This window comes from Advenella mandrilli, from assembly GCF_016595155.1.
In the GTDB taxonomy this organism is placed as follows: domain Bacteria; phylum Pseudomonadota; class Gammaproteobacteria; order Burkholderiales; family Burkholderiaceae_B; genus Advenella; species Advenella mandrilli.
Genome location: NZ_JAENGP010000009.1, coordinates 115,344 through 173,014 on the forward strand (window position 1 = coordinate 115,344; position 57,671 = coordinate 173,014).

The 57,671-nt window shown below is 50.7% G+C and carries 61 protein-coding genes (2 of these 61 cut by a window edge); 22 read left to right on the plus strand and 39 right to left on the minus strand.

Translation table 11 applies throughout. From position 1 onward, the window contains the following. Positions 1-811, plus strand: partial view of a glutamate/gamma-aminobutyrate antiporter gene (gene gadC / locus JHL22_RS09015; RefSeq protein WP_200236176.1) — the 3' portion only. The gene continues 731 nt to the left of window position 1, outside the view; 811 of the gene's 1,542 nt are visible here — the last part of the coding sequence; its start codon lies off the left edge, out of view; its stop codon occupies positions 809-811. A gap of 264 nt (positions 812-1,075) precedes the next feature. Here the strand turns inward: gadC and ssb are convergent, their stop codons facing one another. Both ssb and JHL22_RS09025 read right to left on the minus strand, forming a co-directional pair. Continuing rightward, entirely contained in the window at positions 1,076-1,567 is a 492-nt protein-coding gene (gene ssb / locus JHL22_RS09020) for a single-stranded DNA-binding protein (protein ID WP_200236178.1), read from the minus strand. A gap of 93 nt (positions 1,568-1,660) precedes the next feature. Continuing rightward, complete coding sequence (locus tag JHL22_RS09025; RefSeq protein WP_200236180.1) at positions 1,661-2,896, minus strand: MFS transporter; 1,236 nt, start codon at positions 2,894-2,896, stop codon at positions 1,661-1,663. Between the two features lie 143 nt (positions 2,897-3,039). Here JHL22_RS09025 and uvrA point away from each other — a divergent pair, with 143 nt between their 5' ends. Beyond that, the gene (gene uvrA, locus JHL22_RS09030) at positions 3,040-5,919 is read left to right on the plus strand and encodes an excinuclease ABC subunit UvrA (RefSeq protein ID WP_200236182.1); all 2,880 of its coding nucleotides are present in this window, start codon (positions 3,040-3,042) and stop codon (positions 5,917-5,919) included. On the opposite strand, the gene JHL22_RS09035 is transcribed toward uvrA, so the two are convergent. After that, positions 5,899-7,521, minus strand: coding sequence for an acyl-CoA synthetase (locus tag JHL22_RS09035; RefSeq protein WP_200236184.1), 1,623 nt, complete (start codon positions 7,519-7,521; stop codon positions 5,899-5,901). The two genes, uvrA and JHL22_RS09035, sit on opposite strands and share 21 nt — an antisense overlap. Positions 7,522-7,766: 245 nt before the next feature. On the opposite strand from JHL22_RS09035, the gene JHL22_RS09040 reads away from it, so the two are divergent. Genes JHL22_RS09040 through JHL22_RS09055 form a run of 4 tightly spaced genes read left to right on the plus strand, consistent with a single transcriptional unit; the run spans position 7,767 to position 9,793 of the window. Further along, positions 7,767-8,273 carry a hypothetical protein gene (locus JHL22_RS09040; RefSeq protein ID WP_189384692.1) on the plus strand — a complete coding sequence of 169 codons (507 nt, stop codon included), beginning with the start codon at positions 7,767-7,769 and terminating at the stop codon, positions 8,271-8,273. Positions 8,274-8,296: 23 nt separating this feature from the next. After that, positions 8,297-8,878: an RNA polymerase sigma factor gene (locus JHL22_RS09045; RefSeq protein ID WP_200236186.1), complete on the plus strand. Its 582-nt coding sequence runs from the start codon at positions 8,297-8,299 to the stop codon at positions 8,876-8,878. Then, complete coding sequence (locus JHL22_RS09050; protein ID WP_200236188.1) at positions 8,871-9,338, plus strand: anti-sigma factor family protein; 468 nt, start codon at positions 8,871-8,873, stop codon at positions 9,336-9,338. Before JHL22_RS09045 ends, JHL22_RS09050 begins: the two co-directional genes overlap by 8 nt. 5 nt (positions 9,339-9,343) lie before the next feature. Then, positions 9,344-9,793 carry a periplasmic heavy metal sensor gene (locus JHL22_RS09055; RefSeq protein ID WP_200236190.1) on the plus strand — a complete coding sequence of 150 codons (450 nt, stop codon included), beginning with the start codon at positions 9,344-9,346 and terminating at the stop codon, positions 9,791-9,793. A 73-nt stretch (positions 9,794-9,866) separates the two neighbouring features. Here JHL22_RS09055 and JHL22_RS09060 read toward each other — a convergent pair whose 3' ends face one another. The 6 genes from JHL22_RS09060 to JHL22_RS09085 all read right to left on the minus strand — a co-directional run bounded on the left by JHL22_RS09060 (position 9,867) and on the right by JHL22_RS09085 (position 14,769). Continuing rightward, entirely contained in the window at positions 9,867-10,586 is a 720-nt protein-coding gene (locus JHL22_RS09060) for an LrgB family protein (protein ID WP_200236192.1), read from the minus strand. Continuing rightward, a complete protein-coding gene (locus tag JHL22_RS09065; protein ID WP_200236194.1) occupies positions 10,576-10,959 on the minus strand; it encodes a CidA/LrgA family protein in 384 nt (127 codons plus the stop codon). The genes JHL22_RS09060 and JHL22_RS09065 overlap by 11 nt, the downstream gene beginning before the upstream one ends. Before the next feature lie 63 nt (positions 10,960-11,022). After that, a complete protein-coding gene (locus JHL22_RS09070; RefSeq protein WP_329610658.1) occupies positions 11,023-11,901 on the minus strand; it encodes a response regulator transcription factor in 879 nt (292 codons plus the stop codon). A 90-nt stretch (positions 11,902-11,991) separates the two neighbouring features. After that, entirely contained in the window at positions 11,992-13,116 is a 1,125-nt protein-coding gene (locus JHL22_RS09075; protein ID WP_200236198.1) for a deoxyguanosinetriphosphate triphosphohydrolase, read from the minus strand. Between the two features lie 6 nt (positions 13,117-13,122). Further along, positions 13,123-14,205, minus strand: coding sequence for a 3-dehydroquinate synthase (gene aroB / locus JHL22_RS09080; RefSeq protein ID WP_200236200.1), 1,083 nt, complete (start codon positions 14,203-14,205; stop codon positions 13,123-13,125). A 3-nt stretch (positions 14,206-14,208) separates the two neighbouring features. After that, positions 14,209-14,769: a shikimate kinase gene (locus JHL22_RS09085; RefSeq protein WP_200236202.1), complete on the minus strand. Its 561-nt coding sequence runs from the start codon at positions 14,767-14,769 to the stop codon at positions 14,209-14,211. Between the two features lie 156 nt (positions 14,770-14,925). Between JHL22_RS09085 and JHL22_RS09090 the strand changes: the two genes are divergently transcribed. Then, positions 14,926-17,376, plus strand: coding sequence for a penicillin-binding protein 1A (locus tag JHL22_RS09090; RefSeq protein ID WP_200236204.1), 2,451 nt, complete (start codon positions 14,926-14,928; stop codon positions 17,374-17,376). A 136-nt stretch (positions 17,377-17,512) separates the two neighbouring features. Here the strand turns inward: JHL22_RS09090 and cyaY are convergent, their stop codons facing one another. Beyond that, a complete protein-coding gene (gene cyaY / locus JHL22_RS09095; RefSeq protein WP_200236206.1) occupies positions 17,513-17,842 on the minus strand; it encodes an iron donor protein CyaY in 330 nt (109 codons plus the stop codon). 37 nt (positions 17,843-17,879) lie between these two features. Here cyaY and lptM point away from each other — a divergent pair, with 37 nt between their 5' ends. The 7 genes from lptM (at position 17,880) to cydC (ending at position 26,126) form a co-directional block, all read left to right on the plus strand. Beyond that, positions 17,880-18,125 carry an LPS translocon maturation chaperone LptM gene (gene lptM, locus JHL22_RS09100; protein WP_200236208.1) on the plus strand — a complete coding sequence of 82 codons (246 nt, stop codon included), beginning with the start codon at positions 17,880-17,882 and terminating at the stop codon, positions 18,123-18,125. Positions 18,126-18,170: 45 nt separating this feature from the next. Further along, positions 18,171-19,463, plus strand: coding sequence for a diaminopimelate decarboxylase (lysA, locus tag JHL22_RS09105; protein WP_200236210.1), 1,293 nt, complete (start codon positions 18,171-18,173; stop codon positions 19,461-19,463). Between the two features lie 364 nt (positions 19,464-19,827). Next, on the plus strand, positions 19,828-21,396 hold the full coding sequence (locus tag JHL22_RS09110; protein ID WP_200236213.1) for a cytochrome ubiquinol oxidase subunit I: 1,569 nt from the start codon (positions 19,828-19,830) through the stop codon (positions 21,394-21,396). 11 nt (positions 21,397-21,407) lie between these two features. Continuing rightward, positions 21,408-22,568 carry a cytochrome d ubiquinol oxidase subunit II gene (gene cydB / locus JHL22_RS09115; protein ID WP_200236216.1) on the plus strand — a complete coding sequence of 387 codons (1,161 nt, stop codon included), beginning with the start codon at positions 21,408-21,410 and terminating at the stop codon, positions 22,566-22,568. 12 nt (positions 22,569-22,580) lie between these two features. Further along, complete coding sequence (cydX, locus tag JHL22_RS09120; protein WP_200236219.1) at positions 22,581-22,700, plus strand: cytochrome bd-I oxidase subunit CydX; 120 nt, start codon at positions 22,581-22,583, stop codon at positions 22,698-22,700. A 13-nt stretch (positions 22,701-22,713) separates the two neighbouring features. After that, on the plus strand, positions 22,714-24,429 hold the full coding sequence (gene cydD / locus JHL22_RS09125) for a thiol reductant ABC exporter subunit CydD (RefSeq protein WP_200236222.1): 1,716 nt from the start codon (positions 22,714-22,716) through the stop codon (positions 24,427-24,429). After that, positions 24,426-26,126 (plus strand): thiol reductant ABC exporter subunit CydC, encoded by a 1,701-nt coding sequence (gene cydC, locus JHL22_RS09130; RefSeq protein ID WP_200236225.1) that lies wholly within the window; start codon positions 24,426-24,428, stop codon positions 26,124-26,126. The genes cydD and cydC overlap by 4 nt, the downstream gene beginning before the upstream one ends. A 155-nt stretch (positions 26,127-26,281) precedes the next feature. Here the strand turns inward: cydC and ccsB are convergent, their stop codons facing one another. The 3 genes from ccsB to JHL22_RS09145 form a co-directional block, all read right to left on the minus strand. Continuing rightward, the gene (gene ccsB / locus JHL22_RS09135) at positions 26,282-27,634 is read right to left on the minus strand and encodes a c-type cytochrome biogenesis protein CcsB (protein WP_200236229.1); all 1,353 of its coding nucleotides are present in this window, start codon (positions 27,632-27,634) and stop codon (positions 26,282-26,284) included. Positions 27,635-27,643: 9 nt separating this feature from the next. Then, entirely contained in the window at positions 27,644-29,734 is a 2,091-nt protein-coding gene (locus JHL22_RS09140) for a cytochrome c biogenesis protein ResB (protein WP_234041217.1), read from the minus strand. Positions 29,735-29,847: 113 nt separating this feature from the next. After that, entirely contained in the window at positions 29,848-30,546 is a 699-nt protein-coding gene (locus JHL22_RS09145) for a c-type cytochrome (protein WP_200236232.1), read from the minus strand. A gap of 173 nt (positions 30,547-30,719) precedes the next feature. On the opposite strand from JHL22_RS09145, the gene yihA reads away from it, so the two are divergent. From yihA to dsbD, 5 genes are all read left to right on the plus strand, one after another. Continuing rightward, positions 30,720-31,343: a ribosome biogenesis GTP-binding protein YihA/YsxC gene (gene yihA / locus JHL22_RS09150; RefSeq protein ID WP_200236235.1), complete on the plus strand. Its 624-nt coding sequence runs from the start codon at positions 30,720-30,722 to the stop codon at positions 31,341-31,343. Then, positions 31,340-32,353 (plus strand): porphobilinogen synthase, encoded by a 1,014-nt coding sequence (gene hemB, locus JHL22_RS09155; RefSeq protein ID WP_200236237.1) that lies wholly within the window; start codon positions 31,340-31,342, stop codon positions 32,351-32,353. Before yihA ends, hemB begins: the two co-directional genes overlap by 4 nt. A gap of 213 nt (positions 32,354-32,566) precedes the next feature. Then, positions 32,567-32,830, plus strand: a complete 264-nt coding sequence (locus JHL22_RS09160; RefSeq protein ID WP_200236240.1) for a hypothetical protein — start codon at positions 32,567-32,569, stop codon at positions 32,828-32,830. A 96-nt stretch (positions 32,831-32,926) separates the two neighbouring features. Then, positions 32,927-33,259 carry a divalent-cation tolerance protein CutA gene (gene cutA / locus JHL22_RS09165; protein ID WP_200236243.1) on the plus strand — a complete coding sequence of 111 codons (333 nt, stop codon included), beginning with the start codon at positions 32,927-32,929 and terminating at the stop codon, positions 33,257-33,259. A 9-nt stretch (positions 33,260-33,268) separates the two neighbouring features. Further along, positions 33,269-35,161, plus strand: coding sequence for a protein-disulfide reductase DsbD (dsbD, locus tag JHL22_RS09170; protein ID WP_200236246.1), 1,893 nt, complete (start codon positions 33,269-33,271; stop codon positions 35,159-35,161). A 15-nt stretch (positions 35,162-35,176) separates the two neighbouring features. Here dsbD and JHL22_RS09175 read toward each other — a convergent pair whose 3' ends face one another. The 26 genes from JHL22_RS09175 to pdxR all read right to left on the minus strand — a co-directional run bounded on the left by JHL22_RS09175 (position 35,177) and on the right by pdxR (position 54,327). Next, the gene (locus JHL22_RS09175) at positions 35,177-35,818 is read right to left on the minus strand and encodes a glutathione S-transferase family protein (protein WP_200236249.1); all 642 of its coding nucleotides are present in this window, start codon (positions 35,816-35,818) and stop codon (positions 35,177-35,179) included. An 8-nt stretch (positions 35,819-35,826) separates the two neighbouring features. Beyond that, positions 35,827-37,530, minus strand: a complete 1,704-nt coding sequence (locus JHL22_RS09180; protein WP_200236252.1) for a Rieske 2Fe-2S domain-containing protein — start codon at positions 37,528-37,530, stop codon at positions 35,827-35,829. A 40-nt stretch (positions 37,531-37,570) separates the two neighbouring features. Further along, the gene (locus tag JHL22_RS09185; RefSeq protein WP_200236255.1) at positions 37,571-38,413 is read right to left on the minus strand and encodes an aromatic ring-hydroxylating dioxygenase subunit alpha; all 843 of its coding nucleotides are present in this window, start codon (positions 38,411-38,413) and stop codon (positions 37,571-37,573) included. 270 nt (positions 38,414-38,683) lie between these two features. After that, complete coding sequence (rplQ, locus tag JHL22_RS09190) at positions 38,684-39,073, minus strand: 50S ribosomal protein L17 (RefSeq protein ID WP_169293361.1); 390 nt, start codon at positions 39,071-39,073, stop codon at positions 38,684-38,686. A gap of 156 nt (positions 39,074-39,229) precedes the next feature. Then, a complete protein-coding gene (locus JHL22_RS09195) occupies positions 39,230-40,213 on the minus strand; it encodes a DNA-directed RNA polymerase subunit alpha (protein ID WP_200236258.1) in 984 nt (327 codons plus the stop codon). Between the two features lie 217 nt (positions 40,214-40,430). Beyond that, the gene (gene rpsD / locus JHL22_RS09200; RefSeq protein WP_200236261.1) at positions 40,431-41,054 is read right to left on the minus strand and encodes a 30S ribosomal protein S4; all 624 of its coding nucleotides are present in this window, start codon (positions 41,052-41,054) and stop codon (positions 40,431-40,433) included. A 17-nt stretch (positions 41,055-41,071) separates the two neighbouring features. Then, on the minus strand, positions 41,072-41,470 hold the full coding sequence (gene rpsK / locus JHL22_RS09205) for a 30S ribosomal protein S11 (RefSeq protein WP_200236264.1): 399 nt from the start codon (positions 41,468-41,470) through the stop codon (positions 41,072-41,074). A gap of 15 nt (positions 41,471-41,485) precedes the next feature. After that, positions 41,486-41,851 carry a 30S ribosomal protein S13 gene (gene rpsM / locus JHL22_RS09210; protein WP_200236267.1) on the minus strand — a complete coding sequence of 122 codons (366 nt, stop codon included), beginning with the start codon at positions 41,849-41,851 and terminating at the stop codon, positions 41,486-41,488. Between the two features lie 32 nt (positions 41,852-41,883). Continuing rightward, a complete protein-coding gene (gene rpmJ, locus JHL22_RS09215) occupies positions 41,884-41,997 on the minus strand; it encodes a 50S ribosomal protein L36 (RefSeq protein WP_014752488.1) in 114 nt (37 codons plus the stop codon). 24 nt (positions 41,998-42,021) lie between these two features. Next, the gene (infA, locus tag JHL22_RS09220) at positions 42,022-42,240 is read right to left on the minus strand and encodes a translation initiation factor IF-1 (RefSeq protein WP_189384634.1); all 219 of its coding nucleotides are present in this window, start codon (positions 42,238-42,240) and stop codon (positions 42,022-42,024) included. 5 nt (positions 42,241-42,245) lie between these two features. After that, positions 42,246-43,580, minus strand: coding sequence for a preprotein translocase subunit SecY (gene secY, locus JHL22_RS09225; protein WP_200236270.1), 1,335 nt, complete (start codon positions 43,578-43,580; stop codon positions 42,246-42,248). 12 nt (positions 43,581-43,592) lie between these two features. Continuing rightward, complete coding sequence (rplO, locus tag JHL22_RS09230) at positions 43,593-44,033, minus strand: 50S ribosomal protein L15 (RefSeq protein ID WP_200236273.1); 441 nt, start codon at positions 44,031-44,033, stop codon at positions 43,593-43,595. A 10-nt stretch (positions 44,034-44,043) separates the two neighbouring features. After that, positions 44,044-44,232 (minus strand): 50S ribosomal protein L30, encoded by a 189-nt coding sequence (gene rpmD / locus JHL22_RS09235; protein ID WP_200236275.1) that lies wholly within the window; start codon positions 44,230-44,232, stop codon positions 44,044-44,046. A gap of 3 nt (positions 44,233-44,235) precedes the next feature. Further along, entirely contained in the window at positions 44,236-44,757 is a 522-nt protein-coding gene (rpsE, locus tag JHL22_RS09240) for a 30S ribosomal protein S5 (RefSeq protein WP_200236278.1), read from the minus strand. Positions 44,758-44,772: 15 nt separating this feature from the next. Continuing rightward, positions 44,773-45,138, minus strand: coding sequence for a 50S ribosomal protein L18 (gene rplR / locus JHL22_RS09245; RefSeq protein WP_200236280.1), 366 nt, complete (start codon positions 45,136-45,138; stop codon positions 44,773-44,775). Positions 45,139-45,159: 21 nt separating this feature from the next. Continuing rightward, positions 45,160-45,693, minus strand: a complete 534-nt coding sequence (gene rplF / locus JHL22_RS09250; RefSeq protein ID WP_200236282.1) for a 50S ribosomal protein L6 — start codon at positions 45,691-45,693, stop codon at positions 45,160-45,162. Positions 45,694-45,703: 10 nt separating this feature from the next. Beyond that, a complete protein-coding gene (gene rpsH, locus JHL22_RS09255; RefSeq protein WP_200236285.1) occupies positions 45,704-46,099 on the minus strand; it encodes a 30S ribosomal protein S8 in 396 nt (131 codons plus the stop codon). Between the two features lie 10 nt (positions 46,100-46,109). Continuing rightward, positions 46,110-46,415, minus strand: coding sequence for a 30S ribosomal protein S14 (gene rpsN, locus JHL22_RS09260; RefSeq protein ID WP_200236288.1), 306 nt, complete (start codon positions 46,413-46,415; stop codon positions 46,110-46,112). 11 nt (positions 46,416-46,426) lie between these two features. Further along, positions 46,427-46,966 carry a 50S ribosomal protein L5 gene (gene rplE / locus JHL22_RS09265; protein ID WP_200236290.1) on the minus strand — a complete coding sequence of 180 codons (540 nt, stop codon included), beginning with the start codon at positions 46,964-46,966 and terminating at the stop codon, positions 46,427-46,429. Between the two features lie 13 nt (positions 46,967-46,979). After that, entirely contained in the window at positions 46,980-47,300 is a 321-nt protein-coding gene (rplX, locus tag JHL22_RS09270) for a 50S ribosomal protein L24 (protein WP_200236293.1), read from the minus strand. Positions 47,301-47,310: 10 nt separating this feature from the next. Further along, on the minus strand, positions 47,311-47,679 hold the full coding sequence (gene rplN, locus JHL22_RS09275; protein ID WP_200236296.1) for a 50S ribosomal protein L14: 369 nt from the start codon (positions 47,677-47,679) through the stop codon (positions 47,311-47,313). Positions 47,680-48,066: 387 nt separating this feature from the next. Further along, positions 48,067-48,906 carry an ABC transporter permease gene (locus JHL22_RS09280; protein WP_200236299.1) on the minus strand — a complete coding sequence of 280 codons (840 nt, stop codon included), beginning with the start codon at positions 48,904-48,906 and terminating at the stop codon, positions 48,067-48,069. Then, positions 48,903-50,162 (minus strand): ABC transporter permease, encoded by a 1,260-nt coding sequence (locus JHL22_RS09285; protein ID WP_200236301.1) that lies wholly within the window; start codon positions 50,160-50,162, stop codon positions 48,903-48,905. The genes JHL22_RS09280 and JHL22_RS09285 overlap by 4 nt, the downstream gene beginning before the upstream one ends. Before the next feature lie 51 nt (positions 50,163-50,213). Then, positions 50,214-51,326, minus strand: a complete 1,113-nt coding sequence (locus JHL22_RS09290) for an ABC transporter ATP-binding protein (protein ID WP_200236304.1) — start codon at positions 51,324-51,326, stop codon at positions 50,214-50,216. An 18-nt stretch (positions 51,327-51,344) separates the two neighbouring features. Continuing rightward, a complete protein-coding gene (locus JHL22_RS09295) occupies positions 51,345-52,715 on the minus strand; it encodes an aspartate aminotransferase family protein (protein WP_200236307.1) in 1,371 nt (456 codons plus the stop codon). A gap of 133 nt (positions 52,716-52,848) precedes the next feature. Further along, positions 52,849-54,327: a MocR-like pyridoxine biosynthesis transcription factor PdxR gene (pdxR, locus tag JHL22_RS09300; RefSeq protein ID WP_200236309.1), complete on the minus strand. Its 1,479-nt coding sequence runs from the start codon at positions 54,325-54,327 to the stop codon at positions 52,849-52,851. A gap of 320 nt (positions 54,328-54,647) precedes the next feature. On the opposite strand from pdxR, the gene JHL22_RS09305 reads away from it, so the two are divergent. The 3 genes from JHL22_RS09305 to JHL22_RS09315 form a co-directional block, all read left to right on the plus strand. After that, entirely contained in the window at positions 54,648-55,691 is a 1,044-nt protein-coding gene (locus JHL22_RS09305) for an ABC transporter substrate-binding protein (protein ID WP_200236312.1), read from the plus strand. 158 nt (positions 55,692-55,849) lie between these two features. Further along, positions 55,850-57,040 (plus strand): amino acid aminotransferase, encoded by a 1,191-nt coding sequence (locus JHL22_RS09310; RefSeq protein WP_200236315.1) that lies wholly within the window; start codon positions 55,850-55,852, stop codon positions 57,038-57,040. A gap of 60 nt (positions 57,041-57,100) precedes the next feature. Then, positions 57,101-57,671, plus strand: partial view of an NAD-dependent succinate-semialdehyde dehydrogenase gene (locus tag JHL22_RS09315; protein WP_200236318.1) — the 5' portion only. It continues 863 nt past the right edge of the window; 571 of the gene's 1,434 nt are visible here — the first part of the coding sequence; its start codon is at positions 57,101-57,103; its stop codon lies off the right edge, out of view.

Here is a 57,671-nt window from a genome sequence, read left to right on the forward strand (position 1 = left end):
CATTTGCCTAAGCTCTATTGGCGGCCTTTCGGTGGCTTCGGTTATTCCTCATGCCGATATCAACCTGTCTGCCGGTGTGGTCCAAACCTTCAATGTCCTGATCAACCATTTTGGCCCGGGTTTTGAATGGGCAGTACGGGTTATTGCAGCATTGCTGATGCTGGGCGTGCTGGCTGAAATCGCCTCATGGATTGTCGGGCCTTCACGCGGTATGTATGTCACCGCGCAAAAAGGCATCCTGCCGGCCAAGTTCTCTAAAGTCAACAAAAATGGCGTACCCGTTGCGCTGGTTATTTCTCAGCTCCTGATTACAACGGTGGCCATTATTGTGCTAACCAATACCGGTGGTGGCGGTGGAAACATGTCGTTCCTGATCGCGCTGGCGCTTACCGTAGTGATCTACCTGTGCAGCTATTTCCTGCTGTTCCTTGGGTATATCAATCTGGTACGCAAGCATCCTGAAAAGAAACGCACGTTCAATATTCCTGGTGGCAATCGTGTCAAGATCGCGGTCGCTTCAACCGGGTTCATCATCTCCGTGCTCGCGTTTATCATCTCGTTTTTCCCACCAAGCTCACTACCTGGCGTCAGTGCCGATGAATCCTACGTGACCTTGCTGGTGGTCAGCTTCCTGATTGTCGCTCTCCTGCCCTTTATTATTTATGCCATTCATGATAAACGCGGCAAGAAAACCAGTGTGACATTGGTACCAATCACGTCACAGAACGCACCCAAAGGGCATTTCTTTATGCACCCACGGGCCCGTTCACCACATCATCTGGTTCAGCAAGAGGCAGATAAAACAGCCTGAAGGGTAATAACAGCTTAACGGCTGATAATAAAAAGGGGCATCTAATGCAGATTAGATGCCCCTTTTTTAATCTTGAAAATTTCAGCCAATCTTCACAAAGGGAAAGGCAATGTCTAGGAATGTCTACACTTTTAGACATTCTAGACATTCTAGACATTCGCCAGGATTTTCCTTCAGACCCTGTCAACAATAAAAAACCCCCGCACCGAAAGAGATGACAGGGGTTTGTTTACGTTACTTCATTATTTTATTAATGCTACAGACCTAGAACGGAATGTCGTCATCCATATCCATGATATTGGCGGCAGGGCCGCTGGCCGGTGCCTGCGGACGCTGGCTTTGCGGTGCGCGCTGCGGTTGCTGGCGCGGTGCAGAATAAGAGTCACTGAAGCCGCCATCATCCGGGCTGGTTGAATCTGCACGGCCACCCAGCATTTGCATCTGCTCGGCAATGATGTCGGTAGAGTAGCGGTCTTGCCCGGTTTCCTTGTCTTGCCATTTGCGTGTTTTAATGCGGCCTTCCACATACACGGCGCTGCCTTTTTTAAGGTATTGGCCGGCAATTTCAGCCAGGCGACCAAAGAAAGTCACGCGATGCCATTCGGTTTCATCACGGCGTTCGCCGGTATTTTTATCTTTCCAGGATGACGTGGTGGCAATAGAAATATTGCACATTGCAGCGCCTTCAGGGCTGTAACGGACTTCAGGGTCACGCCCCAGATTGCCCACTAAAATGACTTTATTGACTGATGCCATAAGAATTTCCTAACAATTTGTATGAACCAGACCCGTATCTTAAAAAACAGGCCGGTTAACCGAAGAATAATGTGCGCATTATAACCATTGTGGCTATCGCCTAGAACCTTTCAGGCCCCTTGATACAAAGAACCAGGCTGCCGCCAGCAATGCTCCCAGCAGGAACACTTTGGAAGGCCCCGCATAACGGGCCACCAAACCGCCAATGGCGCCACCTGCAGCAACACCTAGTGCCTGGGACATATTATAGAACCCCAGTGCCAGCCCTTTATGTTCGGGGGGGGAGATCCGGGAAACCATAGAAGGCTGCAAGGCTTCCAGAATATTAAATGCAATAAAAAAGAGCACGAAAGCAATCATGGTGGCGGCAAAAGACTGGCTGGCCAGCGGCATGATGGCCATGACCACAGCCAAGGCAGCCACACAGATTTCAAGGCTTAATTTGTGAATATGGCGGGTTTCAGTATAAAAAACGGCCGGTACCATTAACACAAAAGCCACCAGAATAACCGGCAAATACACTTCCCACAGATTACCCACGCGATAGCCACCCAATTCCATTAACAGGGGCGGCGCCACCACAAAGATGGACATCAAAATAAAATGCAGGCAAAAAACCCCAAAATTCAAACGCAACAAGTCTGCGTGTTTGAACACATCGGCCATGCGTGACTGTTGCGATACCGCCTGGCCGTGCATGGGTACCACGGGCACAATAAAGGTGGCCAGCAGCAGGCAAACAAAGCCCAGCAGGCTAATCACCCAGAACAGGCCCGGCAGGCCGCTCCATTCAACCAGCAAGGGCGACAGCACCAGTGAAACAGCAAAGGAAACACCAATGGAAGCGCCCACCATGGCCATGGCCCGGGTACGAACTTCGGGGCGGGTGGCATCAGCAACCCAGGCAGTAATGGCGGCGGAAACCGCCCCAAACCCCTGAATGGCCCGGCCAATAATGACCGTAGTGACTGATTCGGCATTGGCACAAACAATACCGCCAATCACAAACAGCAACATGCCGAATATGATCACTGGACGGCGGCCGAATTTATCGGACACCATACCCAGCGGAATTTGCATAATGGCCTGGGTAATCCCATAAGCGCCAATGGCCGCCCCCACCAAGGCGGCATTGTTGCCGTTGGTCAGGGTTTTGGCGGCGTCGGCAAACACGGGGGTAAGCAGGAACAGGCCCAGCATACGCACGGCAAATAATAAAGCCAGAGAAATGCTGGCTTTTCTTTCAACAGGTGTGAGCTTGAGTTTTTCCCGTGGTTGCCGGGGGGCATGACGGGAATCAGGACGGCTGATTCTGGGTTTAATAGACATGTAAGGAATTCAATGAATAACCAACTAATTGGAGAATATCTTAATGAGAGTGTAACGCAGACTGGCTTACTGCGTTATAGTTATATATTGCGCTGACAAAAACCAGACTCATCTTACTGGAAGCTAGTTATTAAACAATGGTAATGGATACATCCCCCGACACAACCGGTGACTTCAACAGGGATGCAATCCGCATCCGCGGTGCCCGCACACATAATCTCAAGAATATTTCACTTGATTTGCCCCGTCACAAGCTGGTCGTCATGACCGGCCTGTCGGGCTCGGGCAAGTCTTCCCTGGCCTTTGACACCCTGTATGCCGAAGGCCAGCGTCGATACGTCGAAAGCCTGTCGGCTTATGCACGACAGTTCCTGCAACTCATGGACAAGCCCGACGTCGACCTGATCGAGGGCCTGTCACCGGCCATTTCCATTGAACAGAAATCAGCCGGGAACAATCCGCGTTCCACCGTTGGCACCATTACCGAAATCCACGATTACCTGCGCCTGCTATTTGCCCGTGTAGGCACGCCCTACTGCCCCGAACACGGAGAACCGTTACAGGCCCAAAGCGTGGCCCAAATGGTGGATTTCATTCTGGCCTTGAAACCCGACACCCGGATTGCCCTGCTGGCCCCCATTGCCCGCAACCGCAAAGGCAGCTTTGAAGATGAATTTGCCCAGTTCCAGGCCCAGGGCTTCATTCGTGTTCGTATTGATGACACGATGATCGAGCTTGAACAGCTTGCGCCCCTGAACAAAAACGAGAAGCACAATATCGACGTAGTGATTGACCGCCTGAAAATACGCGAAGAAAGCAAGCAGCGACTGGCCGAAAGCATTGAAACCGCGGTCAAGCTGGCCGATGGCCGGGTGATTGTGCTGGATCTGGATGAAAACACTGAACACGCCTTTTCCAGCCGCTATGCCTGTCCCGTCTGCAATCACAGTCTGCCCGAACTGGAACCCCGGCTATTCAGCTTTAACAACCCGGTTGGCGCCTGTCCACGCTGTGATGGTTTGGGACATGTGCATATTTTTGATCCCAAACGAATTGTCGCCTTTCCCGAGCTCAGCCTGGCCAGCGGTGCCATCAAGGGTTGGGACAAGCGCAATGCCTTTACCCATTCCCTGCTTCACAGCCTGGCCATTCATTACGATTTCGATATCGACGAAGCCTTTGAATCCCTGCCCGAAAACATAAAACACATCGTGCTATACGGTTCTGCCGAAGAAGAAATTTCTTTCCTGTACCTGGACAACAAGGGACGCAGCACCTTCAAGACCCATGCCTTCGAAGGGATTATTCCCAATCTGGAAAGACGCTGGCTGGAAACCGATTCCAGTGCCGTGCGCGAAGAACTGGGCAAATACCGCACCCTGCAAAGCTGCCCCGAATGCCAAGGCTCACGCCTGCGCGCTGATGCCCGCAATGTATTGATTGGCGACGAGGTTCGGGACGGTGCCAAGCGCGGGCTGGGCATTTTTGAAGTGGAAGCCATGGCGCTTTCCGAATGTCTGGAATGGTTCCAGGCGCTGCAACTAAGCGGTGCCAAGCAGGAAATCGCCAACCGGATTGTGCGGGAAATCCAGTCGCGCCTGCAGTTCCTGAATGATGTGGGGCTGAACTACCTGTCCCTGGATCGCAGCGCCGACACCATTTCCGGTGGCGAAGCCCAGCGCATCCGCCTGGCCAGCCAGATCGGCTCGGGCCTGACCGGTGTCATGTATGTGCTGGATGAACCCTCTATTGGCTTGCACCAGCGTGATAACGACCGCCTTATCCATACCCTGCAGCACTTGCGTGACCTGGGCAATAGCGTGATTGTGGTGGAACACGATGAAGACATGATCCGGGCCGCCGACTGGGTGGTTGACATGGGCCCGGGTGCCGGAGAACATGGCGGCCGGGTGATGGCCCAAGGAACGCCCCAAGAAGTTGAGGCCAACCCGCAATCCCTAACTGGCAATTATTTAAGTGGCCGCCAAAAAATCAATGCCGGCAACATCCGCCCCCTTGACGCAGAGCAGCCCTGGCTGAAACTGTACGGATGCACCGGCAACAACCTGAAATCGGTCAATTTACGTGTTCCGGTTGGCAAGCTGGTCTGCATTTCGGGGGTTTCCGGTTCAGGAAAATCCACCTTGATTAACGATACGCTGGCCACTATTATGGCCAAAGAGCTGAATCGTGCCCAGTCAGCGTCAGCCCCTTATTCCCATATCGAAGGGCTGGAACACTTCGACAAAATCATCAACGTGGACCAAAGCCCGATTGGCCGCACCCCGCGCAGCAATCCAGCCACCTATACCGGCCTGTTCACCCCCATTCGTGAATTGTTTGCCGGCACCCCCGAAGCCCGTACCCGTGGCTATGATCCGGGCCGCTTTTCCTTTAACGTCAAGGGCGGGCGATGTGAAACCTGCCAGGGCGATGGCGTGATCAAGGTGGAAATGCATTTCCTGCCCGACATGTATGTACCCTGCGATACCTGTCATGGCAAGCGTTATAACCGGGAAACCCTGGAAATCCGCTACCGTGGCCGCACCATCAGCGATGTCCTCGACTTGACCGTAGAGAAGGCCCTTGAATACTTTAACGCGGTTCCCCTGATTGCCCGCAAGCTACAAACCCTCATGGATGTCGGCCTAAGCTATATCCGCCTGGGACAAAGCGCAACCACGCTTTCCGGTGGCGAGGCGCAGCGCATCAAGCTGTCGCTGGAGCTGTCCAAACGCAGCACGGGCAAGACCATGTACGTGCTCGATGAACCCACCACCGGCCTGCATTTTGCCGATATTGCCTTGTTGCTTGACGTGATTAACCAACTGGTGGACGCTGGCAATACCGTAGTGGTGATTGAACACAACCTGGATGTGATCAAGGCGGCCGACTGGGTCGTGGACATGGGACCCGAAGGCGGCCAGGGCGGTGGCACCATTGTGGCCGAAGGTATCCCGCAAGATATTGCCAATCACCCCAATAGCCATACGGGCCGTTATTTAAAAACGTTGCTGGCGTAATTCCCGGCGAATGATTTTGCCGGTAGTGGTCATGGGCAACTCACGCACAAAGTGAACCTGGCGCGGATACTCATGGGCCGCCACCCGGTGGCGCACGTGGGCCTGGATGTCCTTTTTCAGTTCCTCGCTTGGGGCAACGCCCTCGTTAAGTACCACAAAAGCGCTCACCACTTCGGTTCGCTCAGCATCGGGCATACCAATCACCGCCACCATGCTTACCGCCGGATGCCCCAGAATGCAGTCTTCTATCGGCCCCGGGCCAATCCGGTAACCGGCACTGGTAATCACGTCATCGTTACGGCCTACAAAGCGGATGAAGCCGTTAGCGTCACGCACACCCATATCTCCGGTCACCAGATAGGCACCGGCAAATTTTTCCCGGGTCGCTTCGGGGTTTTGCCAGTATTCCAAAAACATAACCGGGTCAGGTGTCAGCACGCCAATATTGCCTTCCTGCCCGTTGGGCAAGACATTCCCCTGTTCATCAACAATGTCCAGAACATGCCCCGGCACTGCCTTGCCAATACTGCCAATCTGCGGTTCAAACAAGGCTGAACAGGCGGAAACAATCATATTGCATTCAGTCTGGCCATAAAATTCGTTAATGGTGATTCCCAGATTGCGCTTACCCCACTCAATCAGCTCCAGCCCCAGGGATTCGCCGCCACTGGCAATGGTACGCAAGCCCAGGCGCCAGCGTCGTTGCGGATTTTCAATATGGCGCATCATTTTCAGTGCCGTGGGTGGCAGGAAAGTATGGGTTACCTGGTGCCGCTCCATCAGCGCAAAGGCTGCTTCGGCGGTGAACTTTTCAAACCGGCAGGCCACCACCGGGATACCGTGGTGCCAAGCGGGCATCAGGACATCAAACAAACCACCAATCCAGGCCCAGTCGGCAGGTGTCCACATCACGCGGTCTTTGCCCGACAGAAAATCATGGGACATTTCCACCCCCGGCAAATGCCCCGGCAATACCCGATGGGCATGCAAGGCACCCTTGGGCTTGCCGGTTGTACCAGAAGTATAAATAATCACGGCCGGGTCGTCAGCCAGCGTGTCCGCAGGTGTAAAGTCGGCCGCTTCGTGCTGCAGGGTTGGCCAGAAAGCCTTGGCATGATGATCGGATTGCCCGGCATCAATATTGAAAACCGCCTGCAACCGGGGCAGGCTTTCCTGTATATCCGCCAGCTTTTCCATGCCTTCATGGTTGGTCACCAGCACCCTGGCCCCCGAATTGGACAGCCGGTACTGCAAAGCATCTATCCCGAACAGGGAAAACAGGGGAATCGCAATCGCCCCCAGTTTGTACACGGCAATGTGGGCAATCGCCGTTTCCACTCCCTGCGCCAGCAAAATACCCACCCGGTCACCCTTGCCTACGCCTGCTTTTTGCAGCACGCGGGCAAACTGGTTAGAGTATTGCTTAAGCTGGTCAAAGGTATAACGACTGATATCGGTGGGCGATTTTTCCTGGATCAGGGCCAGGCGACCGCTGCCATCGGCCCATTTATCGCATACATCCACCCCGATGTTGTAATTTTTCGGGATTTCCCATTTGAATTCCTGATGAGTTTGCCCATACGTTGGCTTCTGGATTAGCACCCTGTCTCCTGATTTTGAATAATTATTGGCCTGATTCTAGCATCGGGCATTCATGTCCTGCCATCAGGGAAAAGCATATTGATCCAGATCAAGACAAATGCAACTCCGGTATTTTTCGGGAACATTTGCGCCTCCCGTTCGTTTAAGACAGCAAGACGGCAACCATCATGCCGTCAGGCAAATGGCCACGTCAGACCTGCCATTTACCGATTGCCCAAATCCCTTACCTGTTCGGAGTTATCATTATGAAACCCTCAAATTTTTCCCGTCTTGCCCGCAACATCACATATGCCCTGGTTCTGGGCACAGCCTCTCTTTCACCGGCCATGGCGGCAGACAGCGCCCACAGCCATGACGGACACTCGGTCTCCAGTGCCCAGCTGAAACTGAATAACGGTCAGAAGTGGGACGTTGACGCCCCCTTGCAAAAGGGCATGGGAACCCTTCATGCTGCCGTCAGCAAGGCCGTTCCAGCCGCCCACGAAGGTAAAACTGAAGCGCCGGAATATCAGGCACTGGTCAAAACCGCCGGTGAACAGATAGAATACATGATCCAGAATTGCAAACTTGAACCGGATGCAGATATTACCCTGCACGTACTGATCGGTGAGATTATCAATGGTGCCAATACCATCGAAGGCAAAACCGAAGGCAAATCGCCCAGCGAAGGTGTTGTTCAGATGGTCAAGGCACTGGATACCTACGGAGAGTATTTCAACCACCCGGGCTGGGAGTCGTTTTCTGCCCACTAGGCCAGGATACTAGCAAACAGACCATGGCGGACACTCATTCATCAGTAGCAGAAGAACAGCTGGTTACCCGTGCACAAGCCGGTGACCCCGCTGCCTTCTCTAGTCTGGTACGTTCGCACCAGAACCGCATCTTTGGTTTTATTACCTATTTATGCGGTTCTGCCGATGAGGCGACCGACCTGACCCAGGATGTATTCATCAAGGCATGGCAGGCATTACCCGATTGGCGCCCCGAAGCCAAGTTCTCTACCTGGCTGACGCAAATTGCCCGCAATACCACGATTGATGCCCTAAGAAGACGCAACGCCGTGGTATTTGCCTCTTTGGATGAAGAGGATGAAAACCGGCAACTGGTTGAAACCTCTGCCGGCCCGCAGGACAGCCTGATCAACAGTCAGGATTACCAGCAACTGCTGCTGGCGCTGGACACCATCAACCCGAATTACAGGGAAATTTTACTGTTGCGTGAACTGGAAGGATTATCCTATAGCGAAATCGCCACTATTCTGGAAATTTCCGAAGGTACTGTCAAATCACGCCTGGCCCGGGCCAGGGTTGCCGCCTTAACTGCGTTCAAACGGCAAACAGGAGAAAGTCATGCATAAACAATGCCCACGCAATACTGCTTTATCCGCATTTCTGGACCAGGCCTTATCTGGTCAGGAAAAAGCCGAACTGCAGGATCATTTACACCGCTGCCCCATTTGTTCGGGACAATTCGCACAGTTGCAACAATTGCATGTTGCTTTTCAGGAAATTCCCAAGCCGGTACTGAATTTTGATCTGGCCAATGTGCTGGAAGGCCGTCTTCAGGCTAGCAGGCAGATAAAAACCTTGCCACCACCCGGTCGCACACTTCATACACTGCTTGACAGGCTGATGGGTGGCCTGTGGCTGCCGGCCGGATCGGCTGCCATGGCACTGACGCTGGGACTGGTATTTGGCGGGCAACTGTATAATGCCCCCCCACAAGAACCCGTCAAAATGATGGCGATGAATGTTTTTGACTCGATACCGCCAGGCAATATCTGTGCCGGCACCCCGCTTTGCAATACAGGAAGCTGATCCCAATGAATACGAACTCCCTGCGTAAATTACTGATAATTTCCCTCTGCCTGAACATCGGCGTATTGGCGGCCTTGGGATGGCATTACTGGAGCGAAAGCACAAATACTGCCACAAGCCTGCCCGCCTATCTGCAACTTGATGCAGAACAGGAACAGCAATGGCAGCAAATTGAACAACCGTTCCTGACTCAATTTGGCGAGGCCGCCACTAAAATCGCGCATCATCGCAACGCCATGATTGATGCCATTTTTGCGGAACCCACCAACCGGACAGCCATTGAAACGGAGCGTGATGCCATTGCCCTTTTGCAGGAGCACCAGCAACAACTCTTAATTGAACAATTGCTCAGGGAACGGGAGATGCTTTCAGCCGAACAGCGCCAGCTTCTGCTTGGCCTGCTAAAACAGGACCAGATTCCGGTATCGGCGGTAGAGCAACTGCACCAGCATTAAGCGGCAACAGCGATGCAACATGCCATTGGCCGGCCTTGGCACGGTACCCGCCGGCAGCTTATAGTACGCCTGTTTAGAACAGGAAAAAATGCAGGGCGACCACCACCGGTACCAAAAAAGCGGTCAACAAGCCGTTCAGGCTCATGCCAAGGCCCGCAAAGGTGCCTATTTCATTGCTGATCTGGAAACCACGCGCCACGCCAATCCCGTGCGCGGTCAGACCCAGCATGAAGCCCCGGATTTCCGGTGACTCGATCCGGATGACTTTAAAAATATAACGGGCACTCATGACACCGAAGACACCGGTTCCCATGACGCCTACCGCTGCCAGCGAAGCCAATCCACCCAGTTTTTCACTAACGCCCATGGCAATCGGCATGGTTGCCGATTTGGGTGCCAAAGAAATGACCAGTACGTCTTCGGCCCCCAACATAACCGCCACCAGCACCACCGATAACACCGCCACCAGCGAGCCCGCCAGCAAGCCGCAAACCAGCGGCAACCAGGCTTTTTTGACGTGTTCAAGCTGCCTGGCCAAGGGAACGGCAAGAGCAACCGTGGCAGGACCAAGCAAAAATGAAATATATTGTGCCCCAGCCATGTAATCTTCGTAAACCACATCGGTGTACACAAGAAAAGACACAATCAGGGCGACAGACAGGGCGACGGGGTTTACCAAAGGATGAAAACGGCTTTTTTTGGCCAGCCAGGCAACCAGGGCATACACCAGCAAGGTTAGCAAAATACCAAACAACGGCGTCTTGGTAAACGGAAGCCAGAATTCATTCAACATCGGGAGCCGCCTTTTGCTGATCACGGGCTTGTTTTTCAAGGCGCTTCATGACCTTTTGCATGACCAGTGCCCCCACCGCCATGGCCAGAACGGTGCTGATGACAATGGCGGCCACCAGGGCCAGCCACTGCCCCTTAAGCAGGGTGTAAGAGGTCATGATACCTACACAGACGGGGATGAACATGATCATCATGGATCTGAGCAGTTGCTCGGACGACGCCGCAATATGGTGGTTTAACCGTGGTTCCAGCAACAGGGTGATAAACAAAAACACCATGCCCAGCACCGGCCCGGGTATTGGTAAACCCGAGAGCACCGATACCCACTCTCCCACTGCCTGAAAAAAACATAAAATGGCCAGCGTCAGTAACATTACTCCCCCCGTTTATTGTAATTTTTGATACCCAGACCATCATCTTACCGTTAACGGATATGATCAGGCGTGAACAGCCTGCCTGGCCTCTTCGACATTACCCTTGAATTTTCTGAATACAGAGGGGGAAACGCCGTAAAACTGCTGGAATGCCGTAGAAAAATTAGCCGAACTTGAATAGCCGATTTCTGCGGCAATAGTCAGGGTGCGCAGGGAGGTTTCCAGTAGCAAACGTTTTGCCTCGAGCATCCGGGTATCGCGTACAAATTCGAAAACACTGATATTAAGATGATCCAGGAAAGCCTTGGTCAGGCGTTTTTCGTGCATCCCGGCCACTTCTGCCAAATGACTGATGGAAAGTGGTTCGTTAAGGTGTTCCTGAACATATTTTTGCACAATGGATACCACCAGGGCATCATCCAGGCCGTCTTGTCCGGCCACGGGCTGAGAAGAAAAGGCGGAAAATTCATTCATGTCCTGCCCCTGATTCAAGCCTATGGATTGAATCATGCGTTTTTTACTGGCCAAAGACAAATGCACGGCGATACGTGCAACCACTTCGAAGTCGGAGCAATCGTTGGGAATGTAATCAACCGCTCCGCTACGGAACGCTTCCACCCTGTTTTCGGGATTTTCTTCCTGGCCATAGAAAATCATGGGGATGTCGTTGGTGAACGGATTGGCTTTCAGGCGGCGGCACAACGTTACGCCATTCAGTTTTGGCAACTGTATGTTTGAAAGAATCAGGTCGGGACGATTTGCCACCGCCCGTTCGTATCCCTGTAAGCCATCAAAAGCATGACTGATACGGGAGTTTTTTTCCCGCAGAATATTCATCAGTGCATTGCGTCCATGTATTTCATTATCAATAATTAATATGTGGGACAATGAAAAATCATTATTAGCTTGCATAATCGTAGGGCTTTTAAAATTTAATAACATTTGAAACGTTTCAAACTGTAAAACGACTCTCCTTTCAGATTGTTTTTGATTTTATTTATATCAAAACAAAAGTTATTAAAATAAAAACCACTAAATCAAAAACAATCTTTTATGCTCTTTAATTGCATATCGATCTGTCATTCCGGCAATATAATCGGCAATGGAACGCGCCTGCTTAAGTTCATCTGATACACGATAATCTTGGGGCAACAAACGGGGATCTTCCAGAAAAGCACTATATAAATCAGTGATAATACGCTTTGCTTTACCCGACATGCGCATGACTTTGTAATGCCGGTAAAGGTTTTCCATAAGGAACCGTTTAAGTTCGTTTGCCTGCTTTCTGATGGGGTCTGAAAATGCAACGAGCATGGGTGCATTATATACATCTTCTAGGGTTTTAATCTGAAAAGTTTTGATATTAAGTGCCGTATTTTGTGAAAGATCAACAATCAATGTGTTTATTATACGTCTGATTGTTTCTGAAATTAGCCTTTTTTCTGAAACATTTTGATATAAACCACAAACATTTTGATAATGATTTGCAAACAACTCTACCGATAACAATTGATCAATTGTTATCAAACCTGACCGAAGCCCGTCATCAACATCATGGTTGTTATAGGCAATTTCATCTGCCAGATTGGCCAGTTGCGCTTCAAGGCCAGGTTGTTTGCGCTCAATAAAGCGTCGGGCCACCTCTCCAAGGCTATGAGCATGAGAAAGGGAACAATGTTTGAGAATGCCTTCCCGGGTTTCAAAGCTCAGGTTCAGCCCGTTAAATGAGGCATAACGCTCTTCAAGCTCATCAACCACCCGCAGGCTTTGCAGGTTATGCTCAAAGCCGCCTGCTTGCGGTATTTTTTCACGCATGCAGGCATTCAGGGCATCCTGCCCGGCATGACCAAAAGGGGTATGTCCCAGGTCATGGGCCAGGGAAATGGCCTCCACCAGATCTTCGTTCAGGCGTAATGTCCTGGCCAGGGCCCGCGCAATCTGGGCCACTTCAAGACTATGGGTAAGGCGGGTCCGGAACAGATCGCCTTCATGATTGACAAAAACCTGGGTTTTGTATTCAAGTCGCCGAAAAGCGGAACAGTGAATAATCCGGTCCCGGTCACGCTGAAACGGATTGCGACTTGGATCTTCAGTTTCCCGGTGGAGCCTGCCACGGGTATCTTCGGGTTTGGTTGCATAAGGTGCCAGCGTTGTCATGTTTATTTACCCTTCCTGTGTTGTTTTCTTTAAAACCAGTATCAAGTCTTCCCGCGGCACCGTTTGGCTTTTGGCCTGGCCGATGCCTGGCATGACAATGAATTTGATTTTCCCACCTTCCGCCTTTTTATCGATTTGCATCAGTTCGATCCATTTGTCGGCGCCCAGATCAGGTGCAGTAACCGGGCAACCAATGGCCGCCACCAATGCCCTGACCCTTTCTACCTCTTCCTGTGGAAAACCGCAAACCCGCGCTGACAGCTCGGCCGCCTGCACCATGCCACAACCCACGGCTTCTCCGTGCAGCCAGGTGCCAAAACCCAGGCCGGCCTCGATGGCATGCCCAAAAGTATGACCCAGGTTCAGGATAGCCCGCATGCCGGTTTCCTTTTCATCTTCGGAAACCACATAGGCCTTGAGCTCGCAGGAACGCTGGACGGCATAGCCAATAGCTTCGGGCTCCAGTGCTTTAAGGCTGGCCACGTTTTGTTCGCACCATTCAAAAAAGGCGGCATCCAGAATGAGGCCGTATTTGATTACTTCAGCCAGGCCCGCCGCAATTTCGCGCGCGGGCAAGGTGGCCAGCACAGAAGTATCAATATCAACCGCGATTGGCTGGTAAAAAGCGCCAATCATGTTCTTGCCCATTGGGTGATTGACGGCAGTCTTGCCCCCCACCGAGGAATCAACCTGCGCCAGCAAGGTAGTGGGCACCTGGATGAAACGGATACCCCGCATATAGGTTGCTGCGGCAAAACCGCACATATCCCCGATAACGCCGCCACCCAGCGCCACAATCACGGCACGGCGGTCCAGACGCTGCTCAAGCAGCCAGGTATAAATGCTATTAAGGGTGTCCAGGGTCTTGTAGGCTTCTCCGTCGGGCACCTCGAATATGCTGATTTTTTTGCCACTAACTTCCAGTGAATGCAAAACCGTTTTTCCATATAGGCCAAACACGGTGGGATTGGTAATTAGAACCACTGAAGTGGCATCAGGGGGAATGGACGTCCCCACCTGTTGCAATAAATTGGGGGCAATATGAATGGGATAAGTGCCTCCTTCTGTGTTGACATTAACGATACTCATGCTTTACTCCTGATTTTTTTGCAACAAATTATGAATGGACTTTACCACCGACGAGATGGAGCCCGAACCCGTTTCAATGGTGATGTCGGCAACGCTTTCATAGAGCGTTTCACGTTGTGCCAGCAATTCGGCAATCCGGGCTTTAGGGTCGGGCGTTGCCAGCAAAGGCCGGTTGCGGTCTTTGGCGACCCGGCGATAGAGTTCATCGACACTGGCCTTCAGGTAAATCACGATCCCCTGACGCCGTAAAAGTGCCCTGTTTTCTTCCCTTAACACGGCGCCCCCCCCTGTGGCCAGCACGATTCCGTCAATCTGGGCCACCTCTTCAAGTACCATTTTCTCCCGGTTACGGAACCCTTCTTCGCCCTCGATGTCGAAAATGACAGGAATGCTAACCCCACACCGCCCGACAATTTCATGATCAAGATCCAGAAAATCCCGATTCATGGTTCGGGCCAGCGCCCGCCCTATTGTTGTTTTACCTGCTCCCATCATGCCCACCAAAAACACCGGCTGTCTGGTGGACAACCCGACTGGAACAGTATCATGTATTATTTCACTCATATCTTTAATAATGTCGGTAATTTGAGACTTATTTTGCACAGTTTTGCATATTATCACTTGCAACCTGGGTGATGAGCGCTAAACTGCACAATTCAGTTACAGAAACCCATGAGTTTTTCAGGAAATTCTACCCACAAAGCTTTAAAATCCCGTGTAATGAGTAAAACTACCGCACCTAAAAAAGAGAAATCGTCTTCCGGCTCATGGCTGGGACGGTTTATCATGAAATCCATCGTATTTTGCGCAGGCATCGGGCTTTGTGGCGCCTTGCTGGTGGCAATGGCTATTGGCCTTACCTGGCCAAACCTGCCCGATCTTCAGGCCATGACCGATTACCGGCCACGTATCCCGCTACGCATTTATTCCGAAGACAAAGTCCTGCTTGCCGAGTATGGCGAAGAAAGACGCAATGTCATGCGTTTCAATGAAATTCCCGATGCCATGAAATTGGCGGTTATAGCTGCCGAAGACGACAATTTCTACCATCATAACGGGGTTGACTGGTCGGGTGTCGGCCGGGCGGTATTGGCCAATATCACCTCGGGCGCAAAAGCCCAGGGCGCCAGTACCATAACCATGCAGGTGGCCCGCAACTTCTACCTGTCTTCCGAAAAGTCGTTTATTCGCAAGTTTTATGAGCTTTTACTCACCTATAAAATAGAAGACACCCTCACCAAAGAGCAAATTCTCGAACTTTATCTCAACCAGATTTATCTGGGCCATCGCGCATACGGTTTTTCTGCCGCCGCCCGAACTTATTTTGGCATTCCGCTGTCGCAAATCAGCATTGCACAAGCCGCCATTCTGGCCGGCGTGCCCAAGGCACCATCGCGTTTTAACCCCAAAACTAACCTGAAACGCGCCATCGAGCGCCAGCACTATGTTTTGGGGCGCATGCTAAAACTGAACTACATCAGCCAGGCGCAGTACGATGCCGCCATGAATGAAAAAATCCAGGTCAAGTCCCGTGACAACAGTACGCCAGAAAACCAGTTTGCCCTGCATGGCCAGTATGTTTCCGAGCTTGCCCGCCAACTGATGTACAACATCTACAAAGATAACGTTTACGGTCGTGGCCTGAATGTATATACCACCGTCAACGCCAAAGACCAGGAAGCCGCCTATCAGGCTGTTCGTGACGGGATCCTTACTTACACCCGCCGCAAACCCTATCCTGGTCCGGCCGCCCAGCTTGAATTACCCGCAGGACTTGAACAAAACCAGGAAAAAATGGAAAACTTCCTGGAGAAGGTCAGGAACGACTATCCAGACAGCAATAACCTGTACACGTATCTGGTGCTTTCAGCCAGCCCAAACAAAGTGGTTGCCATTCGTGATGCCGGCCAGCCTGTCGAGCTAACCGGTGCTTCCCTTAACAATGCAAAGCGTGCTTTGGTGGCCAAACCCAGTTCCAAGCGGCATATTATGCGAGGCTCAGTCATTTACCTGCAAAAAATCAAAGACAGCTGGACCATTATCAATATGCCCGAAGTCGAAGGGGCCTTTGTTGCCCTTGATCCCACCGATGGCGCCATCAAAGCCATGATTGGCGGATTTGATTTCAACCGGGGTGACTTCAACCGGGTTACCCAGGCATGGCGTCAACCAGGCTCAACCTTCAAGCCGTTCATTTATGCCGCAGGTCTTGAACGCGGTTTAACCCCTGAAACCAATATTTCAGACCAGCCGTTTTACCTAAGCGCGGCCAAAACCGGCAGCAAGCCCTGGACACCCAAAAACTACGGTAACAGCTACACGCATAGCCAAACCTTGCGTCAGGGTCTGTACCGGTCCAAAAACATGATTTCCATCCGTATTCTCGAGGCCGTCGGCCCCGATTTTGGCATGGAGTTCATCAGCCGTTTCGGCTTTGACCCCGCCCGACACCCCCCAAAAGGCGCCTATCTAACCATGGCACTGGGGGCCGGTAGCGTGACGCCACTGCAAATGGCCAGCGCCTATGCCGTATTTGCCAATGGCGGCTATCGCGTGAATCCCTACATTATTGATTACGTCACCGACCCCAACGGCACTGTCTTAATGAAATCCCAACCCATTAAGGCAGGTAATGAGGCCAACCGCGCGATTGACCCGCGCACGGCTTACATTATGGATGACCTGTTGCGGGGGGTAGCCCGCAATGGTACGGCAGCCAGAACCCAGGCTACGCTTAAACGCCCGGACATTGGCGGTAAAACCGGTACGACCAACCAATCTTTCGATGCCTGGTTTGCCGGCTATACACCCAAAATGGTAGGTATTGCCTGGCTTGGTTTCGACCAGCCCCGTTCCCTGGGAGACCGAGAAACCGGCGGTGGCGCTGCCATGCCCATCTGGCTTGATTACATGGCCAAGGTGCTGCCTTCCATACCCGTTACCAAACAGGGCCCCCTACCCAATGGCCTGACTAAAGCGGGCAATAACTTTTACTACTCCGAATTCCCCACTGGGCAGGCCATTGCCAACCTGGGCGTGGGCGGCAGTGGGTATGTCCCAGGTGCTGAAGAAGCCGGTGCCGCCAAACCGGCCGCACAGGGTAGCGGTGATGCAATTGGCAAGCTCATCGAGTCCTTCAATCCCCTGGGTGGACCACCCATCCGCTTCTAACAAAACAAAAAACGCTCATTTTCAAAAATATGAAATGAGCGTTTTTTGATGGCACGGTAAAACACAAGCGTCCAGGAATACCATAAAGCCTCTGGCGTGAAAAATTGACATCTACCCCGCCACGGCCTTGTTCATCTTACAGGGTAACGGTTAATTTCTGCCCGGCAATGTCAGAACACAAAGTGGCAACATTGGTCGCCAGGTCTGTACCACCACGGGTATCTTGCCATATTTGGCCGTCAAAACGATAATGGAACGCACCGCTAGGCGCCGCCACCCACATTTCCTGCAAAGGTGCCTGGCTATTAATAACCACATGCCGGGTACTGTCAAATACAAGCGTAAGCACCTGGCCACTGCGGTTCGCGTCAACATCAATATCCAGATGTTCGAACCAGCCATCAGCCTGGGCCTGAATCTTGTCTAAAATATCGTCTGCTCGTGCAAGAAATTCTGATTCAGTCATAATATCAATTCTATAAAAAATTTTTTGGAGTCGTAAATTGCCTGCGTTAACAAAATTACACCGCAGTCTTTCAATTGCATCCCTGCTTGGCTTAAGCTTGGGTCTTTCCGCCTGCGGATACAAGGCACCTCTATATTATCCTACCCAAGAACAATTACAGCAAATAGAAGCACGCGAACAAAGGATAAAGGCCCGCAAGGAAGCCGCCAGGGCAACGGCCCAAAAAGAAAAGGAGCAGGCCCGTGCCCAAAAGCAGGAACCCAAAACCAGCAACGCCCAATAATCATCCCGTTTTTCATCCCCCGTTAATTCTGATTATCAATTCGCAATGACCACACCATCCCAACTCTTACCCATCCCCGCCGGCTCACCTTTTTTTCATTATCAAAACAACACCCTGTACGCCGAAGGTGTTTGCCTGGAAACCCTGGCCCGGGAACTGGGCACCCCCCTGTATGTATACTCCCTGGCTGCACTCAAGGCAGCCTGGCAATCCTACCAAAATGCCATTGGCAGCCGTAACACCCTGGTTTGCTATGGCATGAAGGCCAACTCCAATCTGGCCGTCCTGAACGAATTTGCTAAATTGGGCAGCGGGTTTGATATTGTTTCCGGTGGCGAGCTGGCCCGTGTCCTGAAAGCAGGCGGACAAGCCGCCAAGGTCGTTTTTTCGGGTGTAGGCAAACAGGATTGGGAAATCGACGCCGCCCTTGAAGCTGGCATCAAATGCTTCAACGTAGAGTCAGTCGCCGAGCTTGAACGCATTTCTGAAGTGGCCACGCGACTGGGCAAAATAGCACCGGTTTCTTTACGTGTGAACCCCGATGTCGATGCCAAGACTCACCCGTACATTTCAACCGGTATGAAAGAAAATAAATTCGGAATCGACATTTCCACCGCACCGGCCGCCTACCAAAAAGCCAATTCCCTGCCCGGCCTTAAAATCGTAGGTATCGACAGCCATATCGGCTCACAAATTACCCAGGTCAACCCCTATCTTGATGCCCTTGACAAAACCCTGGATCTGCTTGACCTGCTTGGCCTGCAGGGAATCAAGGTTGAACACCTGGACATTGGCGGTGGCCTTGGCATCCGCTACACCGACGAAATACCGCTTGATCCCAAAGAGCTGCTAGAACCCGTTTACGAAAAACTGGCGCAACGCGGCTATGCCCATTTACAGCTAATCCTTGAACCGGGCCGTTCATTAATTGGCAATGCGGGTATCCTGCTAACGCGGGTCCAGTACCTCAAGCATGCCGAAGCCCGCAATTTTGCCATTATTGATGCCGCCATGACCGACCTGATGCGCCCGGCACTTTATGACGCCTACCATGGGTTGCTGGCCGTCAAGCCACGAGCGCAAACCCCTGACACCTACGATATTGTAGGTCCTGTTTGTGAAAGTGCCGACTGGCTGGCCAAACAGCGTACCATCGCCCTGCAGCAGGACGACATTCTGGCACTTGAATCAGCGGGTGCTTATGGCTTTGTCATGTCAAGCCAATACAACACTCGTCCGCGTGCGGCAGAAGTCATGGTAAATGGCGAACACTTCCATATTATTCGCCAGCGCGAAAAACTGGAAGACCTGTTTGAAGGCGAGCAGCTCCTGCCCTGAAACCCCTGAATCAGGTTTTATGGCAAGCCATTCTTTGACCTTTCATGCCCCCTTCACCGGGGGCATTTTCTTTTCAGCATCCCCTCACCCGATCAAGGCCTTTCGGGCCCTGATCAGCAGCCTGCCCACAGCAACATCCCGACACCTATTATTAATATTGTTTTGCTAATATATATTAATGCTTCATGCTGTCTTTTTAATATCACAGCATTTAAACATTCAGATTGCTTGATATATTCAAAACAACTTATTACCAAAAGTAAGTTATAATTAATTCTATACATTGTCATATAACTTACAAAGTATTAATATTTCTGAATGTGATTCATATCATAACCCTGCCTCTCAACTCTGGAGAATCAACATGATAGATCTGGATGTCGTCACCCTGTCGCGCCTGCAATTTGCGCTGACAGCCATGTTTCACTTTATTTTCGTACCTCTAACATTAGGCTTTGCCTTTTTGCTGGCCATCATGGAAAGCGTCTATGTCATGACTGGCAAAGACATCTGGCGTCGCATGACCATGTTCTGGGGCAAGCTTTTTGGCATTAACTTTGCCGTAGGGGTGGCCACCGGTGTCGTGATGGAATTCCAGTTCGGCATGAACTGGTCTTACTACAGTCATTATGTGGGTGATATTTTTGGAGCGCCATTAGCCATCGAAGGGCTCATGGCATTTTTTATGGAAGCCACCTTTATCGGTTTGTTCTTCTTTGGCTGGGACCGTTTATCCAAAACGGCCCACCTCATTGTTACCTGGCTGGTGGCCATTGGGGCCAATTTTTCTGCCTTGTGGATCTTAATCGCCAATGGCTGGATGCAAAACCCGGTAGGTGCCTACTTTAATCCGCAAACCATGCGCATGGAAATGACCGATTTTGCCGAAGTCGTGCTTAACCCGGTGGCACAGGCAAAATTCGTGCATACCGTCAGTTCAGGTTATGTATTGGCTTCTGTTTTCGTGCTGGGCATCAGTGCCTGGTATGTGTTACGTGGCCGCCATCTTGAAATTGCCCGCCGCTCCATGGTAATTGCCGCCAGTTTTGGCCTGGCCGGTTCCCTGTCAGTGGTCGTCCTGGGCGATGAAAGTGGTTACTTAAGCACCGAGCACCAGCAAATGAAACTGGCCGCCATGGAATCCATGTGGGAAACAGAGCCCGCGCCTGCCAATTTCAATCTGATTGCCCTGCCTAACCAGGAAGAACGCCGTAACGAGTTTGCCATTGAAATTCCATGGGCTATGGGCATTATTGGCACCCGCTCGCTAACCACCCCCTTGCTGGGCATCAATGATCTGGTAGACAGGGCAAAAATTCGTATTGCCCATGGTGTTGAAGCCTATAACGCCTTGCAAATACTGCGTGCCAACAAAGAAGACGCACAGGCACAGGCTGTTTTTGAAGCCAACTGGAAAGACCTGGGCTATGCCCTGTTGCTCAAACGTTATGTAGAAGACCTTGATTCCGCCACGCCCGCGCACATTGACCAGGCTGCATGGGATACGGTACCGCAGGTTGCGCCGCTGTTCTGGACATTCCGCATCATGGTTGCCCTGGGTTTTTACTTTATTGCTTTCTTTATTGCCGCCTTTTACCTGTCCACCAAAGACCGCCTCATCCAATCTCCACGCTTTCTGAAACTGGCGGTCTTCACGATTCCATTACCCCTGATTGCCATTGAATGTGGCTGGTTCGTGGCCGAGTTTGGTCGCCAACCCTGGATTATTGAAGGGGTATTACCCACTTTCTATGCGGCATCCGGGCTTAGTGTTACCGACCTGATCATTAGTATGCTTATCTTCTTTGTGCTTTACAGCGCATTGGCGGTACTGGGCACCAAAATGATGTGGCACACGGTCAATAAGGGTCCTGACGAAGACAACCAGCCTGACGCAAATGATTTTGCTGCCAGTGCACTTACTGCGAAATAAGGAGTAGGACAATGGAATCAATCATTCTGTTTGATTATGACACCATGCGCCATATCTGGTGGCTGCTATTGGGGGTACTGTTAATTGCATTTGCCATCATGGACGGGGCAGACCTTGGAGTGGCCATGCTATTACCCCTGGTTACCAAAACCGATGCCGAACGCCGTGTTCTTTACAATGTCATCGGCCCAACCTGGGAGGGTAACCAGGTCTGGCTGATCACCGCCGGCGGGGTTATTTTTGCGGCTTGGCCCCTGCTCTATGCCATGTCCTTCTCGGGCTTTTATCTGGCTATGATGCTGTTACTGGTCGCACTTATCCTACGTCCGGTGGCCATTAAATACCGCAGTAAACTCGAATCAGAAAAATGGCGTAAAAACTGGGATATTACCTGGTGTTTAACCGGTCTGGTTGCGGCATTGGTATTTGGCGTGGCCATTGGCAATGTCATGCTGGGCGTTCCTTTCCGTTTCGATCCCGACACCTTGCGTCCCATTTATGAAGGCAGCTTTTTTGGCCTGTTCCATCCGTTTGCCCTGCTATGCGGTTTACTTAGCATTGCCATGTTGCTGCTGCAAGGCACAACCGTATTAAGCTGGAAAACAGATGCTCGTATCGCGCAGGCGGCACAACGCTGGGCGGTCTGGTCTGGGCTTGCAGTAATTGCGCTGTTTGTAATTGCCGGTGTATGGATTACAACCGGGATTTCCGGCTACTTGATGGATGCAAGCCAGCTGACCGCAAACGATGTCTCCAACCCATTGGCAATGGGCAAGTCTGTTAACGTTGAAGCAGGTGCCTGGATGAGTGTTTACAGCGTAACACCTTTGGCCTGGATTACACCTGCCGTAGGCATTGCCGTCACGGCATTGGCCATATTGCTGGTCAAACGCAAGCCATTACTGGCTGTGCTAATGTCTTCATTAAGCATTGCAGCCATTATCTTTACCTTTGGCTTTTCCACCTATCCATTCCTGTTGCCTTCATCCCTGGATCCCTCTTCCAGCTTAACCATTTACGATGCCTCGGCAAGTCATCTGACTTTATGGGTTATGCTGCTGGTGACCATCGTCTTCCTGCCATTAATCATTGCTTATACCTCTTGGGTATTTCGTGTCATGCGCGGCAAAGTAACCCCTGAAACGGTTAACGATGCCCCTCATGCTTACTAAGGAGTCACTATCATGTGGTATTTTTCATGGGTTTTAGGTTTAGGCCTGGCATGTGCTTTTTCCATCCTGAACGCAATGTGGTTTGAATTGCGTACAATAGAAAAGAATGCCAAATCCGCAACAAGCAAATAGTGTTGAATTAACGATGTCACCGGAAACCCCCTCTAAAACAGAAGCCGCTATCCAGAGTCACTGGTTATTCAATCTCTGGAAAATGGCACCACTTGGCATGATGTGGGCCATTGGCGCTCCACTTATTGCAGGGGGGGTCCTGGTGTTCCAGGCCTGGGTTCTGGCAAAAACCCTCGACCAGGCTATTCGTTTATCGGTTGCTCCCACGCAATTATGGGAGCAAATGTTGCTGATTGGCCTGCTTATTGCCTTGCGGGCCTCTATTGTCTGGTCTGGCGAAATGGCCGCTTCCCGGGCTTCCGAACAAATCAAGCAGCAATTGCGTCAACAGTTTTTTGCGCAATTGCTGGCCCGGGGCCCCGCCTGGAGCAAACAAACACCAGCCGGTGCCCTAACCACCGCCATCCTCGACCAGGTACAGGCACTTGATGGCTATTTGCAGCGCTTTCTACCCGCGACCATTTCCGCGGTTTTTTTGCCTTTGGCATTTGCCATCGTTATTCTTCCCATCGACTGGATTGTGACACTGCTGTTTTTAATCAGTGCCCCTTTAATCCCCTTGTTTATGGCATTAATTGGCATACGTGCCGAGGCCGCCAACCAAAAGCACCAGCAGGTCTTAAGCCGTCTATCAGGTGTTTTTGCCGACCGGATTCGCGGCCTGTTCACGCTGGCGTTAATGGGTCGCACCCAGGACGAAGTCAATGCCGTCCATTCTGCCAGCAAAAGCCTAAGCGCCACCACCATGAAAGTATTGCGTATTGCTTTCCTTTCTTCAGCAGTCCTTGAGCTGTTTGCTGCCCTGGGCGTGGCCGGTGTGGCCATTTATATCGGCTTAAGTTATTTAGGCATGCTGGGTGCCCATTTTTCAGGCAATACCCTGCATCAGGGTCTGTTCTGCCTGTTGCTAGCTCCCGAAGTATATATTCCGCTGCGCCAGATGGCGGCCAGCTACCATGACCGGGCCACCGCCAAAGCAGCGGCGCAGGGATTGCATCAGTTATATGAACAATTGCCCTCACATCACGACACGACCCTGCCAGCCATCACACAATCACCCCTTATCCAGCGTCAGGCCCGTAATACTAGCGGGCTTGTATTGCAGGCACGGCAGTTTGCCCTGCAAACCCCACAAGGGCGGGATATTTTATTGCCCGCCAATTTTACCTTGCAAGTCAACCAGCCCGTCGCCTTAATGGGCGAAAGCGGCATTGGCAAAACCTCTTTGCTGGAAACCCTGGCCGGCCTGCGGCCCTATGCCAGCGGGCAGCTGGTGCATTATTTTGCCGAAAATGAATACGTATTAATTGGGCAGCAGCCCTTTATCAACCTTGGCAGCATCCGGCAGTTTTTATTGGCCGTCAACCCCCAGGCCACCGAACAACAGCTATGGTCTGCCCTTGAACAGGCGCAGGCGGCCAGTTTTGTAGCCGGCCTGGCACAAGGACTGGATACCGTACTGGGTACACGCGGGCATGGCGTATCTGGCGGACAGGCACACCGGCTGGCGCTGGCCAGGCTGTTTTTAACTGATCCGGCACTCATTATGCTAGACGAACCCACCGCCTATCTCGACGGGCAAACCCGCGATGCGGTTATTCACGCCATTTTACGTTTTGCCCGGGGCCGTGCCTTGTTAGTGGCCACCCACGATGAAGAAATGGCACAACGCATTGGCCAGGTCTGGCACATTCAAGATCAAAAAATCATTACCAAGGAAAAAGCGTGAAATTGTGGTGGCAGTTAGCCGGACCCTGGATTAAACAACATTGGCGCCTAAGCATTCTGGCCCTGTTCCTGGCTTTATCAACCGTCTTTGCCGGGGTGGGCCTGCTAACCGTATCCGGCTGGTTTTTAACTGGCGCCTTTCTGGCCGGTTCAAGCCTGGTCTTTAACCTGTTCGTCCCTTCGGCACTGGTGCGCGGGTTGTCCATGTGGCGCATCGCCTCCCGTTATGCCGAACGGGTCTGCGGTCATATGGTCACGCTAGACTTGCAGGCCGAAATCCGCACCGGCAGTTTTGCCCGACTGGCCGCCTTCAAACCGGCCCAATTGGCACAATACCGTGACGGCGATTTACTGGCCCGTTTAATTAACGACATAGAACGGCTGGACACTTTCTTTTTACTAATTATCACCCCGGTTTTTACAGCCGTCATCGCGGGGACTTTTTTCAGCCTGCTAATGGGTGCTGCGTTACCTTTGATGGGCTGGATCCTGCTTGTTGTATTATGCCTGGCAGCCGGTGTGCTGCCCTATTTGCTGGCCCGTAAAACCGCTGCGGCGGGGCTCGAAGTACAGGCCGCCAATGCCGAGTTGCGGGCCCTGGCCCATGAGGCTATTGCCGCCCATACCGACCTGCTGGTGTTTGGCGTGTCACACCTGGCACAACAACAGTTTGACCAGGCTGGCCTGCGTTTAGCAAAGGCACAACAACGGGTCACGCAGGCAGGCAGTTTCGGTGCGCTCATCCAGCAATTCTTAATGGGCGCACTGGTGCTGGCGCTTTTATGGCTAGGTGCCAATGCTCAGGCGCAACAGGAATTGTCCGCCCCGGTATGGGTGGGGCTATTGCTGGGAACCATGGGCCTGTTTGAAATTTTATCGCCCATCATGCGTGGCGCGGCAGGCCTGGGGGCCGTGCAAGCCGCTGCCCAGCGTATTCAAGACCTTACCATTGGCCCAGCAGCCAACACGCAGGCAAAGGCCGTACAGGCCCAGCCAACCGCCATTCTTCCTGCAACCGGGCCATTACACTTGCAAGACGTGTGTGTCGCCTATGAAAACCAGCCGGTTTTAAACGGGCTTGACCTTTGTGTTGACCAAGGCCAGCGTATTGCCATTCGCGGCTTAAGTGGCACAGGTAAAACCACCCTATTAATGGCCATCATGCAGGTACAGCCATTATCGTCTGGCACCATTACTTATGGCAGCGTAAATTTAACTGCGGTCAACAGCCCATTGCTTTACCAGCGCATGGCCCTGCTGTCACAACACTCACCCGTATTTATGGGCACTATTCGCCACAATCTCTTACTGGCCGACCCGCAAGCCTCTGACGAGCGTTTATGGGAAGTCCTGCAGCAAGTTCATTTAGCCAATCATATTGAACAAATTGGCGGCCTTGATGCCTGGGTAGGCGAAGGGGGCAATACCCTGTCTACCGGCCAAATTCGCCGTTTGTGTCTGGCCCGTATTTTACTGTCCAGAGCAAGCGTCTGGTTACTTGATGAACCCACCTCTGGGCTTGACAAGGCCACCGCCGACGCCTGGTTTAGCAACCTGCAGCAGGTAGCCCAAGACCGCACCGTTATTATTGTGACCCATGCCAGCTTGCCCAGTGGTGTGGTTGATGAAAACTTTATATTGGCCGGTGGACGTTTGCATCCTCAAGCACAGCAAGCGGCCAAAAAGAATACAGCATAGAAAAACCGGGTTTGAGCATTTTGCTCATTGCTCAAACAACAAAAAACGGTGGCCAACTATAGTTGGCCACCGTTTTTTTTACCCCCAACAATCCGCTTTGCATTGGGTGCCGGTTTTGCCCGCTCAAGCGAAAAAGCCCCAGCGTTCAGAGAATGTTAAAGTTCACCGTAAGAATGCAATCCTGACAGGAATATGTTAACCCCCAGGAAAGCAAAACTGGTAATAATAAGACCAGCCAGTGCCCAGTAAGCGGCCACCGTACCACGCATGCCTTTCATGAGGCGCAGGTGCAACCAGGCCGCATAGTTCAGCCATACAATAAAGGCCCAGGTTTCTTTGGGGTCCCACTGCCAGTAAGTACCCCAGGCATCAGCGGCCCACAGCGCCCCCAATACAGTGGCTACGGTAAAGAACGCGAATCCTACCGAAATGGCCCGGTACATGATGTCATCAAGGATCTCTAGCGGTGGTAATTTGCTGGCAATGGTTTTTCGTGCCAGCAAAATGCAAGCCACAATAATCACGCCAATACCGAAATACAGAATCCAGAACCCGAAATTTTCTTTGTCACTGAAAATAAACGGCTCTGACACCATGGCACCGCCAATTATCAACAGCGGCACCAGGGGTTTCCAGGAAACGGTTTCACCATGCTGCTTGACCAGATAGGCAAAACCAACCATTGCCGCCAGCGCAAAGGTGCCATAGCCAATAAAGTTGGCCGGCACGTGCAGTTTCATCCACCAGCTGCGCAAAGCGTTATTTAACGGCGTAATCACCGCTGCATCACGTTCAAACGTGTACCAAAGCAGGAAAATAACCGCTGCAGAGATAACCAGCAGGACGAAACCGCCCAACGCCCTCGTGTTATAGCGTTTTTCATAATACAGGTAGAAAACGGCGGTAATCAGGCAGAACAAAACGAAAACTTCATACAGGTTACTGACCGGAATATGCCCCATATCGGGGGCAATAAGATGGCCTTCGCGCCAGCGAACCAGCAGGCCGGTAAACCCGAAAAATACACCTGCCCAGGTGAAAGCGGTACCCATCCAGGCCGCAGTTGGACTGATATAACCCAGCCAGTACACTACCGTTGCCATAAAAAACAGGGCACACATCCATAAAATGGCCGACTGTGAAGACAACAGATATTTAAGCAGGAACTGGTTATCAGCCTGCGCCAGGTTGCCATCATACAGTCCAATGGCCAGCAATGCCGCCACGCCACAGGCAATCATGAGCACCCGTAAAGGACGCCACAGCCAACCGATCCAGGTGACGAAAATGGTGGAACCGGCCAGGATATATTTCTCGTAAATATCCATTTCATTGGGATAAGTCACGATGGCATATACTGCCCCAGCCACCAGAACCAGAAAGAAAACCAGGTCGGTCCAGTCGGGCTTGCCGCGCAAGACACGATTATCACCAGTTTCTGAGATTTGTTCTTCCCACTTCGCCGATGGAGGTGTTCCCGGAGAAGCTTGCACCAAGGTATTGGACATATTCAATTCCTACTTTTTAGCCAAATCTGAAAAGTCATGCCTGAATCGTTCGAATTCACGATTGAAGTCCAGCGTTCTTTTCTGTGAAGTCATTGCTGACATAATTTTACTGCTATTTTCTGTCTCACCCGGCTTAATCCACATCCAGATGCGACGGTCACGAATATAAAACATGGTGAAAACACCGATAATCAGGAATAGTGAGCCCAGGTAGACAGAGCTTTTACCCGGAGAACGGGTTGCTTGCAGAACACTGGCCTGGATATGCTCAAAATTTTTGATCTGCAGCATGACAGGCGCCGGATAAACGCTTAAATCGGACAGGGCCCGCAGCGACAAATCAAACCAGCGTGCCTGGTTTTCAGCCTCTTCACGACTGCTGAATGAAATGGATTCAAGACCTGCTTCGGTGCGTACCAGATTACGCAATTCAACAGCACTGAAAAGCAGGTAATCACGCAGGACTTTTTTCATTGGTTCACGCAAATCTTCGGGAATCCGTTCCGCTTCCGGAACGTTGACGCCGTCAACGTATTGGTCTATGCCCATGAAGCCGCCTTTGGCAAATATGCCAAGGGCCTGTTCGGCCAAGGGCGTAATCATCTCAGCATTGAAACGCTCATCCCTGGATTTTTCAGCAAACGCACGGGCTGCCTGGCTCCTCATGCCTGGGTTTTCCAAAGCCGCCCGCATGGCCATGAACTCGTTAAGAGTGCCTTTATCATCGGCAGGCATGCGCACATAACGGAACATGCTTTCGCCAGGCAACTGGATACCTGCCAGAAAAACCAGCGAATCATCCAGCACCATGGGCAACATATAATTGTTATATTTAACCGACTGGTTATTGTCATCACTTAGGGTATAGGCCACGCTGGGCCCCACGTTTTGTACTTCACGGTCTTTGCCGGCCGCACTGCCGGTCACTGCCAGGATCTGCTCTTCAAAACTTTTGGGCTGCAAGGTGCCGGCATTCAGGTTTTCTACGTTAATGGGCTTGAAATCATCAATCGTTACCCGGTACTCTTTGTTTTCTCCGTTAAGCGTGGTGGTTAATTGTGAAGTACCCGCCACGGCCATATTCAATTCAAAGGTATCGGTTGCCTGCCCGCTTACAGGGTAACCGGTCAGCAGCAGCTTAGAACCACCGTCATGAAAACTGGACTGGTAAAGCGTAATACCATCTTTGGAAAAAGGATGATTTACCTCGATAATGCGGTTTTCCACTTCTTTGGTTTCAAGATCGGTAATAGTCACATCACTGGCAAAGCGCTTGGGCATGCCATTGGTTTCATAGTATTCAATAATGAACTTGTTCAGCTTGATATCAAATGGCAAAACCTGCAGGAATTGCTCGCCCCCCAATCCCAGCAGGGCGTAACTGGAGTTGCCACCTTCGGAAATGGACACGTTACCCCTAAAACTGGGGTTAGAGGAAAAAAAGCGAGCTTCTTCGGGCACATCAGAAATATATTTCGCGGTGGCGGAAATGGGCGCTTTGCTGCCAAACCAGATTTGCAGGCGATTGGGCAATTCACTGTCAAGCAGGCCGCCAATACAAATCACGACAATCGCAACGTGGGCAAAAATATAGCCCAACCGGTTGGTACTGCCTTTTTTAGCGGCCAGCAAAACGCCATTTTCCGAAACTTTTTCACGGTAGCGGTAACCTTCTTTTTTTAGCCATGACTGGGACATGCCCACAGCGGTTTCCTGGTCAACACCAACTTCTACACTGAGTTTATGGGGAAACGCCCGCAAACTGCCTTCACGGATATACTCACGGAAGGAACGCATGTCCTTGACCATTTTAGGCGTATTGCGAAGCAGGCAAACCGAGGTGGAAACCACCAGAAAACCCATAATAACCAGGAACCACCAGGTATTATAAATTTGCGACACACCGAATTTACTGAAAACGGTATACCAGAAAGTACCGAATTGATCAGTATATTGAAGCTCGGTCTGGTTTTGCGGCAACACCGTGCCAATAATACTGGCAACACAAATAAACGAGAGCAGGCTCACCGCAAAGCGCATGGAGCCCATCAATTCAAGAAAATCAGCAGTCCAGCTTCTGCGGTGGGTATGTTTTGCCATTGTGAATTATTAAATTATAAGAAAATAGGGAGTACCGACGTACGGACTCCCTATTTAGATAACGCTATCTGAAAAAGTTCCCCCGTATGTGTCGGGAGTAACAATTAAACAAATTAACGGATACCTGCCGCGTAATCGGCAACCGCTTTCATGTCTGCGCGGTTCATGCGGTTGGCGATTTCGCCCATCATGTTTTCAGTACCGCCATTTTTACGATAACCGTCTGCAAAGGCCAGCAGCTGGGCCTCGAGGTATTCGGGGTGCTGGCCAGACAAGGCAGGGAACGCCGAAGGCATGCCTTTGCCGGTCGCACCGTGGCAGGAAGCACAGGCAGGAACGTTACGATCGGGAATACCGGCACGCCAGATTTCACGGCCACGCTGAACAACATCCAAGTCTGCACCCAGTTTAGCCGTTGCGGGTTGGGTCAGGGATTGCTGGCTAATATAAATAGCCAGGTTCTGCATGTCTTGCGGTGTCATTTGAGCAACCGTAGGATCCATCATGGTTGGATTGCCTTGTGCATCGGTACGGTTACTGCTCTTGGCCCCTTCCGGAGTCTGGAAGTTCTTGAGCTGGTTGACGATATACTCATAAGGCATACCGGCCAGGCTTGGATACATGGGGATCATGCTGTTACCGGCAACACCATGACAGGCCACACAGGCCAGAATCCCGCGAGACATGTCGCCATTGGCATACAGTTCCTCTCCGGCTTTGACATCAGGCTTGGCGGCAAAACTGGATGCGCTCATGACCAGGCCCATGGCCACGCCACTTGTCACTAAAATTTTTGATAAAACTTGCTTCATGAATACCCTCTATGATCACCGTGGATCAGTACGCATTGGTCTAAATTAGCGTCTATTGTAAAAGATAATGCTTCTAAACGTAGGAGTATAAACCTCAATCACCAAATTTAGGCGATTTTTATGGGTAAGGATTATACAATAGAGGCTTATTTTTTATTTATTCGAGCGTACTTGTGTCAATTTTACATCGGGCTTCCTTCTTTACGTCAGCGTCCAAGCTGCATCAGTTGCCTCCACCGTCGGTTCCCGAAGTATGTTTTGTGGGCCGCTCCAATTCAGGCAAATCCTCTGCGATCAATGTACTGGCCAACCAGAAACGGCTGGCCTTCTCCAGTAAAACACCCGGGCGCACCCGGCTGATCAACATGTTTGGCCTACCCGATCCGCTCGACCCCGAACACCCTTTGGGTTTTCTGGTCGACCTTCCGGGTTACGGTTATGCCTCGATTGCCCGTGATGCCCGTGAAGAATGGGCCGATGTCCTGGGTGCCTACCTGCGTGAGCGCACGTCCCTGGCCGGCATTGTGCTGCTGGTTGATATCCGCCGCGGCGTGACCGAGCTGGACCGCCGGCTGGCCAACTGGATCGCCCCTTCCGGCAAACCCGTTCTTGTCTTATTGACCAAGGCCGATAAACTGCCCTATGGCCAGCGCCTGAAAGCCGTTGCTGCCGTGCGCAAAGACCTGGCAGATATTGGCGCCCTGAATGCCATCCCTTTCTCAGCCACTCAGCGTATTGGGCTTGAAGAGGCTGACCTTAATATTATTAACTGGATTTCACCAAAGGTTGTTCCATGAGCACAATTATTACTGCCGATTTCCCCGCTTCACGCCCCCGTCGCAACCGTCGCGACGATTTTTCGCGCCGCCTGGTCCGGGAAAACATACTCTCGGTTAATGATTTCATTTACCCGGTCTTTGTGAAAGAAGGCAACAATTTACACGAGCCCGTGCTGTCCATGCCTGGTGTCGTTCGTTACTCTCCCGACTCCATCTTGCCCGTGGCCGAAGAGTGCGTCAAACTGGGCATCCCGGTATTGGCCCTGTTCCCATCCATTGAGCCCTCCCTGAAAACCCCCGATGGCATTGAAGCGGCCAACCCCGAGGGCTTGATCCCACGTGTGGTGGCTTCCCTGAAGAAAGAATTCCCCGAGCTGGGTATTTTATGTGATGCGGCCCTTGACCCTTACACCAGCCACGGCCAGGATGGCTTAATTGACGACAGCGGCTATGTATTAAACGAGCCAACGGTTGACATGCTGGTTAGGCAGGCATTGGTGCAGGCCCAGGCCGGCGCCGATTACATCGCACCCAGCGATATGATGGACGGACGCATTGGCGCCATTCGCCAGGCTCTTGAAGCCAACAATCATATTTACACCCGCATCATGGCCTATTCTGCCAAGTACGCCAGTGCTTTCTATGGCCCGTTCCGCGATGCAGTGGGTTCTGCCGGTAACCTGGGCAAGGCAGACAAAATGACTTATCAGATCGACCCGGCCAACCGCCATGAAGCCCTGCGTGAAGTGGCTGCCGACATCCGCGAAGGCGCCGACCTGGTCATGGTCAAGCCCGGCATGCCCTATCTGGATATCGTACGCGATGTCAAGGAAATGTTCCGGATGCCCACCTATGCCTACCAGGTTAGCGGTGAATACGCCATGATCAAGGCGGCAGCCATCAACGGCTGGCTTGATCACGACAAAGTCATGATGGAATCCCTGCTTGCCTTCAAGCGGGCCGGTGCCGACGGCATCCTGACTTACTTTGCCATCGAGGCGGCAAAAATCCTGCAACAGCAAAACTGATATTTTTCTTTCTCTTTGGCGCTTGCAACGGAATACCTGTGGCAAGACGGGCAAGACGGCTGCGCCAAGCATGCCGCTTGCCACTACAAACGTCTGGCCGGTGCAAAACCAGCCAGACAAATATCAAGATATCCCACCTTACCCATGGCTATTCTTGCCAATTGTCATTATTATAAGCATTAACGATTTCAACAATGAGCAAGAGGCAATACCATGAATATTTTAATCGCTTACGACCTGCGCCTGCTGGGTTCACGCTTTACCCGCTTAAAGGAAATCATCGACCAGCATTTCCCCAACCGCTGGCACTGTTTTGACGCCAGCTATATCGTCTCTACTCCCCTTAACGCCAATCAGGTACGCGACCTGCTTTTACCTGCGCTTAGTGTTAACGACTGCCTGCTGGTTAGCGAACTGGGCAATAACTGGGCAGGCATCGGCATTTCCGAAAAAAACCGGCTCCTGCTCGAAAACTAATCCTTCCGCCAAAGCCCGTTTCCTTAATCCGGGTCAGGCCAATCTGCCCATTCTTACGCTAAAATGACCTTTGTGTTTCTCTCAAAGGTCATTTTCATGAAAACAGATACCGGCAATTGCATTCTTATTTACAGCACGGTTCCCGACCTGCTTCTGGGCAAACGCATTGCCCACGTCCTGGTTGAAGAAAAGCTGGCTGCCTGTGTGAACCTAAGTGCCCCCGGGCTGTCTATCTACCAGTGGGAAAACGTGATCGAGGGCAACGAAGAAATCACCTTGACCATCAAAACCACCCAGGAACGCCAGCAGGCATGCTTTCAGAAAATTGCCGAGCTGCATCCTTATGAAGTGCCCGAAATTATTGCCGTGCCCATAACAGGCGGGCACACCCCCTATTTATATTGGGTCCAGCAACAAACAAAAATTTGAGTCCATTCCATGATTGCACCGCTGTACAAAAAATTTCTCTGGTTCTTGTCTGTTTTCACCCTGTTTTTTTTCGCTGCCCTCTCGCCCCTGCAGGCAGAAGAAGATTTTCTTGATCCCGAAAAGGCATTTGTATTTTCAGCCCAAATGCAAACCGGCAACCAGCTGAACATCCATTTTGACATTGCGCCAAAATATTATATGTACCGCGAGCGCTTTGAATATCATATTAAAGATGATGATGACAGCGCCACACAGGCAAGCCAATTGCTGGGCACCCCCGTTTATCCGTCTTCCGGACAGGTCAAATACGACCCCACTTTCGACAAGGAAATGGAGGTCTATTACAACAATGTGGACATCCAATTACCCCTCAACAAGCGTGACAGCCCTTTTACCCTTGAGCTGATTGGGCAGGGCTGTGCCGATGCCGGCCTGTGCTACCCGCCCATGACCTACGAAATTGGCTTAAGCCCCACCGCGACCGGCTATGAAATTACCGCTGGCAAAGGTACCGTATTGGGCGGCCCATCCCTGGTGTCCACCAGCAACAATATTTCCCTGTTCGATGCCGGTGATACCGATATTGCCGCCTGGCTGGGCGATGCCAGTCTGCTAAAAATTATCCTGCTCAGCTTCGCCCTGGGGGTTCTGCTCTCTTTTACGCCCTGTGTGCTGCCCATGCTGCCCATCCTGCTATCTATTGTGGTGGGTGACCGCAAGGCTGCCAATGCCAGCGTCTCGCGCTTCAGGGGCCTTAACCTGACGCTTATGTACGTACTGGGGACCTCTGTTGTTTATACCATTCTGGGCATACTGGCCGCCTCTATTGGTGCCGTCATGGCCTCCTGGATCCAGAATCCCTGGGTACTTGGCCTGTTTGCCATTGCCCTGGTCATCCTGGCCATTGGCATGTTTGGGGCTTTTTCCATCCAGATGCCCACCAGCCTGCAGTCTTCCCTGAATGAAAAAGTGTCCCGCATGCCGGGCGGCCGTATGGGCAATGCCTTTTTCATGGGTATTGTTTCGGCCCTGATCTGCGGTCCTTGTGTAGCGGCTCCGCTGGCGGGTGTGCTGCTGTTTATTTCACAAACCGGCAATTTAACCACGGGTGGCCTGGCGCTGTTTGTCCTGGCCTGGGGCCAGGGTACTTCCCTGCTCATCCTGGGCACCTCTTCAGGTGCCCTGCTGCCCAAGGCCGGCCCCTGGATGAACAACATCAAGAACTTCTGTGGCCTGCTGTTGCTGGCTACCGCTGTCTGGATGATCATGCCCATCACCCCCAGCTGGTTTAACCTGCTGGCCTGGGCTTTCCTGTCCATGTGCCTGGCATTGTTATTGGGCGCTCTTACCCCCTTGCCAGACAATAACAGCATTCTGAAACTGCTGTTCAAGGCCACCGGCCTGCTGTTTGCCTTATGGGCCATCTTGCTCATGCTGGGTTTGGCCACGGGCGGACAAAGCGTGCTTAGCCCACTTAAGGGCTTAAGCACTGGCACAGGCAACGGCCAGGCCTTTGCCATGCGCGGCAGCACCGCAGCCGTAGAAGAAACACCATTTGTTATGGTTACCACCCTGGCAGAACTTGAAACCACGGTGGCCAATGCCGGCAAACCGGTCATGCTGGATTTTTATGCCGACTGGTGCATCTCCTGCAAGGAAATGGAGCTGTTTACTTTTTCCGACCCTGCTGTCAAGCAGAAATTAAACCAGATGCTGCTGTTGCAAGTGGATGTCACCAAAAACAACGAGGCCGATCGCGCGCTGTTAAAACGCTTCAAGCTGTTTGGCCCGCCAGGGATTATCTTTTTCAATGACAAGGGCCAGGAACTGGAAAGAATCCGTGTGGTGGGCTTTCAGAATGCCGGGAAATTTTCTGCCACCCTGGATAAAGTATTGAACTGAACTGGGAGTATCGCGCTAACTGCTGGTAAGGCTGAAAATGCCTGGCATGGCCGTAAAACCGTTAATACCCTTGACACGATCGGTCCAGCGACGCAGGGCCGGGTAATCAATTAAAGAAATACCGGCTTCATCAGACAGCATGACATGCGGAAAGCAGGCCAAATCGGCAACCGTGGGATGATCACCCGCACACAGCCAAAAATGGCCGGCTTTTTCGGCAAACCACATATGCTCTTCCATAACCGCCAGCAATTCCCGGGCAGCCTTGCACTTTGGGGCAACATTCTCATCTTTACCAAACACTTGTACCTGGCGGCGCACGCTTGAAATCGTTTCATTCAGGTCGTTGGCAAAGGACAGCCACATCTGTACCCGGGCAATCCTGGATGCCTCCTCAAGTGGGTACCATTTTCCTTTAGGGGCATATTTACAGGCAAGATAAACTAAAATAGCTTGTGAATCGCGCAAAATCAAGCCGTTGTCTTCCAGCACAGGCACTTTGGCCAAAGGGTTAATAGCACGAAAATGGGCCTGTTGATGCTCACGCCCGGGAAAAAGCTCAACCGGGATAAGCTGGTGTTCCTGTCCCAGGATACTCAGGAACAGGCGAACTTTATAGCAATTTTCAGAAAATTCGCAATCGTACAAACTTAACATTCCCGCTCCTAGATATCCAGCACCAGATCATCGCTTGCGCTACGTGACACACAAGGCATCATGCAATCGCCGCTTTGCTTTTCTTCTTCACTCAAGTAGGCATCCTTGTGATCAAGCTTGCCTGACAGGACTTTGGTATAACAGGTGCCGCACACCCCCTGCTCACACGAGGTTTCAATGTGCACCCCGTATTCCCTTAAGGCATCGGTAATACTGACACCGGAAGGAATAATATAGCTTTGGCCCGATTTGGCCAGCGTGACCTTGAAGGTGTGCTCATCACGGTGATCAACCCGGTTGGAAAAAAGTTCATGACGAACCTGGATGTGCGACCAGCCATTTTCCTGAATGACCCGCAATGCGGTATCAAGCAGGCCTTTAGGGCCACAAATATACACATTAGGCTGCTCGGTGCTTACCTTTGCCAGAATGGTTTTAAGCTGCCCGGCCACCTGATCTGCTTGCATGGCTTGATAAAACGAAACATTAGCCAGTTTATTAAGCTGGTCTACAAAAGCACGGGAATAGATATTGCGCACGAAATAATGCAAATGATAAGGCAGTTTTTCATGGGCAAGCTGGTTGGCCATGGCAACAATTGGCGCCACACCAATACCACCGGCTATTAATAGGCCACCTTTGCCCGGCACCAGGCGAAAATGGTTTCTGGGTGCCGAAATTTCAAGTACGCTGTCTACCTTGACATGGTTATACAAAAAGGTTGATCCGCCTCTGGACTTGGGCTCAAGCTTGACTCCGATCAGCAGTTCCTGTGCTTTCGTGTCCCATTCAACCAGGGAAAACTGCCGCACCAGGCCTTGCGGCGTGCGGACATCAATATGCGCACCGGCCTCGATACCCTTGAAACGATTGAATGACGGCAAATGCAAACGAAACGAAGCCACCTGTTCGGCAATTTCCTTGCGCTCGATAACCCTTGCCGGTAACCAGCGCGGTAAGGCCTGTACCGGCTGTGGTGCAATAACCGGCTCTTCTTGCCTGACATCCCTGCCGGCTTCAAGTTCAAGCTTCAAGTTTGTCAGAGCCTGGTTGATACGATGTGTCCACTTCAGTTCATCATCACTCTGGTTGCACATGACATGAATAAGCGTTTTTTCGGTATGTGCCGGTTGCAGCATGAACAGCACTTCTATCGTTTGCAACATGTATTCTTGCCAGCAGACATGCACCATTAATCCATCTTCACGTACCTGAAAGGTTTGCCTGTCGACGTGCCGGTCATAATGACAGAAGCGCTGCAACTGCGCCTGTACCAGCGCCAGTGGCGCATTGACGGTGATGCTTCGCAGCACGCTGGATGGCAACCCAAAGGCATGGGTAAGCGTGCTTGGCTCACTAAGATAGTCTCGCGTCAAATTGACCCAGACAAAACCGTTTTTTTCTGTCACAGAAAAATTTTTGGCGCAGGCAGAGTGTGGAATACTGCCATCGGCCACCGAAGGAATCACTGAACACTGTCCGTCACCGGAGTGGAACTGCCAGCCATGGTATTGGCACTTCAGGCTTTTGCCCGTATTAACACCCAGGGTTAGCCGCATGCCACGGTGTGGACAGCGGTTTTCCCAGGCATTAACTTCACCCTTGTCGGTTCTCCATAAGGCCAGCTCCACGCCATGCAATTGGGCATGGAATACATGACGCAAAACCAGTTCATCGGCTCTGGCAACAGGAAACCATTTATCTTCAAACATATTCAACTCTTATCAGCATTAAGACTAAGAAAACCGTATTTCAGGCGTTCTGAAAGGTTCCATAACATACGCCTTTTTCGTTTAGCCAGCGTCGATAGGCAAGCGAAATGGCATCAGCACCGGTTGATATTTCAAAATCGGCTAACAACGGCAGTTTACGAGGGACTTGATTATTCAGTATGCCAATATCCTGGCCAAGGATGTTTTGTCGAAACAAACGCAACTCTTCAAGACTGGCACTATCATCAAGACAAGCCATTGGCATATGAACAATACTGCGATCTTCTTCACAAGGCTGGACAAAAAGACAGACAATATCTTTTTTGGCCGGTTGCAAAGGGCAGGTTTTATACAATACAGCATTAAACGGGCCGCTAACCCTGTATATATATTCAATATTCATGCCACCTTCATGACTAAAAGCCGCCATCGGTTGGTAAAACTCGCAATCCCGGGCATAAATTTCATCATTTTCAATATCAACACGATAAGGCTTGACCGCGGTGAAAGGCATTTCTCCCAGCGTTCCTTCATGAATAAACGGGAAATGTGCCATATCCAGAAAATTCTCCACCACCCGTAAACCGGAAGTCCGCACGCTTACCGGAACCGTCGCCAGCACACGCCGCTCTGAGTCCTGGAATTCGGGAATGGAAAACAAAGCAGGTGGATTCCCCAGGCTGATCCAATAGGTGTAATGCTGCATTAATACAGGCAACTGCGCTTGGGTCGTGCGATGAGTGGCATAAAAGGTCGCATTTTCATCCAGTCCATACTCGATGGGTTGCCCCAACAACTGCGAGTGATAAACCTTGCCTGCAACCAGCATATTTTCTGTTGCGACGGGATACCACTGGTCAAGTACAACCGATTCAATTTTCATATTCACACCTTAACAGCCAGTGGCAGGGTTACCACCATTATAAATTACAAAAGAACCAAAGCCCGAACATAATCATATTACGCCCTTTGCCCTTATTGTGTCATCCTGGCCAAATATTAGCCAATATAAAGATATTGACAATTTTTCATGGCTTCAAAAAAGATGTTTTACGGCTCATCCAATTAGCGCTCCCGATCAGTTCCGTCAGGCAAAAAAAAGCACCCGTTTTTAAGGGTGCTTTTCCTGAGGCCTGAATAACTGATTGCTCAATTACTCGGCGTCAACGACTTCATCAGCAACTTCCGGGCGGTCAACCAACTCCATGAAAGCCATGGGGGCATTGTCACCTTGACGGAAACCCATTTTAAGGATGCGGGTGTAACCACCATTACGCTCCTGGAAACGGGGACCGATTTCAGCGAACAATTTAACAACAGCATCACGATCGCGCAAACGGGCAAATGCCAGGCGTTTATTGGCCAGGGTCGGCTCTTTGGCTAAAGTGATCAGGGGTTCGATGACACGGCGCAGCTCTTTGGCTTTAGGCAATGTTGTTTTAATCGCTTCGTGCTGGATCAGGGATACAGACATGTTGCGGAACATAGCCAGACGATGGCTGCTTGTACGATTTAATTTACGTAAACCACTGCGATGACGCATGATATATTTCCTATGAATCTAAATTTAAAATGATCGGCTGATCATTCGATTAATCCAGCTCTTCTATCCGTTTTTGAAATGATGACCAAAGACGGCGGTCCGGTTGATGTAAATACTGCCAGCCGGATTTAAAAAGGCTGGCAATAAATGTTTGCTTTATGGGCGTTCCAGGCCAAGAGGTGGCCAATTTTCAAGTTTCATGCCCAGGGTCAGGCCGCGTGCGGCCAGTACTTCTTTAATTTCGTTCAGTGATTTGCGACCCAGGTTAGGGGTTTTCAGCAATTCATTTTCGGTGCGCTGGATCAGGTCACCAATGTAGTAAATGTTTTCCGCTTTCAGGCAGTTGGCCGAGCGAACAGTTAACTCAAGATCGTCAACCGGACGCAGCAGGACAGGATCAATTTGTGGTGCGCCACGTACAGGGGTTTCATAGGTTTCGGTTGCGCCTTCAAGGGCGGCAAATACGGAAATCTGGTCCATTAAAATACGGGCAGCCTGACGTACGGCTTCCTCGGGTGTAATCACACCGTCTGTTTCGATATCGAGGATCAGTTTGTCAAGGTCGGTACGCTGTTCAACACGGGCGCTTTCAACCGCATAACTAACGCGAAGGATTGGGCTGTAAGAGGCATCCAGGATAATGCGACCAATAGTATGGGCTTTATCTTCTGACAGGGCACGAATGTTACCGGGCACATAACCGCGACCCTGCTCTACCTTGATTTGCATTTCAAGCTTGCCGTTTTCGGTCAGGTTGGCAATAACATGATCCGGATTGATGATTTCAACATCATGGGGAAGTTCAATGTCGCTAGCCAGAATTGGGCCCGTACCGCTTTTACGCAAGGTAACGGTTACTTCTTCACGGTTGTGCAGTTTGAAGATAACCCCTTTCAGGTTAAGCAGAATGTCAACCACGTCTTCGCCTACGCCTGGCAATGTTGAATATTCGTGCACGACACCGGTAATTTGTACTTCGGTGGGTGCGTAGCCTGTCATGGAAGACAACAGGATACGGCGCAGGGCATTGCCCAAGGTATGGCCAAAACCGCGCTCAAAAGGCTCCATGACAACTTTGGCATGGTTGTCGGTAATGGGTGTTACGTCAATGGAACGTGGTTTAAGAAAAGCCTGAGACATTTCATTTCCTTTTCAATACCCTCGGCTCGTTACACCGATAAGGCTGATGGATAAGATAAAAATATAAAAAACAGACTGATTGCGACAATATGCGCAAGATCAACCTGATGAAGAACCGGAAGATTATAGCTTATTTTTATTGTTTTTATGTAATTGTAAAACGGGATATAAGATAAAAAGCAGAAAAGGCCAAGACCTTTTCTGCTTTTTCACGACATTAACGAGAATACAATTCAACAACCATTGATTCATTAATATCACGCGCAACATCTGCACGATCTGGGGCTTGCTTGAATGTGCCAGTTAGTTTGGCAGCATCTACCTCGACCCATTGTGGCAGACCATTACCGGTTGCCAGATCCAAAGACTCTTTGATACGAGCCTGGCCTTTGGATTTTTCACGTACGGAAATGATGTCTCCGCTTTTGATAAGCATTGAAGGAATGTCGGCTTTGTGGCCGTTCAGTTCAATCGCTCCGTGGCTGACCAGCTGACGTGCTTCGGCGCGTGTAGAGCCAAAACCCATGCGGTATACCACGTTATCAAGGCGAGATTCCAACAACTGAATCAGGGTCTCGCCTGTGTTGCCACGGCGACGCTCAGCTTCAGCAAAGTATTTACGGAATTGTTTTTCAAGTACGCCGTACATACGTTTGAGTTTTTGTTTCTCGCGCAACTGTAAACCATAATCGGAAGTACGGGCACCGGAAGTGCGGCCGTGCTGACCTGGTTTGGAATCCAGTTTACATTTGGAATCCAAAGAGCGACGTGCACTCTTCAGAAATAAATCAATACCTTCACGACGTGAAAGTTTACATTTTGGTCCAGTATATCGTGCCATTATGTTCCCTTAATATATTAGATACGGCGGCGTTTAGGAGGGCGGCAACCGTTATGCGGAACTGGCGTGATATCAGAGATACTTGAAATTTTGATACCTAGCGCATTCAATGCACGTATTGAAGATTCACGACCAGGACCAGGGCCCTTTACGCGCACTTCAAGTGTTTTGATACCAAATTCCAATGCTACACGTCCCGCTGACTCGGCTGCAACCTGCGCTGCAAAAGGCGTCGATTTGCGTGAGCCTTTAAAGCCCGCGCCACCCGACGTCGCCCATGACAAGGCATTGCCTTGACGGTCAGTAATTGTGATGATTGTGTTGTTAAAAGATGCATGAACGTGCGCAATGCCGTCCGATACAACCTTTTTAATTTTTTTGCGTGCGCGATTTGCGCCGCTAGAAGCTTTCGCCATAATAACCTACCCCGATTATTTCTTCAGTGATTGAGCTGCACGACGCGGTCCTTTACGGGTACGCGCATTCGTACGAGTGCGCTGACCACGGACGGGCAGTCCACGTCTGTGGCGCATGCCACGATAAGTTCCCAAGTCGATTAAGCGTTTAATCGAAAGTTGTACTTCACGTCGCAAATCACCCTCAACCGTGAACGTTCCAATCTGTTCACGAATTTTCTCGAGTTCTACATCTGTCAGGTCTTTGACTTTTTTATCGAATGGTACACCTGATGCTTCGCAAATCTGACGAGAGCGGGTGCGTCCAATACCAAAAATAGCGGTAAGACCGATTTCTGCATGTTGATGCGGCGGAATGTTGATGCCTGCAATACGGGCCATGACTGTTCCTCGTTAAGTCGTTAACGCAGGGATTAACCCTGGCGTTGCTTGTGACGCGGATCTGTACAAATTACTCGTACAACTCCGTGACGTTTAATGATCTTGCAATTACGGCAGATCTTTTTAACCGATGCCATTACCTTCATTGGTTGACTCCTAATTGTTCCCGCTTATTTAGAGCGGAATACGATTCTGGCGCGTGAAAGGTCATATGGAGTTAACTCCACAGTAACCTTGTCACCCGGAAGAATCCGAATATAGTGCATACGCATTTTGCCAGAGATATAGCCTAAAACCATATGGCCATTTTCCAGTTTAATACGAAAAGTTGCGTTGGGGAGGTTTTCGATAACCTCTCCCTGCATTTGTATGACGTCGTCCTTGGCCATGATTATTATCTCATTGGTAAATTCGTACCCTTGAAACTGGTTTTCTTGAGTAGTGAATCATATTGGTGCGACATCATGTAAGCCTGAACCTGAGCCATAAAGTCCATGGTCACCACCACAATAATTAACAGTGAGGTGCCACCCAGATAAAATGGTACATTCTGCCACTGCATTCTAAGGAACTCAGGAACCAGACACACCAGCGTGATGTAAATGGCGCCTACCAGCGTTAAACGCATTAATATTTTATCAATATATTTTGCCGTTTGCTGACCTGGACGAATACCTGGTACAAATGCACCACTTTTCTTCAGGTTATCTGCTGTTTCACGACTGTTGAAAACAAGAGCCGTATAGAAAAAACAGAAGAATATAATCAAAGCAGTAAATACAGTGACATAAAGCGGTTGACCAGGCTGCAAAGCAGCTGATATATCACTTAGCCAGCGAATTTGGCCTGCACTTGAAAACCAGTTCGCAATTGTAGCCGGAAACAAAATAATTGAAGATGCAAAAATTGGGGGAATAACGCCCGACATATTCAACTTCAGTGGCAAATGAGAACTTTGACCACCATAAATTTTATTTCCAACCTGACGTTTAGCATAGTTCACGGTAATGCGGCGCTGACCACGTTCGACAAATACAACCAAAGCAATTATCGCCACGACCAGCGCAAGAATGAACAAGGCTGCAACCGTTCCGATCTGATTCTGGCTTACAAGCTCGAACATGCTTGCCAGTGCAGTGGGCAAACCGGCCACAATACCTGCAAAAATCAGGATTGAAATACCGTTACCCAAACCACGTTCGGTGATTTGCTCACCCAGCCACATTACAAACATGGTACCCGTTACCAGGCTAACCACCGTCGTGAAGACAAACATGGCTCCCGGAGTGATAACCAGACTTGGTTGTGCCTGTAAGGTTGCTGCAATACCAAATGACTGTACCAACGCTAATACAACAGTGAAATAGCGGGTGTACTGGGTAATCTTGCGACGACCCGATTCACCCTCTTTTTTCAGGGCTTCCAGGGATGGCACGACCGCTGTCACCAGCTGCATGATGATCGATGCCGAAATATACGGCATGATACCCAATGCAAACACGGAGAAGCGCTCGAGAGCACCACCGGAAAACATGTTAAAAAGACCCAGAATTCCGTCTGACTGTGTATTAAACAGATCCTGCATGGCACCAGGGTTGATGCCAGGAACAGGAATATGTGTACCGAAACGGTACACAATCAGAGCAAGAATCAGGAACACAAGTCGCTGTTTAAGGTCGCCGTATTTTTTACCGCTACCTGCTTTACCTGCTGCCTGCGCTTTAGCCACTTTTACCCCTTTTTAAGCGAGTGATCCGCCAGCGGCTTCAATTGCAGCGCGAGCACCTGCTGTGGCGGTTAAGCCATTCAGGGAGACTTTGCGTGACAATTCACCGGACAGGATGACCTTGGCGTAACGAACGCTTTGGCCAATAACACCAGCTTGTTTTAAAACCTGAACGTCGATGACATCAGCTTCCATTTTCTGTAAATCAGACAAACGCACTTCTGCATGCAAATGCCGACCCAGTGGTGTGAAACCGCGTTTTGGCAATCGACGTTGCAAAGGCATCTGACCACCCTCAAAGCCGACTTTATGAAAGCCGCCTGTGCGTGATTTCTGACCTTTGTGACCACGACCTGCTGTTTTACCAAAGCCAGAGCCAATGCCGCGACCTACGCGACGTTTGACATGCTTGCTTCCAGCAGCAGGAGCTAACGTATTGAGTTGCATTTCAGACATCTCTATTCCTTTAGGCTTCTGATACTGACACGAGATAACCCACTTTACGGATCATCCCACGAACTTCGGGCGTATCAAGCAACACACGGCTGCTGTTCACTTTACCCAAACCCAGACCACGAACGGTATCGCGGTGGTCGCGTTTGGTGCCAATGACAGAGCGAACCAGTGTTACTTTAATTTGTTTATTCTGTGCCATGATTTACCCCAGAATGTCTTCAACGGATTTACCGCGTTTGGCAGCCACTTCAGATGGCGTCAAACATGCGTTCAAACCGTTCAAGGTTGCGCGTACCAGGTTGTATGGATTGCTTGAACCCAAGCTTTTTGCAACCACGTTACGTACACCCATTACTTCGAAAATCGCACGCATTGGGCCACCGGCGATAACGCCAGTACCTTCTGCCGCTGGAGAGATCAGAACGGTGGATGCACCGTGCTTGCCTACTACAGTGTGATGCAGAGTGCCATTGTTCAGGGCAATCTTGACCATGCCACGACGGGCCTGTTCCATTGCTTTCTGAACTGCTACCGGCACTTCACGTGCTTTACCTTTGCCCATGCCGATGCGACCATCGCCATCTCCAACCACGGTTAACGCTGCAAAGCTCATGGTGCGACCGCCCTTGACTACTTTGCTGACGCGGTTAACCGCGATCATTTTTTCACGAAAACCGTCATCGCGTTCTTGTTCAGGGGCGTTTTTGCCTTGTGCTTTAGCCATTTGACAATTCCTCGCTTAGAACTTGAGACCGGCTTCACGCGCGGCTTCTGCCAACGCCTTAACACGGCCATGATAACGGAAACCCGAACGGTCAAATGCGACCGATTCGATACCTGCGGCTTTGGCTTTCTCGGCAACACGTTTACCTACGATAACCGCTGCCTCGACATTGCCGCCATTCTTTTTGTCATCAGCCAGTTCTTTACGAACTTCTGCTTCAAGAGTAGATGCGCTGAATAACACTTTGTCGCCTTCTGGCGAAATAACGTTCGCGTAAATGTGCAGATTGGAACGATATACAGATAAGCGATACATACGCAATTCTGAAATCTTCCGGCGTGTAGCCACTGCACGACGCAAACGGAATACTTTCTTGTCCATGATTTATCCTTGCCTGCGCTATTATTTCTTCTTAACTTCTTTGATGATAACCTGCTCACCCGCATAACGAACACCTTTGCCTTTGTAAGGCTCTGGTGGACGATAGCCACGAATTTTAGCAGCAACCTGTCCTACCACCTGTTTGTCGTAACCTTTCAGAACGATTTCTGTCTGGCTTGGACATTCGGCTTTTACACCTTCTGGCAGCGGATGGATGACATCATGAGAGAAGCCAAGATCCATTTTTAGCGCATTGCCCTGAACCTGTGCACGGAAACCCACACCGATCAGATTCAGGCGACGCTCAAAACCTGTGCTAACACCGGTAACCATATTGTTTACCAGGGCACGCAATGTACCTGACATTGCTTTGGCATGACGCGTTTCATTAGTTACTGCGAAAGACAATTTGCCGTCATCAAGGGTAATGACAACTTCGCCATTCAGTTCCTGGTTCAGTTCGCCCAAAGGACCTTTCACATTGATGTTATTGGGCGCAATGTGAACTTCCACACCGTTAGGTACAATAACTGGATATTTTGCTATACGTGACATTGAATTCTCCTTATGCCACATAACACAGAACTTCGCCACCCACGCCTTCAGAGCGTGCTTTGCGATCTGTCATGACACCGCGCGAAGTTGAAACGATTGCGACACCAAGACCGTTCATCACTTGCGGGATGGAACCACGACCTTTGTAGATACGCAAACCAGGACGTGAAACGCGATCAATACGTTCGATCACGGGACGACCTGCATAATATTTCAGTGAAATTTCAAGCTCGGGCTTGGCTTTTTCACCTTTAATTTCGAAGCTTTCGATATAACCTTCATCTTTCAGCACAGCAGCAATAGCCGCTTTCAGCTTAGAGGAGGGCATAGATACCGAAACTTTCTCGACCTGTTGGGCGTTACGGATACGCGTCAACATATCGGCGATTGGATCGCTCATGCTCATTTATATTCTCCTACCAGCTTGCTTTAGTCATACCAGGCACTTCACCGCGCATTGCCATTTCGCGCAGTTTGTGACGAGTCAAACCAAACTTGCTGAACACGCCACGAGGACGGCCAGTAATTACACAACGATTACGCATGCGTGTTGGATTGGCATTGCGAGGTAATTGTTGCACTTTCAGACGGGCGACATAGCGCTCTTCGTCTGATTTAGATGTGTCGTTAATGATCGCTGTCAATTCGGCACGTTTGGCTGCAAATTTTGCAACCAGTTTTGCGCGTTTGATATCGCGATTGATGAGTGATAGTTTTGCCACGTCATCGCCCCTTAGTTACGAAACGGGAAGCTGAATGCTGTGAGCAGCGCTTTCGCTTCTTCGTCAGTCTTAGCAGTTGTAATGATGCTGATATTCAGACCACGCAGTGCATCAATTTTGTCGTATTCAATTTCAGGGAAAATGATTTGCTCTTTAACCCCAACGTTGTAGTTACCACGACCATCGAAAGCACGACCGGAAATACCGCGGAAGTCACGTACACGTGGCAGTGCCACTGTCACCAGACGATCCAGAAACTCATACATGCGTTTGCCACGTAGAGTAACCATACAACCAATAGGATAGTCTTCGCGAATCTTGAAACCGGCAATCGCCTTGCGGGTTTTTGTCACGACTGGTTTTTGCCCTGCAATTTTAGTCAGGTCAGAAACGGCGTGTTCAATAACTTTCTTGTCTGCAACCGCTTCAGAAACGCCCATATTCAAAGTGATTTTGGTAATGCGAGGCACTTCCATGTCACTTTTATATTCGAACTTTTCTTTCAATTCGCCAGCAATCTTGCTTCTATACAAATCTTGTAAACGAGCCATTATATTGTGCCCCTTACGCTTTCACGCCAACGACAGCGCCGTTGGAACGATAAATACGGACTTTATGACCATCCACTTCTTTAACACCAACGCGATCAGCTTTACCTGTTTCTGGGTTAAACAAGCCCACATTTGAAATGTGGATTGGCAGCGTTTTTTCAACGATACCGCCAGGATTATTTGTCATGGGATTAGGTTTTTGGTGTTTCTTAACGACGTTAACGCCTTCAACCAGAACGTGATCTGCGCCGACGCGAGCCAGCACAACACCACGACGCTTTTTGTCGCGTCCGGTCAAAACGATAACTTCATCACCTTTACGGATATTGTTCATCGTTACCCTCTTATAACACTTCAGGTGCCAGAGACACGATTTTCATAAAGCGCTCTGTACGCAATTCACGCGTAACAGGGCCGAAAATGCGAGTACCGATTGGCTCCAGCTTGGCATTGAGCAATACAGCTGCATTACCGCCGAAACGGATTAATGAGCCATCTTTACGACGAACGCCCTTAGCGGTACGAACAACAACCGCATTATAAATTTCGCCTTTTTTGACGCGTCCGCGCGGCGCTGCATCTTTAACACTAACTTTGATAATGTCACCGATGGCAGCATAACGGCGCTTGGAGCCACCTAACACCTTAATGCACATTATGCGGCGTGCACCAGTGTTATCAGCCACGTCTAGCGTGCTTTGCATTTGGATCATGATTATTCCTGTTCCAACTTAGTTACATATACCGCCAAACAAAATGTGGCGGACCATATTCGCTTTCGCTATTCATATAACCAGTTTTGGTCCCGTCAGGTCGATTGGCGTTTAAACCAAGCCACCCTGGGTTGAAATCTGCTTAAATAAGAACTCTCCACCCACTGTAGAATGAGCGAAGACTATTACTATACACGATGCGCCCTGCTTTAGCAAGCATTTAAAGCGTTTTATTTTGCTGGATAATACTTTAAAAACAACAATATATCCTGTCTTCCTGGCATTGATTTGAACATGCCTGGCCAGGCGTGACCAGCTACCTTTGTTTTTGCACGGCAAACCGGGACAGGCTCCCGTTTGCCGTACCTGTTTTATTTGCCCGCCAGGCTAGCCGCCGTTTGTCTGGCCAAGACGCATTTTTTCGCCACGCCTCCTGAGCCATTCCAGGGTCAGGAGCATCACAATTGAAAACACGATGAGCATGGTTGCCGCAGCAGCAATGGTGGGGTTCAGGTTTTCCCGAATTCCACTGAACATAACCCTGGGTAACGTATATTGATCTGGTCCCGCCACAAATAAAGTAAGAACCACCTCGTCAAAAGAAATGCCAAAGGCAAACAGGCCGCCAGAAATAACGCCGGGCGCAATAATCGGCAAGGTGATCTTAAAAAAGGCATACGCGGGTGACGCCCCCAGGCTGCTGGCCGCTTTCACCAGATTATGGTCAAAGCCTTCCAGTGTGGCCAATACGGTAATTACCACAAAAGGGACACCCAGCACGGCATGCATCAGAATCAGCAGCCAGATATTATTAGCCAGGCCCAAAGGCGCAAAAAACAGGTAAGCCGCCACCCCTACAATAACAACCGGCACCACCATGGGAGACACCAACAGGCTCATCATAAACGCCTTGCCGAAAAAATTGGCCCGATTAAATCCCAGCGCCGCCAGGGTTCCCAATACCATGGCGATAAGGGTTGCCAGCGGTGCCACAATCAGGGTGTTTTTCAAACCCAGCATCCAGGTGGGTGATGAAAAAAAGTTTTCGTACCAGCGCAGGGAAAAACCTTGTACCGGATAAACCAGAAACGTACTATCGCTAAACGACAGTGGCACAATCACCAGAATCGGTGTAATCAGGAACAGCAAAATCAGCGCGCAAATAATCCGGTGTAAATAGAACCAGACGATTTCCACACCGGTACGATTTCCTTTGATTTTTTTCATGCGAGCCTCACTTTACCACTGCCAACCAGCCGGTTATACACGGCATACAGAATAAGGGTGGCCAGCAACAGGAACATGCCCAGCGCCGCTGCCAGACCCCAATTAATGGAACCGTTGGTATAAAAGGCAATAAAATAACTAATCATCTGGTCTTTGGGACCACCCAGCAATGCCGGGGTAATGTAGTAGCCAATAGAAGTAATAAAAACCAGCAGGCAGCCGGCACTGACACCCGCCACCGTCTGGGGAAAATACACCTTCCAGAAACTGGCAATGGGGTGACAGCCCAGTGATATGGCGGCACGGATATAAGTGGGCGAAATGCCTTTCATGACGCTATAAATAGGCAAAATCATGAATGGCAGCATAATATGCACCATTGAGATATAAACCCCGATCCGGTTAAACACCAGCTGTATGGGCTGGTCAACAAACCCTGCCCACACCAGAAAACCATTGATAATTCCACCGTTTTGCAACAGAACAATCCAGGCGGCCGTACGCACCAACAGCGAGGTCCAGAATGGCAGCAAGACCAGAATCATCAGCAGGTTGCCGGTTTTTGCCGGCAAGGTTGCCAGCAAATAAGACAAGGGGTAGGCCAGAATCAAGGTACACAGGGTCACCACCAGCGCCATTTTAAAGGTGCGCAAATAGATATCCAGAAAAATGGATTCTGACGCGCCGGCACTGACAATCTCATTCTGGTCGTTATATTTCATGTCCAGGGCTGTGAGCAAGTAAAAAGCGGTTAACTCATTTGAATTACGCTTAAACAGTGCCCAGGTTGCCGGGTCAGCCCAGCGGCCATCTATATGTTCAAATTCGCTCCGGTACGAGCCAACTGTTTCGGGCAGCGGCATTTTACGCAGGGTCTTTGATAACAGGCTGCGGGCCCCCGGTTCCTCAAAATTCAGCCGTCGCATCAGATCACCCGAGGTACGCGCCTGTTTGGCCGTGGCCAGGTCCTGCGCCAATGCCTGGTAAAAGCGTTCCTGCAACGGTTGACCCACTTCCCAATCACGTAACTGTTCACTTGTTATGGGCAATACAGAAACCACTTCAGGGTTTTCGATGCTTTTATTCAGAAAAGACAGGATGGGCGCCACAAATAACAATAAAAGAAAAAGAACCAAAGGAACGACCAGGCCAAATGCCTTGACCTTATTGCGTTTGGTTGATGTTGCAAATTTTGTTTGCAGTGCCGCCGCTTCGCTGGCAGACATGGCTGGTTTTGTGATTGCCATCTGACTCATTATCCCCTCCTTTGGACGCTTTGCCGACTAGCCCGCTACTGCTGGCTGACCTTACTGATAGGGATCAAGAACACGCACAAACTCCCGCTTCCAGCCCACATTGATCCGGCTACCCGTTTTCAGGGTCTGGCTAAGCATGGCAATGGGTTGCTTGACCACAAAGTTCGGATTGTCATACAGGTTCAGGCGCAAACGGACATGATCACCAAAATAAACAAATTCCAGAATTTCGCCCTGTGCGTTCTGCTCGGTGCTTCCGGCAGGCGGATCAATCACGACACGTTCAGGGCGAATGGAAACCGACACCAGATCACCGGTTTTCAGGGTCTGATTGGCCAGCACACCCTGCATCTGGCTGCCATTGTCAAGCAGAACCGTGCCATACCCGCCCTCAACCCCGGTAATCCGGCCATGCGTACGATTATTCTCGCCAATAAAGTTAGCCACGAATGAAGTGACTGGACGCTCGTACAGCGCTTCGGGTGAATCGATTTGCTGAATAATGCCATCATTGAAAACAGCCACACGATTGGACATGGTCAGGGCCTCACCCTGGTCGTGGGTCACATACACCACGGTAATACCCAGCTTGTGGTGCAAGCGCTTAATCTCATATTGCATATGCTCGCGCAATTGCTTGTCCAGGGCCCCCAACGGCTCATCCATTAAGACCACCTGGGGTTCAAACACCAATGCCCTGGCCAATGCCACCCGTTGTTGTTGCCCACCCGACAGCTGGGCGGGAAAACGGCTACCGAATTGATTTAGCTGAACCATGGCCAGACCGTTTTCCACCCGTTTTTTTATGTCATCCTTACCCACCCCCCTGACTTTTAATGGAAAGGCCAGGTTTTCGGCCACCGTCATGTGCGGAAACAGGGCATAGTTCTGGAACACCATGCCAATATTGCGTTTGTAAGCAGGTACATCGTCCAGCGAGCGCCCGGCCAGCTCTATGGTTCCCGAAGTGGGCGTTTCAAAGCCGGCCAGCATCATCAGGCTGGTTGTTTTACCTGAACCTGACGGGCCCAGCAATGTCAGGAACTCTCCATGTTGAATATCAAGATTCAGGTTTTTGACAATCATGGAACGTCCGTCGTAGCTTTTCTGAACATTCCTGAACCGCACCAGGATATCCGTGTTATTGCTGTCAGGTCCAGACATAAGCATTATCTCCTTGGCTTAGCCAGTTACTTTTTCATGAACAATATCAAGTGCCTGTTTGAATTTATTGACCATCTCATCAACCTGCTCAACCGTAATAATCAGGGGTGGGCAAAAGGCAAGCGTATCACCGATATTGCGTGAGATGACACCCAGATCCTGCAGTTCTTTAATTACCATAGTACCCAGCTGGCCCGGCACTTCCAGCGCTGTTTTTCTGGATTTATCAATCACCAGTTCAACACCGGCAATCAGGCCAATGCCACGCACTTCTCCCACCAGCGGGTGGTTACCCAGCTCATGCAGGCGCTTAAGCATATGCGCCCCCACGGTTGCCGCATGCGCCACCAGATTACGCTCCTGGATGATGGTCAGGTTTTCTATGCCAACCGCCACCGCCACCGGATGACCGCCTGCGGTAAAACCATGTCCCAGCACGCCCAGCTTGTTACTTTCATCGGCAATCGGATTGAACATTTTCTCATTCAGCAAAATAGCGGACAAAGGCTGGTAAGAAGAAGAAATTTGTTTGGACAGCACCAGTACATCGGGTTTCAGGCCAAAAGTTTCAGAAGCGAACATTTTCCCGGTACGGCCAAAGCCACAAATCACTTCATCAGCAATAAAAAGGATGTCATGCTTTTCCAGAACCGCCTGGATTTTCTCCCAATAAGTAGCAGGCGGCACAATCACGCCACCCGCCCCCATAACCGGTTCGGCAATGAACGCGGCAATGGTTTCAGGGCCTTCTTTCTGGATCAGATTTTCCAGTTCCTGGGCCATGCGGGTAGAAAACTGTTCTTCGCTTTCGCCTTCCTGGGCATCACGCCAGTAATGCGGACATGCCGTATGCAAAATGCGATCAATGGGCAAATCAAAACCCCGGTGATTGCCTGGCAAACCGGTCAGGCTGGCAGAAGCCACGGTAACCCCATGGTAGCCCTTAAGGCGGCTGATGATTTTCTTTTTATCGGGCAAGCCCAGTGCATTGGAGCGGTACCAGACCAGTTTAATCACCGTATCATTGGCTTCGGAGCCGGAGTTGGTAAAGAACACCTTGCTCATGGGCACCGGTGCAATATCAATCAGCCGTTTGGCAAACTGGGCGGCGACATCATGGGTTTTATGCGTGAACTGATGATAAAACGGCAGTATTTCAAACTGGCGCATGGCCGCCTCGACCAGCCTTTTTTCGCTGAATCCCAGCGCGACGCTCCACAAACCGGCCATGGCTTCCAGATACTTCTTGCCATGGATATCTTCTACGTAGACCCCATCCCCCTTTACGATAACCAACGGCCCCTGTTCCTGATGCTTGCGGGCATTGGTATAAGGGTGCAAGTGGTAATTGATATCGTCACTTTCCTGCTGAATTAATGTGTTTTCCATTTGAGTCTCCATGTGGGTCTGCGTAACATTCGTCTATTGCAGAATCAAGTCAGTCCTGTCTTTTTCATCCTAAGACAGGACATCCCAAACAGCTATATCCACTTATGTAATTTTGATCAGGCCAGTTGCTGTTTCAGGTACCGCTGAAGAACAATCCACGCTCGCCTTCAATGAAAACCTGATGCAGGCGATCAACCGCTGCGGCAATCTCCCGGGTGGGTACGCCACCATAGCCCAGCACCAGACAAAGCCCGTGTTCTCTGGGTTTACGGAAATTAGCCTGGCGCACAATCATGCCATGGCGGTGGGCACAAAGCGAAAATTGTTCGAAACTTAACAGGGAATTGAAGCGGGCCATTAGGTGCAAACCCGAATTGCCTGGAGAAATAGTCACTTTATTGCCAAAAACCGCTTTTAACCTTTCACGGAACAAGTCTCCGCGCTCAAAATAAATCGCCCTCATTTTCTTGATATGGCGGTAAAAATGGCCCTCGTTAATAAATTCGGCCAACGCCGCCTGCAACTGCAGCATGCCCGGCAAGTACAGGTTTGAAATGGCCCGCCGCATGGCTGGCGCCAGCCCTGGCGGCACCACCATATAGCTCAGGCGCAGGCCTGAAAACATGGACTTGCTGAACGTACCAAAATAAATCACATGATTGCCCTGATCCAGGCTTTGCAAAGAAGGCAACGGCAAGTCATCATGCCTGAACTCACAATCATAGTCGTCTTCTATCACCCACAGCTGATGCTTTCTGGCCAGCGACAGGATTTTTTCGCGTCGTTCCATCGACATGGTGACCCCGGTGGGGTACTGGTGTGAAGGCGTAACATAAATGAATTTCCCGTTGGCGGCAATCATCTCATCTTCCAATGCCATGCCTTCTTCATCCAGCGGTATGCAATTAACCTTCAGTCCACCCGCTTCAAACACGGACTCGGTCGCCCAATAAGGCGGGTCTTCGATATAGGCCTGCTGTCCGGGGTCACTCAGCAGCCGGGTACATAAATCCAGCGACTGGGGCGTACCAAACGTCACAATAACCTGGTCGGGATCGCACGGCAAAGAACGGGAAATGGCCAGATAAGCGGCAATCGCCTTACGCAACTCCACATAGCCCCCCGATTCGGCATAGCCCGACAGGTGAAGATATTTTTTTGAATAATATTTACCCAGGATTTTCCGCCATATATGAAAAGGAAACTCGGACACGTCGGGAATACCGGGAACGAACTCTCCCTTGGGCTGCGGCGGACTGCTTTCCGATAACAACAGCCTGGCTCCCCGTTCGGAATACACCCAGGACTTCATGGCTGGCGCGCTGCCCGAAGCCACCAGCGGCGTTACCACCTTTGAGACATACGTGCCGCTGCCTTCCCGGCTGTACAGATAACCTTCGGTAATCAGGCGCTCATACACCAAAGAAACGGTAATCCTGGAAATACCCACTTCTTTGCTCAGAAAACGGGACGAAGGCAGTTTTCTGTCCGGTGGCAATTTACCATTGTTGATCAAATCATGAATAATCTGGTAAAGCTGACGCTGCAATGGCGTTTTATCATCACGGTTCAGCGTCTCAAGCACCAATTCAGCTAATGGAATTTCAAACATAAAATCCGTACGTTAATCATTATTTCCATATTTAATTTAACATTAAAATTGTTATTTTTTATGTGCCTTTCAGGTTACACCAACAAAAGAATTCTCAAGGATTCATCCGGTTTATTTTAATAAGCCGGCAGGCCAGATCTCTTAATACCGCTGTCACCCGGTCACTTCACGGGAAAACCCCTATTTCCCCTGAAAAACAAAACTTGCGATCATGTCACCTTCATTATCTTGCCTGTGGTCCAGCATTCAGGGTACCACCCAAAACGCTTATGCCGCACGGGAAGTGATTCAAGGATGTCCAAACACAAGGATGTGAAATTATGTTCAAACACGCTCGTTCAGCCATCGTGACAGGATTTATGCTTAGCGCCTTTGCCGCTGTTGCCTCAGCCCAAAGCCTTACCGTTGTTTCTTTCGGTGGCGACTCAAAAGCCGCCATGGAAAAAGCCTACTTTCAGCCTTATGAAAAAGAAACCGGTACCCGAATCAATGCCGTGGACTGGAACGGCGAGATGGGAAAAATCAAAAGCATGATTGACACCAACAGCGTCCAGTGGGATGTGGTAGAGGTTGAAGCCCCTGAACTGGAGCGCGGTTGCTCCGAAGGCCTGTTTGAGGAAATTGATTACAGCAAGGTTCTTCCGGAATCCGCTTTTATCGAACACGCGGCACAGGAATGTGGCGTGGGTACATTTATCTGGTCTGTGGCCCTGGCCTACAATAAAGACAAGCTCAAGGAAGGACCAAGCTCTTGGGCCGATTTTTGGGATATTAACAAATACCCCGGCAAACGGGCTTTGCGCAAAGGGGCCAAATACACCCTTGAAATTGCCCTGATGGCCGATGGCGTCTCTCCCAAAGACGTTTACACAGTACTGGCAACCCCTGAAGGCGTTGACCGTGCCTTTAAAAAACTGGATGAACTCAAGCCGCATATCCAGTGGTGGGAGTCGGGTTCACAACCCGGTCAATACCTGGTTGCCGGTGACGTCGTCATGTCTTCGGCCTACAATGGCCGGATTGCCCAAGCCATCAAACAGGACAAGCGCCCCCTGGACATCGTCTGGAACCAGAGTCTGTATGCACTTGATTACTGGGCCATTCCCAAAGGAGCCCCCAATATTGAGAGGTCCCTCGACTTTATCAAGTTTGCCAGCCAGCCCAAAAACCTGATCACCTACTCCTCCAACATTCCTTATGGCCCGCCCACCCACGAAGCCATCAATGCCCTGCCGGATGACATTGGCAAAGACTTGCCCAGCTCCAAACAAAACATTGAAAACGCCATTGCGCTGGATGTCAATTTCTGGACCGATTACGGTGATGCCCTTGAGCAGCGCTATAACGCCTGGGTAGCGCAATAAGCAAGCAGTTAAAAACAAAAAAACCACCTGATCATCTCCTGCCTTTCCCGCCAGGAGATGATTGCATTCTGACTGGCAAACCCATGCATGGAACCCGGCTTTTCCATGGTACAGTTATTTTTTTCCACGCACACATATTTTTAACTAGAAGGAAAGCCATGTTTGAGCATTTAGCACCTTATGCCGGTGACCCCATTTTCAGAATTGGTGATATGTTCCGCCAAGACCAGCGCCAGAATAAAGTGGATCTGACCGTTGGGCTTTATTATGATGGCAAAGGCCGGATTCCCATCCTGGACAGTATCCATCAAGCCGAACTGAAACGTGCTCAGCAACCCGAAACCCGCCAATATTTACCTATGGAAGGTTTACCCAGCTATCGTAGCGCCGTACAAAAACTGCTTTTTGGCACTGAATGCGCTGCCCTGAACGAAGGCCGCATTGTGACCATGCAAAGCGTGGGTGGTACCGGTGCCTTGCGTATTGGTGGCGAACTGCTGCAGTTGGCCAGCCCCAACAGTGAAATCTGGATCAGCAACCCGGGCTGGGATAATCACCATGCCATCTTTGAAGGCGCTGGCCTGAAAACCCACACCTACCCCTATTACGATTCTGTCAATGGCGTTTTGCTATTTGACGACATGAAGCAGGCCTTCCAGACCATGCCTGAAGCCAGTATTGTGCTGTTGCACCCCTGCTGCCACAATCCCACCGGCGCTGATCTGTCCAACGCGCAATGGGAAGAAATTGCCAACATTATTGTTGAGCGAAAACTAATCCCGTTCCTGGACATTGCCTATCAGGGTTTCAGCAACGGCCTTGATGAAGATGCCTTTGCCGTTCGTTTGATGGCATCCAAAAACATTCCGATGCTGGTCGCCAACTCTTTTTCCAAAAACTTTTCTTTTTACGCCGAACGCTGCGGTGCCCTTTCGGTGATTTGCCAAAACACCACCGAAGCCGACCGGGTCCTGGGACAAATCAAGCTACTGGTTCGCCGCATTTATTCCAATCCACCATTGCATGGTGCCCGCATGATTTCCGACGTGCTTAACGACCCGGAACTGTTTGCCGTGTGGGAGCGCGAAGTCAATGAAATGCGCACACGCATCAGGAACATACGTCAGAAAGCCTACGATATCCTGAAAGTACAGGCCCCCCATTTCGACAGCGCATTCATCATCAGGCAAAACGGCATGTTCAGCTACACCGGCCTGAACCAGACACAAATTGAAAAGCTGCGCGCCGATTATGGCGTCTACCTGATCGACTCCGGCCGGATCAGCGTACCCGGCCTTAACGAAGACAACGTGACGTACTTTGCCGAATCTGTCAGCAAAGTGGTCTAGAAAAATCAAGTATTTACATAATAACTGCCAATTCAAAACACAAATGAGGACTGAAGAGAAATGAGTCAATATGAAGCACTGAGTCTGTATATAGATGGCGAGTTTGTTTCCGGTGGAGGACGCAAAACCCAGGATATTATTAACCCGGCCACCCTTGAAGTGCTGGGACAACTGCCCCACGCCAGCGATGCTGACCTGGATCGCGCCCTGTCCGCTGCCCAGCGGGCGTTCGACTCATGGAAGCATAGCTCTCCCATGGAGCGCTCGGCTATTTTACGCAAGGCCGCCCAATTGTCCCGTGACCGTGCCGGGGAAATTGGCCTGAACATGACTCGCGACCAGGGCAAGCCCCTGGCCGAATCCGTGGGCGAAGTCACTTCATGCGCCGACCACTGCGACTGGCATGCCGAAGAGTGCCGCCGCATATACGGCCGGGTCATTCCACCCCGCACCCCCAATGTGCGCCAGATCGTGATCCGTGAACCAATTGGTGTATGCGCCGCTTTCACCCCCTGGAACTTCCCCTATAACCAGGCCATCCGTAAAATCTCGGCAGCCATCGGTGCCGGTTGCTCTATTATCCTGAAAGGCCCCGAAGATTCTCCCAGTGCCGTCATGGCGATTGCCCGCA

Coding starts and splice junctions, on each gene's coding strand:
- ssb (WP_200236178.1), bottom strand. CDS start 1,567: ATGGCATCAGTCAATAAAGTCATTTTAGTGGGCAATCTGGGGCGTGAC.
- JHL22_RS09025 (WP_200236180.1), bottom strand. CDS start 2,896: ATGTCTATTAAACCCAGAATCAGCCGTCCTGATTCCCGTCATGCCCCC.
- uvrA (WP_200236182.1), top strand. CDS start 3,040: ATGGATACATCCCCCGACACAACCGGTGACTTCAACAGGGATGCAATC.
- JHL22_RS09040 (WP_189384692.1), top strand. CDS start 7,767: ATGAAACCCTCAAATTTTTCCCGTCTTGCCCGCAACATCACATATGCC.
- JHL22_RS09045 (WP_200236186.1), top strand. CDS start 8,297: ATGGCGGACACTCATTCATCAGTAGCAGAAGAACAGCTGGTTACCCGT.
- JHL22_RS09050 (WP_200236188.1), top strand. CDS start 8,871: ATGCATAAACAATGCCCACGCAATACTGCTTTATCCGCATTTCTGGAC.
- JHL22_RS09055 (WP_200236190.1), top strand. CDS start 9,344: ATGAATACGAACTCCCTGCGTAAATTACTGATAATTTCCCTCTGCCTG.
- JHL22_RS09060 (WP_200236192.1), bottom strand. CDS start 10,586: ATGTTGAATGAATTCTGGCTTCCGTTTACCAAGACGCCGTTGTTTGGT.
- JHL22_RS09065 (WP_200236194.1), bottom strand. CDS start 10,959: ATGTTACTGACGCTGGCCATTTTATGTTTTTTTCAGGCAGTGGGAGAG.
- JHL22_RS09070 (WP_329610658.1), bottom strand. CDS start 11,901: ATGTTATTAAATTTTAAAAGCCCTACGATTATGCAAGCTAATAATGAT.
- JHL22_RS09075 (WP_200236198.1), bottom strand. CDS start 13,116: ATGACAACGCTGGCACCTTATGCAACCAAACCCGAAGATACCCGTGGC.
- aroB (WP_200236200.1), bottom strand. CDS start 14,205: ATGAGTATCGTTAATGTCAACACAGAAGGAGGCACTTATCCCATTCAT.
- JHL22_RS09085 (WP_200236202.1), bottom strand. CDS start 14,769: ATGAGTGAAATAATACATGATACTGTTCCAGTCGGGTTGTCCACCAGA.
- JHL22_RS09090 (WP_200236204.1), top strand. CDS start 14,926: ATGAGTAAAACTACCGCACCTAAAAAAGAGAAATCGTCTTCCGGCTCA.
- cyaY (WP_200236206.1), bottom strand. CDS start 17,842: ATGACTGAATCAGAATTTCTTGCACGAGCAGACGATATTTTAGACAAG.
- lysA (WP_200236210.1), top strand. CDS start 18,171: ATGACCACACCATCCCAACTCTTACCCATCCCCGCCGGCTCACCTTTT.
- JHL22_RS09110 (WP_200236213.1), top strand. CDS start 19,828: ATGATAGATCTGGATGTCGTCACCCTGTCGCGCCTGCAATTTGCGCTG.
- cydB (WP_200236216.1), top strand. CDS start 21,408: ATGGAATCAATCATTCTGTTTGATTATGACACCATGCGCCATATCTGG.
- cydX (WP_200236219.1), top strand. CDS start 22,581: ATGTGGTATTTTTCATGGGTTTTAGGTTTAGGCCTGGCATGTGCTTTT.
- cydD (WP_200236222.1), top strand. CDS start 22,714: ATGTCACCGGAAACCCCCTCTAAAACAGAAGCCGCTATCCAGAGTCAC.
- ccsB (WP_200236229.1), bottom strand. CDS start 27,634: ATGTCCAATACCTTGGTGCAAGCTTCTCCGGGAACACCTCCATCGGCG.
- JHL22_RS09140 (WP_234041217.1), bottom strand. CDS start 29,734: ATGGCAAAACATACCCACCGCAGAAGCTGGACTGCTGATTTTCTTGAA.
- JHL22_RS09145 (WP_200236232.1), bottom strand. CDS start 30,546: ATGAAGCAAGTTTTATCAAAAATTTTAGTGACAAGTGGCGTGGCCATG.
- hemB (WP_200236237.1), top strand. CDS start 31,340: ATGAGCACAATTATTACTGCCGATTTCCCCGCTTCACGCCCCCGTCGC.
- JHL22_RS09160 (WP_200236240.1), top strand. CDS start 32,567: ATGAATATTTTAATCGCTTACGACCTGCGCCTGCTGGGTTCACGCTTT.
- cutA (WP_200236243.1), top strand. CDS start 32,927: ATGAAAACAGATACCGGCAATTGCATTCTTATTTACAGCACGGTTCCC.
- dsbD (WP_200236246.1), top strand. CDS start 33,269: ATGATTGCACCGCTGTACAAAAAATTTCTCTGGTTCTTGTCTGTTTTC.
- JHL22_RS09175 (WP_200236249.1), bottom strand. CDS start 35,818: ATGTTAAGTTTGTACGATTGCGAATTTTCTGAAAATTGCTATAAAGTT.
- JHL22_RS09180 (WP_200236252.1), bottom strand. CDS start 37,530: ATGTTTGAAGATAAATGGTTTCCTGTTGCCAGAGCCGATGAACTGGTT.
- JHL22_RS09185 (WP_200236255.1), bottom strand. CDS start 38,413: ATGAAAATTGAATCGGTTGTACTTGACCAGTGGTATCCCGTCGCAACA.
- rplQ (WP_169293361.1), bottom strand. CDS start 39,073: ATGCGTCATCGCAGTGGTTTACGTAAATTAAATCGTACAAGCAGCCAT.
- JHL22_RS09195 (WP_200236258.1), bottom strand. CDS start 40,213: ATGTCTCAGGCTTTTCTTAAACCACGTTCCATTGACGTAACACCCATT.
- rpsD (WP_200236261.1), bottom strand. CDS start 41,054: ATGGCACGATATACTGGACCAAAATGTAAACTTTCACGTCGTGAAGGT.
- rpsK (WP_200236264.1), bottom strand. CDS start 41,470: ATGGCGAAAGCTTCTAGCGGCGCAAATCGCGCACGCAAAAAAATTAAA.
- rpsM (WP_200236267.1), bottom strand. CDS start 41,851: ATGGCCCGTATTGCAGGCATCAACATTCCGCCGCATCAACATGCAGAA.
- rpmJ (WP_014752488.1), bottom strand. CDS start 41,997: ATGAAGGTAATGGCATCGGTTAAAAAGATCTGCCGTAATTGCAAGATC.
- infA (WP_189384634.1), bottom strand. CDS start 42,240: ATGGCCAAGGACGACGTCATACAAATGCAGGGAGAGGTTATCGAAAAC.
- rplO (WP_200236273.1), bottom strand. CDS start 44,033: ATGTCTGAAATGCAACTCAATACGTTAGCTCCTGCTGCTGGAAGCAAG.
- rpmD (WP_200236275.1), bottom strand. CDS start 44,232: ATGGCACAGAATAAACAAATTAAAGTAACACTGGTTCGCTCTGTCATT.
- rpsE (WP_200236278.1), bottom strand. CDS start 44,757: ATGGCTAAAGCACAAGGCAAAAACGCCCCTGAACAAGAACGCGATGAC.
- rplR (WP_200236280.1), bottom strand. CDS start 45,138: ATGGACAAGAAAGTATTCCGTTTGCGTCGTGCAGTGGCTACACGCCGG.
- rplF (WP_200236282.1), bottom strand. CDS start 45,693: ATGTCACGTATAGCAAAATATCCAGTTATTGTACCTAACGGTGTGGAA.
- rpsH (WP_200236285.1), bottom strand. CDS start 46,099: ATGAGCATGAGCGATCCAATCGCCGATATGTTGACGCGTATCCGTAAC.
- rplE (WP_200236290.1), bottom strand. CDS start 46,966: ATGGCTCGTTTACAAGATTTGTATAGAAGCAAGATTGCTGGCGAATTG.
- rplX (WP_200236293.1), bottom strand. CDS start 47,300: ATGAACAATATCCGTAAAGGTGATGAAGTTATCGTTTTGACCGGACGC.
- rplN (WP_200236296.1), bottom strand. CDS start 47,679: ATGATCCAAATGCAAAGCACGCTAGACGTGGCTGATAACACTGGTGCA.
- JHL22_RS09280 (WP_200236299.1), bottom strand. CDS start 48,906: ATGAAAAAAATCAAAGGAAATCGTACCGGTGTGGAAATCGTCTGGTTC.
- JHL22_RS09285 (WP_200236301.1), bottom strand. CDS start 50,162: ATGAGTCAGATGGCAATCACAAAACCAGCCATGTCTGCCAGCGAAGCG.
- JHL22_RS09290 (WP_200236304.1), bottom strand. CDS start 51,326: ATGTCTGGACCTGACAGCAATAACACGGATATCCTGGTGCGGTTCAGG.
- JHL22_RS09295 (WP_200236307.1), bottom strand. CDS start 52,715: ATGGAAAACACATTAATTCAGCAGGAAAGTGACGATATCAATTACCAC.
- pdxR (WP_200236309.1), bottom strand. CDS start 54,327: ATGTTTGAAATTCCATTAGCTGAATTGGTGCTTGAGACGCTGAACCGT.
- JHL22_RS09305 (WP_200236312.1), top strand. CDS start 54,648: ATGTTCAAACACGCTCGTTCAGCCATCGTGACAGGATTTATGCTTAGC.
- JHL22_RS09310 (WP_200236315.1), top strand. CDS start 55,850: ATGTTTGAGCATTTAGCACCTTATGCCGGTGACCCCATTTTCAGAATT.